Origin of the sequence: Sphingomonas sp. S1-29 (genome assembly GCF_026167545.1) — a bacterium.
GTDB lineage: Bacteria > Pseudomonadota > Alphaproteobacteria > Sphingomonadales > Sphingomonadaceae > Sphingomonas.
In genome coordinates this window covers 1,724,541-1,781,425 of record NZ_CP110678.1, presented here as the reverse complement: position 1 = coordinate 1,781,425, position 56,885 = coordinate 1,724,541, and the positions used below count along the sequence as shown (strand labels likewise).

Below are 56,885 nucleotides of genomic sequence, written 5' to 3'. Positions count from 1 at the left end.
CGGGCCGCGACGACGAATTCGCGCGGATCGCGGTGACCAATGCCGACACGCTGGTGACGCCGATGAACGACAGCTTCGTCGATTTCGACCTGATCGGCCAGGTCGATCCCGATACCTTCCAGGTGACGCGCCCCAGCTTCTATTCCGAGCTGATCTGGGAATCGCGCAAGCGCCGCGCCAAGGCCGATGGATCGACGATCGACTGGGTCGTGCTGCGCAACCGGCTCCAGCATATCGAGGCGCGCAACATGCGCCGGGTGTCCGAGGCGATCAATCAATTGTCGCGCCGCGTCGGCTTTCGCGTCATTTCGGGACTCTCCGAGCGCGTGATCTATCGCGAGCTGTTCCCTTCGGGGCTGACGATGCTCGATTCGCGCGACTTCGGCGAGATGGGGCTGGCGCATGTCGCCGCGCGCCAGGAATTGCGCGAGATGATGGCCGGGCTCGCGCTCCCCGACCGCGCCGCCGCGCCGGTCCAGCGCCAGCCCGATCCGACGACGGCCGCCGCCTGATGGGCAAGCTCGTCTTCGCCCTCGTCCTGATGGCGGTGATCTGGTGGCTGTTCTTCGCGCGCAAGGGCCGCCACCCCAAGCTGCGCGACGACGAAGCCCGCCAGGTGCTGGGGGTCGGCGCCAACGCCGACGCCGAGGCGATCCGCGCCGCGCACCGCCGGCTGATCACTGCGGTCCATCCCGACAAGGGCGGCTCTGCCGACCTGACCAAGCGGATCAACGCGGCGAGGGACGTGCTGCTCAAGCGGCTGCGCTAGCCTTCTCCCCTCCCTCCTCTTCTCCCCTCCCTGGAAGGGAGGGGCCGGGGGTGGGTGGGGGCCTGGAGCTACGGCACCGCGCAGAGCCCCGGGAACCGTATCGCTACCACTCGACCCACCCCCAGCCCCTCCCTTCCAGGGAGGGGAGTCTAAGGGGGGAGCCATCAACTCCCAATTGATCCATTCGACAGATCGAACGTTACACCCACGTCGCGCCTTCCCCAGGCGCCGGCGTCATTGCACTTTCACGCGATCACGCCAAAGACTGCCACAAGATCTTGAGGAGACCATCGCATGCCCCATCGTTTCGACCACACGTCGCTTCGTGAATACGACATCCGCGGAATCGTCGGCAAGACGCTCGGCACCGCCGATGCCGACGCGATCGGGCGCGGGTTCGCGACGCTGGTGCGGCGCGCGGGCGGCACGCGCGTGGCGGTGGGACGCGATGGCCGGCATTCGTCGCCCGAGCTCGAGGCGGCGCTGGTCGCGGGTCTCACCGGCGCTGGCGTCGATGTGGTCCGCGTCGGCCTCGGCCCCACGCCGATGCTCTATTATGCCGAAGCCACGCTAGAGGTTGATGGCGGCATACAGATAACCGGCAGCCATAATCCCGCCGAGTATAATGGCTTCAAGATGGTGATGCAGCATCGGCCGTTCTTTGGCGCCGACATCCAGACGCTCGGCACGATGGCTGCCGAGGGCGATTGGGAGACCGGCGAGGGCGTCGTCACCGACGTCGACATCATGGACGATTATGTCGGTCGGCTGATGGCGGGCTATGCCGGCGGCACCTATCGGATCGGCTGGGACGCGGGCAACGGCGTGTCGGGTCCGGTGATCGAGAAGCTGGTCAAGCTCCTGCCCGGCGAGCATCACTTGCTCTACACCGATGTCGACGGCGATTTTCCCAACCATCATCCCGATCCTACCGAAGAAAAGAACCTGGCCGATCTCAAGGCGCTCGTCGCCGAGAAACAGCTCGATTTCGGACTGGCGTTCGATGGTGACGGCGACCGGATCGGCGCGATCGACGGCGAAGGCCGCGTGATCTGGGGCGATCAGCTTCTGTCCATTCTGGCCGAACCGGTGCTGCGCGAGCTGCCCGGCGCGACGATCATCGCCGATGTGAAGGCCAGCCAGGCGCTGTACGACCGGATCGACGAGCTCGGCGGCAAGCCCTTGATGTGGAAGACCGGCCACAGCCTCATCAAGATGAAGATGAAGGAAACCGATTCGCCGCTCGCAGGCGAGATGAGCGGCCACATCTTCTTCGCGCACGAATATTACGGGTTCGACGACGCGCAATATGCTGCGGTGCGGTTGATCCGCGCCGCGCACATGATCGGCAAGTCGATGACGCAGCTTCGCGGCGAGATGCCGGCGATGGTCAACACCCCCGAAATGCGCTTCCAGGTCGATGAAAGCCGCAAGTTCGCGGTGATCGACGAAGTGCTCGAGCGGCTGAAGGCCGAGGGCGCCGACATCAACAACACCGATGGCGCGCGGGTGAACACTCCCGATGGCTGGTGGCTGCTGCGCGCATCGAACACCCAGGACGTGCTGGTCGCGCGCGCCGAGGCGAAGGACCAGGCCGGGCTCGATCGCCTGATGGCGATGATCGACGCCCAGCTCGCGGCAAGTGGGCTCGAGCGCGGGGCACAAGCCGCGCACTGAGGCCTAATCTCCCATCCCTGGAAGGGAGGGGCCGGGGGTGGGTAGGGGCCTGATGTTACGGCGCCCCGCCCACCCGTACCTCCAGCCATCGATTCCCCCGCAACCCCTCCCTGTCAGGGGGCGGAGTGGTAGCAGCGCTAGCCGCCGGGTGGGGCATCCCCCACGCCCCCCCGCGCCCCGCCGCTACCCGCTTTATACCTACGCCATAAGGCCTAGCTTGGATGACCCCAAGTTAAGGCGGATATCCCAATCAGCACCTTCATAGAAAAGTCGACCGCGATGTGCGGGACGGCGAACAATGCTGTGCAAAGGGATTGAGATATGGAAACCGTATCGGCTGGGCAATATTTCCTGATATATAATGCGTTTTCTCTAACGTTCGCGACTATGTCTGCTGCTGCATTGTTTCTGTGGTTCGGGCGTTCACAAGTAACCCCGCCTTATCGTACTGCGCTGGTGATTTCGGGGCTGGTCTGCGCGATTGCAGCCTATCATTATTTCCGCATCTTCGAGAGCTGGACCGCCGCCTACGAAGTGCGTGGTGCCGAGATCACCGCGACCGGATATGCGTTCAACGATGCCTATCGCTACGTCGATTGGCTGCTGACCGTCCCGCTGCTGCTGATCGAGCTGGTGCTGGTCATGCGCTTGTCCGAATCGGAAACGGTGTCGAAGTCGGTGCGCCTCGGTGCCGCTGCGGTCCTGATGATCGCGCTGGGCTATCCGGGCGAAGTCGCCGCCGACAACGGCACGCGTGCTTTGTGGGGTACTTTGTCGACGATCCCCTTCCTCTACATCGTCTGGGAGCTGTTCCGCGGGCTTGGCGCCGCGATCGATCGCCAGCCCGAGGCCGTCCGGCCGCTGATCCGCAAGGCGCGGTTGCTGACCTTCGCGTCATGGGGCTTCTACCCGATCGTCTATATGGCGCCCTTCGCCGATATCTCGGGCGCGAGCGCCGAGACGACGATCCAGATCGGCTACACGCTGGCCGACATCATCGCCAAGGCTGGCGTCGGCGTGATGATCTACATGATCGCAGTCCGGAAGTCGGCGATCGAGCGCGACACCGCCGCGCCGGCTACCGTCGTCGCATGACTTTGGTCGCGTGAATATCGCGGCGGCCGACCGGGAGCGTATCGCGCGCCCGGTCGGCCTGCGTCTGTTTCGGCCGGCGGATGCGCCATTCTGGATCATGGCGAGTGCGCTGGGCGCCGCGCTGCTCGCGGGCATTCGGCTCGACACGCCGATCGCTTCGCTGGCCGCGGCGATCGTCTTCTTGCTGGGTGGCCTGCCGCATGGCGCCTTCGACCTGGCGGTCGCGCGCCGCTTCGCGCGCAGCGGCTCGGCTTCCTACGCGCATTCGGCAGCGCTCTATGCGCTGGTGCTCGGGGTCGCCGCGACCGCCTGGACGCTGGCACCGCACGTCGCGCTACCGATCTTCCTCGTGCTCGCCGCGCTGCACTTCGCCGCCGACTGGTCGATGGTCGGCGAGCGATTCGTCGAAACCGGGGTAGGGGTGGCGCTGGTCGCGCTTCCGATTGCGGCGCATCCGATCGCGGTCGGCGATATCTTTGCGGCAATGGGTGGGGTCGATGCCGCCGCGATTATCGGTCGTGGCGGCATGATGATCGCGCCGGTCGCGACGCTGGTCGCAATGATCGGCGTGGCCATCCTCATCGAACGTGATCGGTGGGGTGATGCCGCGCAGCTCGGCGGATCGGTGGTCGCGATGCTCGTGCTGCCGCCGCTCTGGGGCTTCGCGCTGTATTTCACCTGCGTCCATTCGGTGCGCCACCTGCGCGAGATCGGTGAGGCGCTGCCCGGCGCCAGCCGGGCGATGTGGCTGCGGACCGGCGCCGGCCTGACGCTGGCCGCGCTTGCGATCGGCTATGCGCTGTTGCCCGCGATGCGCCATGTGGCAGCGCCAGGCTTCGTGCCCGCCGCCTTCGTCCTGCTCGCCATCCTGTTTATGCCGCATCTGGTATTGTCGGCGCGGATCGAAGCGTTGCGCCGCCTGGCCGCCTGAAAGCGGCTCGTAAAGGGCTAGGCTGGCGCGCGCAGGAAACCGAACGGCTGCCCGCGCGTCTTCCACCTAAGTCACCCTTCCCCCCGCGGCACCCCCTTGCTACAGCCGCCGGGAACCAAGCATTCACAAGCTCGCAGGCAAGCGTGCGCGCGGCTTCCGCCGCCTCCCCGCCGCTTCCCCGCAACCGGAAAGGCACGCCATGACCGCCATCGGCAACGATACCCTCGGCACCCGCGACACGCTCGATGTCGGCGGTACCACCTATCATTATTACAGCCTCGTAAAGGCCGCCGCGAAGCTCGGCGACGTCAGCCGCCTGCCCTTCTCGATGAAGGTGCTGCTCGAAAACATGCTGCGCTTCGAGGACGGCACCACCGTCACCACCGAGGACGCGCAGGCATTGGTCGACTGGCAGAAGGATGCCCGCTCGAACCGCGAGATCCAGTATCGCCCCGCGCGCGTGCTGATGCAGGATTTCACCGGCGTGCCGTGCGTCGTCGATCTCGCGGCGATGCGCGATGCGATCACCGGGCTGGGTGGCGATCCGGCCAAGATCAACCCGCAGGTGCCGGTGCATCTGGTGATCGATCACTCGGTGATGGTCGATGAATTCGGCACCCCCAAGGCGTTCGAGAACAATGTCGATCTCGAATATGAGCGCAATTCGGAGCGGTACGAGTTCCTGAAATGGGGATCGAAGGCGCTCGACAATTTCAAGGTCGTCCCCCCCGGCACCGGCATCTGCCACCAGGTGAACCTCGAATATGTCAGCCAGGCAGTGTGGTCGTCGAAGGTCACCGGCAGCGACGACGGCGACATGATCGCCTATCCCGACACGCTGGTGGGCACCGACAGCCACACCACGATGGTCAACGGCCTGGGCGTGCTCGGCTGGGGCGTCGGCGGGATCGAGGCCGAGGCGGCGATGCTCGGCCAGCCCGTCTCGATGCTGATCCCCGAAGTCGTCGGCTTCAAGCTGACCGGCGCGCTCAAGGAAGGCATCACCGCCACCGATCTGGTGCTGACGGTCACGCAGATGCTGCGCGCCAAGGGCGTGGTCGGCCGCTTCGTTGAATTTTACGGCCCTGGCCTTGCCAGCATGAGCCTCGCCGATCGCGCGACGATCGCCAACATGGCGCCCGAATATGGCGCGACCTGCGGCTTCTTCCCGATCGACGACAAGACGCTCGATTATATGCGCCTCACCGGGCGTGACGAAGCGACCGTCGCGCTGGTCGAAGCCTATGCCAAGGCACAGGGCATGTGGCGGTTGGACGATGTCGCCGATCCGATCTTCACTGACACGCTCGAACTCGACATGAGCAGCGTCGAGCCGAGCCTTGCCGGCCCCAAGCGTCCGCAGGATCGCGTCTCGCTCGGCCATGTCGACGACACCTTCAACAGCGATCTCGCGACGGTGTATAAGAAGGCGGGCGCGGTCCGCGTGCCGGTTGAGGGCGCGACGCATGACATCGGCGATGGCGACGTCGTGATCGCTGCGATCACCTCGTGCACCAACACCTCGAACCCAAGCGTGCTGATCGCTGCAGGCCTGGTCGCGCGCAAGGCACGCGCCGCGGGCCTCACCCCCAAGCCCTGGGTGAAGACCTCGCTCGCGCCGGGCAGCCAGGTGGTGACCGACTATCTCGACAAGGCGGGCCTGACCGAAGACCTCAACGCGATGGGCTTCAATCTGGTCGGCTATGGCTGCACCACCTGCATCGGCAATTCAGGGCCGCTCGCCGAGCCGATTTCGGCGGCGATCAACGGCAACGACATCGTCGCCGCATCGGTGCTGTCGGGTAATCGCAACTTCGAAGGCCGCGTGTCGGCGGATGTGCGCGCCAACTTCCTCGCCTCGCCGCCGCTCGTGGTCGCCTATGCGATCAAGGGCACGGTGACCGAGGACATGTACGACACCCCGCTGGGCGAGGGCACCAACGGTCCGGTGTTCCTCAAGGACATCTGGCCGACCAACGAGGAAGTCGCCTCGACGATGGCCGCCAACATCGACGACGGCATGTTCCGCGCGCGCTATGGCAATGTTTATGCGGGTGACCAGCATTGGGCTGGCATCCAGGTTGAAGGGTCGGACACCTATCGTTGGCCCGCTGCGTCAACTTACATCGCCAATCCGCCCTATTTCGAAGGGCTAACGATGACCCCCGCGCCGGTCGCCGACATCATCGAAGCCAAGCCGCTGGCGATCCTGGGCGATTCGATCACCACCGATCACATCTCGCCCGCCGGCAGCATCAAGGCCGATTCGCCCGCCGGCAGCTTCCTGCAAGAGCATCAGGTCAACAAGAAGGACTTCAACAGCTACGGCGCGCGCCGCGGCAACCATGACGTGATGATGCGCGGCACCTTTGCCAACATCCGCATCAAGAACGAAATGGTCCCCGGCGTCGAGGGCGGCATGAGCCGGTATGAAGGCGAGACGATGCCGATCTATGACGCAGCGATGCGCCACAAGGCCGACGGCACGCCGCTGGTGGTGATCGCGGGCAAGGAATATGGCACCGGATCGTCGCGCGACTGGGCGGCCAAGGGCACCAATCTGCTCGGCGTCCGCGCGGTGATCACCGAAAGCTTCGAGCGTATCCACCGTTCGAACCTGGTCGGCATGGGCGTGTTGCCGCTTCAGTTCGCCGAAGGCGTCACGCGCCAGACGTTGGGGCTGACCGGCGACGAGACCTTCACGATCACCGGCGTCGCCGGCATCCGTCCGCGCCAGGACGTCGAAGTGCAACTGGTCCGCGCCGACGGCTCGACCGAAAGCTTCATGACCAAGTGCCGGATCGATACCGTCAACGAGCTCGAATATTTCCTCAACGGCGGCATCCTCCACTACGTCCTGCGCAAGCTGGCGGCGTAAACGAACCAAAGTCCCTCCCTTTTAGGGAGGGGTTGGGGTGGGTAGCGTCTCGGCGATCCTGCCGCGCTTGGCGGTACCGGCAATCGTAGCAAGAGCCCTCGACCCACCCCCGGCCCCTCCCTTTCAGGGAGGGGAGTTTGATCGTTAACCATCTGGCGTTACACCGCTCCTTTCGTCCGACGACGAGCGGGAGAGTGACGTTGAAGAAACCGATGACGGTCGCGCAGCTGACCGAATTGGGGCGGGTGCAATTGTCGCCCAGCTTTTACCTGCGCGATTTCCTTTATTCGGATATCGCCGCGATCCACGGCCTTTCGAACATTCCCGACAATCCCGACCTGGCGATCGAGGCGGGGAAGCGGCTGTGCGTCGAACTGCTCGAGCCGCTGCAGGACGCGTTCGGCCGGATCGCGATCCGCTCCGCCTATCGCTCGGCCGAGGTGAATGCGCTTGGCAACGCCAAGGGCTATAATTGCGCGTCGAACGAACGAAACGTCGCGCGTCACATCTGGGACGTGCGCGACAGCGCCGGGCGGATGGGCGCGACCGCGTGCATCGTCGTGCCGAGCTTCGCCAACCGCTTCGACCAGTCCGGCGACTGGAAGCGGCTGGCATGGTGGATCCACGACCATCTGCCCTATGCGATGATCGAGGCGTTTCCGGTGCGCTGGGCGATGAACCTCTCGTGGCACGAGGTGCCGTCGCGGATGATCTTCAGCCACGTTCCCGATGCGCGGGGGTATCTGACGAAGCCGGGCATGGCGAACCACGAGGGTAGCCATGAGAGCGAATGGGCGGGGATTTTGCCGTAACGCCTTCCCTCTCCCGCTGGCGGGAGAGGGTTGCGAAGACTTGGTTTCGCTTCTTCAGCGAGGCCTAGTCGTAGCTGGGTGAGGGTGCCGCGCTTGCACTCGCAAGCGCGCGGCGCGAGAGCGCCGCACCACCCTCATCCAACCTGCGCTAGGCCGCTTCGCGACCAAGCTTCGGTATCCTTCTCCCGCCAGCGGGAGAAGGCATCTCACTCAGGCCGCGAGCCGCAATCCCTGCATCGCCTCGGCCGTCAGCGCGATGCTGCGCAGCCGCGCTTCGGGATCATAGGTCGCCCCCGCGATCATCAGCTCATCGACGCCGGTGCGCGCGACGAATGCCGCGATCTCGCGCGCCACTGTCGCAGGCGACCCGATCGCGGAGCACGACAGCACCTGTTCGAGCATCGCCGCCCCCTGCGCGCCCAGGCTGGCGCGATAATCGCGTACCGGCGGTTGCATCTTGCCCGGATTGCCGGTGCGCAGCGCGACGAAGGATTGCTCCATCGAGCTTGCCAGATAGCGCGCTTCCTCGTCGGTGTCGGCGGCGAACACGTTGAACCCCGCCATCACATGCGGGCGCTCGAGCGCTGCCGAAGGCCGGAAGTCGCGGCGGTAGATCGCGATCGCCTGGTCGAGCGCATCGGGCGCGAAGTGCGAGGCAAAGGCATAGGGCAGCCCGAGCATCGCCGCGAGCTGCGCGCCGAACAGGCTCGACCCCAGGATCCAGATCGCGACATCGGCGCCGGCGCCGGGCACCGCACGGATGCCGGTCTGCCCGTCGTCGGCGAAATAGCTTTGCAGCTCCATCACGTCGTTGGGAAAGCCGTTGGGATCGCTTTCGAGCGACCGGCGCAGTGCGCGGGCGGTGCGCTGGTCGGATCCCGGCGCGCGGCCCAGCCCCAGGTCGATCCGTCCCGGGAACAACGCATCGAGCGTGCCGAACTGTTCGGCCACCACCAACGGCGCATGATTGGGCAGCATGATCCCGCCCGCGCCGACGCGGATTCGGCCGGTCGCGGCGGCGACATGGCCGATGACGACCGAGGTCGCGCCGCCGGCGATGCCCGGCATGCCGTGATGCTCGGCAATCCAGTAGCGCGAATAGCCATGCGCTTCGGCCTGGCGCGCATAAGCGGCGGTATCGGCGAGCGCGGTGGCGACGGTGCCGCCCTCGCGGACGGGGACGAGATCGTGGATCGAATATTGGGTCATGGGCAAGGAGATGGGGGCGGGCGGGGCGGTGCGCCAGCATCGGCTTTCTTGGGATGGGCATAGCAATGATGCCGACCGGCTGACGATAACGTGCCCTCATCCCCCGTTCGTTTCGAGCGAAGTCGAGAAACCTATGTCGCGCTGCGTGGCGGTTTCTCGACTTCGCTCGAAACGAACGGGTTTGTGTGCGCTCGAAACGAACGGCTTGATGTAAGCCCGAAACAACAGTTTCGCGCGAGCGCCTCGCGCGCTACACGCCCGCCATGCTCGCTTCGCTGTCGCACGTCCGCACCTGGGTCTTCGATCTCGACAACACGCTGTACCCGGCAAGCGCGGGGCTGTTCGCGCAGATCGACGCGCGGATGACGCAATATATCTGCGACATCGACGGCTGCGACCGCGACACCGCGCTGCAGATCCAGAAGCGGCATTTCCACGCGCACGGCACGACGCTGTCGGGGCTGCTCGCCGACCGCGACATCGATCCGCACCATTTCCTCGATTACGTCCACGACGTCGACATGAGCGTGCTCGATGCCGACGAAGCGCTGGTCGCGGCGATCGATCGGCTGCCGGGGCGCAAGCTGGTCTTCACCAACGGCGATGCGCCCTATGCGCGCCGCGTGCTCGACGCGATCGGCATGGCGGACAGCTTCGAGGGCATCCACGACATCCATGGCATGGGCTATCTGCCCAAGCCGCACGCTGCCGCTTATGCCGGTCTCTGCGACGCCTTCGGGATCGACCCCGCGAGCGCGTTGTTCGCCGAAGACATGGCGCGCAACCTTGCGCCCGCCAAGGCGATCGGCATGCGCACGCTTTGGATCGACAACGGCTCCGAACAGCATGGCTGCGGAACCCGCGATTATATCGATTTCACCACGCCCGATCTGCGCGCGTGGCTGCACGACATTCTGGAGGAACACCCATGCGCGACCAGCTGAGCACGATCATCGACACTGCGTGGGATGATCGCACGAGCATCTCCACCGCCACCACCGGCGAAGTCCGCGATGCGGTCGATCAGGCGCTGGCACTGCTCGATTCGGGCGAGGCGCGCGTTGCCGAGCCTGATGGCGCTGGCGGCTGGCAGGTGAACCAGTGGCTCAAGAAAGCGGTGCTGCTGTCGTTCCGGCTCAACGACAATGCCGTGATGGCGGGCGGCTTCGACAAGGTGCCGTCGAAATTCGCCACTTGGGACGACGCGCGCTTCCGCGCCGCGGGCTTTCGCGCGGTGCCGGGCAGCGTGGTGCGGCAGGGCGCGTTCATCGGCAAGGGCGCGGTGCTGATGCCGAGCTTCGTCAACATCGGCGCCTATGTCGGCGAAGGCACGATGGTCGATACCTGGGCGACGGTGGGCAGCTGCGCGCAGATCGGCCGCAACGTGCATTTGTCGGGGGGCGCGGGGATCGGCGGCGTGCTCGAACCGCTGCAGGCGAACCCGGTGGTGATCGAGGACGGTGCGTTCATCGGTGCGCGTGCCGAAGTCGCCGAGGGCGTGATCGTCCGCGAGGGCGCGGTGCTGTCGATGGGGGTGTATCTCGGCGCATCGACCAAGATCATCGACCGCGCGACCGGTGAAGTCCGCACCGGCGAAGTCCCGCCCTATGCGGTGGTGGTCCCCGGCACGATCGGCGGCGGCGACGGCAAGCCGGCGCTCTATTGCGCGGTGATCATCAAGCAGGTCGACGAGCGTACGCGGAGCAAGACCAGCATCAACGAACTGCTGCGCGACTAGCCTATTACGTGACTACGGGGGTGGGGGCTTACCCATCCCCGTTCGTGCCGAGTTTGTCGAAGCACCGTCCTTCTTGCGCTGACCGTCTTTAGAAAGGACGGCCCTTCGACAAGCTCAGGGCGAACGGTGGTAGGGGGAGGGCCTCCGGGCCAGCCTCAACCGACCCCCGCAACCCCCAACCGCGCAATCTCGATCTTGGGGCAGCGGTCCATCACCACCTGCAGCCCCGCAGCCTCGGCGCGCGCCGCGGCGGCGTCGTCGACCACCCCGAGCTGCATCCACACCGCCTTCGCGCCGATCGCGATTGCCTCGTCGACCACGCCGCCGGCATCGGCCGACTTGCGGAAGATGTCGACGATGTCGATCGGGTCGCCCAGTTGGCCGAGCTCGCGGAACACGAATTCGCCATGGATATGTTCGCCGGTGATCTGCGGATTCACCGGAATCACGCGATAGCCGTGGCGCTGGAGCGCCGCCATCACCTGGTTCGACGCGCGATCGGGGCGGTCCGATGCGCCGACCAGCGCGATCGTGCGCGCGCTTTCGAGCAGCGCCTTGATATCCTCGTCGCGGTTCAGCGGCATCGCTTAGTCCTTTCGATCGAGCCACGCATCGACGCACGCGGCGAGATCATGGAACGCGGCGCCCTCGGGGCCGTTCCCCGCCGCCGGCGGCTCGCCCGCGTCCGATGCGCTGCGGATCGCGATCGCCAGCGGGATTCGCCCGAGGAACGGCACGCCCAGGGTAGCCGCCGCCGCCTCGGCGCCGCCCGACCCGAACGGGTCCGAAACTTCGCCGCAATGCGGACAGGCATAGCCCGCCATATTCTCGACGATGCCGATCACCGGCACCCCGGTCTGCCCGAACAGGTCGATCGCGCGCCGCGCGTCGATCAGCGCCAGATCCTGCGGGGTTGATACGATCACCACGCCTTCGGGCTTGTGCTTCTGGATCATCGTCAATTGGACGTCGCCGGTGCCCGGCGGCATGTCGACCACCAGAAGATCGGCCTCCCACGCGCCGTCGACCAATTGGGTCAGCGCGTTGGTCGCCATCGGCCCGCGCCAGGCGAGCGCCTTTTCAGGACCGACCAACTGGCCGACCGACAGCACCGGCACGCCATAGGCAGTCGGCACCGGCACCAGCTTGTTGTCGCGCGCTTCGGGCTTGATCCCGACCACGCCGAGCAGGGTGGGCTGCGAAGGGCCATAGATATCGGCGTCGATCATCCCCACCGACCGGCCGCGCGCCGCCAGCGCGATCGCCAGATTGGTCGACACGGTCGATTTGCCGACGCCGCCCTTGCCGCTGGCGACCGCGATCAGCCGGCGGCGGGTGCGCTGGCTGGTCTGCGCGACGCGTACCGCCTCGACCCCCGGCACCGAAGCCGTCGCGGCTTCGACCTCGGCGGCAAGCGCATCGCGCGCGCTGGTCGACAGCCCGCTGACGTCGAGGATCACATTGGCGCGCGGCCCGTCGGTGCGGACGGTGGCGCGGCCCGCGGCGAGCGGGGCGAGGATGGCTTCGATGGCGGCCTGAAGGGTCATGCCACGCGATCTATACCTACAAACGGCACACGGCACTGTAATTCGCCGTGCGCCGCCTTATAAAGATTGCATGTGGAACCTAAACGGGTGGATCGCACGCGCTGGCGTGCTTCGTAACGACAATCCGAAAGGCCCCTGGGGCGGCGGTGGCGCGGGCGGCAATGGATCGGGCGGCGGCGACAGCGGCGGCCCGCGCAACCCCTGGGCGTTCCCGCCCGAGGGGCGGCGCGCCAAGCCCGGCACCGCGACCTCGCTCGACGAGTTCCTCAAACGCGCCAAACGTGGCGGCGGGGGAGGCGGCGGCGGCTTCGGCGGCGGCAATTTCCAGGTGCCCGGCGGGCGCTCGATCTGGTTTCTCGGGCTCGGGCTGCTGGTGCTGCTCTGGATCGCCTTCACCTCGATCCATCCGATCGGCCCGCAGGAACGCGGCGTCGTGTCGCTGTTCGGTCGCTATTCGACCACCTTGTCCCCCGGCATCAACCTGACGCTGCCCGCCCCTTTCGCGACCGTGCAGAAGGTGGACGTCCAGGAAATCCGTACCGACGACTTCCCGCAGGCGAGCACTGAGAATCTGGTGCTGACCGGTGACCAGAACATCATCGACCTGGCCTATTCGGTGCGCTGGGACGTCAAGAATGCCGAGGATTTCGTCTTCGAACTCGCCAGCCCGCGCGACACCGTGCGCGCGGTCGCCGAAAGCGCGATGCGCGAAGCGGTGGCGGGCACCACGCTCGACCAGGCGATCGGCGCCGGACGGACTTCGATCGAGGCGGAAGTCGCGATCCGGATGCAGACGATCCTCGACCAATATGGCTCGGGAATCCGTGTCCAGGGCGTGGCGATCAAGCAGGCGGTTGCACCGCAGGCGGTCGACGAGGACTTCAAGGCGGTGAGCGCCGCGCAGCAGAAGGCGCAGGCCGACATCAACCAGGCACGCGCCTATGCGCAGCAAATCTTGGCGCGCGCACAGGGTGAAGCCGCCAGCTTCGACAAGATCTACGAGCAATATCGCCAGGCCCCCGAAGTGACCCGCCGCCGTCTGTATTACGAGACAATGGAAGCGGTGCTCGCCAATTCGAACAAGACGATCGTCGAGGCACCCGGGGTAACCCCCTATCTGCCGCTGCCCGATGCCGCCGGCCGCCGTGCGCCGACCGCGCAGGTCGCGCCGCAGACCCCCGACGCGCCCGCCGCCGCAACCCAGGGAATCCAGCCGTGAACGCCAGCCTTTTTCGCAATCCGATGGCGATCGGCATCCTGTTGCTGGCGCTGGTCGTGCTGTTGGCAAACACGTTGGTGGTCGTCCCCGAAACCAAGCAGGCGGTGATCCTGCGCTTCCAGCAGCCGATCGGCACGGTCAACGCCTGGCGTCCCAACCAGGCGTTCGGCAACACCGGCGCGGGGCTGATCGCCAAGATCCCGTTCATCGACCGCGTCGTTTGGGTCGACAAGCGGGTGCTCGACATCGAGCTCGACAACCAGCCGGTGCTCTCGACCGATCAGCTGCGGTTGCAGGTCGACGCCTTTGCCCGCTTCCGCGTCGTCAATCCGCTGCAGATGGTCGTTACGGCAGGATCGGAGGCACGCGTCGCCGACCAGCTTCGCCCGATCCTCGGCTCGGCGCTGCGCAACGAGCTCGGCAAGCGCGAGTTCGCGGCCTTGCTGAGCCCCGAGCGCGGGCAGGTGATGGACAATATCCAGGCGGGGCTCGACCGCGTCGCGCGGCAGTACGGCGTCGAGATCGTCGACGTTCGCATCCGCCATGCCGATCTGCCCACCGGCACCCCGCTCGAATCGGCGCTGCGCCGGATGGGCACCGCACGCCGCCAGGAAGCACTGACGATCGAGGCGCAGGGGATGCGCCAGGCGCAGATCATCCGCGCCGACGCCGATGCACAGGCCGCCCGCGTCTATGCCGAAAGCTTCAACAAGGACGCGCAATTCTACGATTTCTATCGCGCGATGCAGTCCTATCGCTACAGCTTCGGCGCCGATGGCGACGAGAAGCGCGGCGGTACCTCGATCATCTTGTCGCCACAAACCAATGACTATCTGCGCGAGTTTCAGGGCCAGGGAAACTAGACTAAGAACTCAAGGGGGAACGGACGACCGTCGCTGACGGTTCGTTCATATTCAATCGCAGTTCAGCATCGGTGTTGCATCTGTGCGCCACACCGAATCTTGAGAGGAAACGACGAGTGCGTTACGCCTACGCCATCACTTCCGCCCTGTTGCTGGGCGGCACCGCTGTCACCCTGGCAGTCCAGCCCAGCGCTACCTCGGCGCAGACCGCGCAGAACGAGCCCGGCGCGATCAACGCCAGCGCGCCGCGCATGGGCGCGCCGATGAGTTTTGCCGACATGGTCGCCAAGCTCCAGCCCGCTGTCGTCAACATCTCGACCAAGCAGCGGATCACCGCCGCCAACACCCCGAATCCGTTCGCCGGCACGCCGTTCGAGCAGTTCTTCAATAACCAGCAGGGCGGCGGCGGGCGTCCGCGCGAGGGATCGTCGCTCGGATCGGGGTTCCTGATCTCGGCCGACGGCTATGTCGTCACCAACAACCATGTGATCGCTCCCGGCGCGCCCAACGCGACGGTCGAATCGGTCACCGTGACGCTCGCCGACCAGAAGGAATATGAAGCCCGCGTCGTCGGCCGCGATGCCGCGTCGGACCTTGCGGTGCTCAAGATCGAGGGGCGCAACCTGCCCTTCGTCCGCTTCGGCAATTCGCAGCAGGCGCGCGTCGGCGACTGGGTGATCGCGATCGGCAACCCGTTCGGGCTCGGCGGATCGGTGACCGCGGGGATCATCTCGGCGGTCAACCGCGTCACGGGCAATCCCGGCCAGCAGGCGGCGTTCGATCGCTTCATCCAGACCGATGCCTCGATCAACCGCGGCAATTCGGGCGGTCCGATGTTCGACATGCAGGGCAACGTCATCGGCATCAACTCGCAGATATTGTCGCCCACCGGCGGCAATGTCGGCATTGGCCTGGCGATTCCCGCCGAACAGGCCAAGCCGATCGTCGACACGCTGATGAAGGGCAAGACCCCGACGCGCGGCTATCTCGGCGTCGGCCTGCAGGCGATCGACGAGGATCTGGCCGCTGCGCTGGGCGTCGATCGCAACAAGGGCGAGCTGATCCGCTCGGTCGAACCCGGCCAGCCCGCCGCCGCCGCTGGCATCCGCCAGGGCGACGTCGTGACGCGCGTCAACAACCAGGAAGTGACGCCGCAGAACAACCTCAGCTTCATCGTCTCGAACACCCCCCCGGGTACGCGCATTCCGGTTGAAGTGCTGCGCGACGGACGTCGCCAGACGCTGACCGTCACCGTCGGCACGCGGCCGAGCGACGAGGATCTCGCGGGCGGCTTCCAGATGGACGAAGAGGGCCAGGCCGGTCCCGATGCGATGATCAAGCCGCAGGAAAATGCCCCCGCGGGCGTAACGGTGCAGCCGCTCACCCCGGTGATCGCGCGCACGCTCGGCTTCGAAGCCTCGACCCGCGGCGTCGTCGTCGCGGCGACCGACCCCAACAGCGATGCCGCGACCAAGGGGCTTCGCCGCGGCGTGGTGATCATGTCGGTCAACCGCACCCCGGTAACGACGGCGGCCGACTTTGCGGCGCAGATCGCCGCGGCACGCCGTGCCAACCGCCCATCGGTGCTGCTCTACGTCATGGTGCCCCGCGCGCCGGTCGGCACCTATATCGCGATCGATATCGACTGATCGCGTTTCACCGACCGCCGGGCTGCTGACGCGGGCCGCCCACTCGCCTATGCCTGCTCCTCGACAATCGGGAGCAGGCAGATGGCGGAACTCTTTATCGGCACCGGCGGCGGGCAGCGGCAATCGCTGGTGCTCAAGCGCGCCAACCGCCACGGACTGATCGCCGGCGCCACCGGCACCGGCAAGACCGTGACGCTGCAGGGGCTGGCCGAGGGTTTCTCCGCCGCGGGCGTCCCCGTCTTCGTCTCCGACGTGAAGGGCGACCTGTCCGGGCTGGCGATGGCGGGATCGCCGCTCGCCAAGACCCACGCCCCCTTCGCCGCGCGCGCCGCCGAGATCGGCGACACCGAATGGGCCTATGCCGAAACCCCGGTGCAGTTCTGGGACCTGTTCGGTGAACAGGGCCATCCCGTCCGCGCGACGATTTCCGAAATGGGGCCGCTGCTGCTCGCGCGGCTGATGGGGCTGAACGAGACGCAGGAGGGCGTGCTCGCGATCGCCTTCCACCTAGCCGACGAGGAGGGGCTGTTGCTGCTCGACCTCGACGATCTCCAGGCGATGCTCGCCGACATCGCCGATCGCGCCGCGGCTATCTCGACGACCTATGGCAATGTCAGCAAGGCGAGCGTCGGCGCGATCCAGCGCCAGCTGCTCCAGCTGCGCGGGCAGGGGGCCGAGCAGTTCTTTGGCGAGCCGGCGCTCGACATCGCCGATTTCATGGGCGTCGACGATCAGGGGCGCGGGATCGTCAACATCCTCGCCGCCGACAAGCTGATGGCCTCGCCGCGGCTCTACGCCACCTTCCTGCTGTGGCTGCTTTCCGAACTGTTCGAAACGCTGCCCGAGGTCGGCGACCCCGACCAGCCCAAGCTGGTCTTCTTCTTCGACGAGGCGCATCTGCTGTTCGACGAGGCCCCCGCGGCGCTGCTCGAGAAGGTCGAACAGGTCGTCCGGCTGATCCGGTCGAAGGGCGTCGGCGTCTATTTCGTGACGCAGAACCCGATCGACATTCCCGAGGGAGTCGCGGGGCAGCTAGGCAACCGCGTGCAACATGCGCTGCGCGCCTTCACCCCGCGCGACCAGCGCGGCGTTCGCGCGGCGGCCGAAACCTTCCGCAGCAACCCCGCGATCGATGTCGAAACCGCGATCACCGAATTGAAGGTCGGCGAGGCGCTGGTGTCGATGCTCCAGGCCGATGGCGCCCCCGCCCCGGTCGAGCGCACGCTGGTGCGCCCGCCGCGTTCGCGGGTGGGGCCGGTCACCCCGGTCGAGCGCGGGGTGCTGATCGCGACCGACGCGATCGGCGACCGCTACGACACGCCGATCGATCGCGACTCGGCGCATGAACTGCTCGGCACCAAGCGCGCCGAGGCCGAGGCCGCGGCTGCCGAAGCACAGGCCGATGCCGCCGATGCGAAGGCCGACGCGCATGCAGCCAAGGAGCAGGCGCGCGCTGCCAAGCAAGCCGAACGCGACCGGCTCGCCGCCCAGCGCGAAGCCGACCGCGCCGCGCGCGAACGGGCGCGCGCCGAGGCGGCGTCGCCCTGGAACCGCGCGGTCACCTCGGCGACGCGCTCGGCTTCCTCGACCGTCGGGCGGACCGTCGCGAGCGAAGTGACCAAGGCGGTCTTCGGATCGAAGCGCGGGGCGGGCGGGCTCGGCGCGAAGATCCTGCGCGGCGTGCTGGGTGGGATGTTTCGCGGCTAGAGTGTCCGCACCAGCTGCACCGCCACCGCCATCCAGGGCGGGTCGGTGACCACCTGCTGGCGGCTGTTCGCCCCGAGCGGCAGCAAATGCAGCTTGCCGCCGTCGCGGTCGATCAGCCGGCCGAACACGAAACGCCCGGCGGGGCGCGGTACCAGCACGTCGCGGTTCACCCCGCGCCCAAATGCCTCGGGGGCGAGGCGGCGGCACCAGACGACGTCGCCCGTACGATAATCGCCGATGCTCGCGGCGACGGTGACCGCGACCAGATCGGCTTCAGCGCGCGGCGGCACCACCGTTGCGGGGCGGCCTGGGGCGTGCGCGCCGCCCGCATCGAGCACCGCGGCGACCGCGATGTCGGGACGATCGGGCAGAGTCACCAGATCCGACGCCTCGACCCCCAGCGCGGCGGCGATCCGGTTGAGCCACACCACCGACACCGTCCGCGTGCCCGTTTCGAGCCGGCCGATCGTCTGCGCGGTGGTCGGCGGCTGGCAGCGCCGCGCGACGTCGTCGAGCGTCATCTGCTTGGCGCGGCGAACCTCGCGGATCGCAGTGATCATCGGCAGCTCCTTCAGCGAACCATTTGGGTTTCTACCCTGTCCTACAAGCGTGACGTTGTGGCAAGCCTTGCCGACGCTGGTACAGGGAGAAACATATGCGCGAACTGATCGAACAGGGGCTGGAGAATGGATCACCCACGGGCAAGCGCCCCCGCACCGCGGGGCGTTCGGTACAGGTCAACCTTGCCGAATCGCCCTTGTCTTGGCTGCGCGCACGCGATCTGATCGATGCGCGGCAATATGCAGCGGGCGAGCGGCTACGCGCCGATTATGAAACCGCTTCGCTCGCCCCGTGCGTCACGATGCGCTGGGAGGCGTCGCCGATCGGCAGCGGGCGGCGCGGGGCACCCGATTCGATCGACCCGACGCTGGCGCAGATCGCCGCCAAGCGCCGCTTCGATGCAGCGGTCGCGGCGGCGGGGCCAGGCCTGAGCGACATCCTGTGGCGCGTGGTGTGCGCGGGCGAACGGCTGCCCGATGCCGAAAAGGCGCTCGGCTGGCCCGCGCGCGCGGGGCGGCTGGTGCTTACGCTGGCGCTGGATCGGCTGGCGGCGCAGTATCATTTGGGGTGACCGGCGCGGCGCGCGCGAGGAAGCGGGTGTAGACCCAGCCGATCGCGATCAGCGTCACCCCGATCCCCAGGAACGACACGACGCGCAGCAGCCCCTCGAGCGCGATGTCGATCGTGAACACCTTGAGCGAGACGATCAGCACCAAGCCCAGCCCGGCAAAGCGCTGGTCGCGCGCGCCGCCGGTGATCCCGCGCCACAGCCACGCGATCGACACCAGCAGCATCGCCGCCGAATAGCCCCAATTTTCGGGCGTGCCGACCGGGCCGGTGAGCAGGCTGCCATGCGCTGCTTGCCGTACCACCGCGAGCGCGGCGACCAACGTCATCGCCAGCGCGGCGATGCGGATCGCGGGGCGCTGCGCCGGCCAGGTCCATAGCAAGCCGGCTGCAAGCGCGGCGTGCAGCACGGCGGCGGCGCCGACCGCTTGGCGGACGACCACCGGGTTGAGTAGGATCAGGTCGAACCACGCGATCCGGAACAGCGCGAGCAGCAACAACGCATCGCCCAGCCGCGGCGCGCGGCGGGTGCGTGCGATCAGCCAGCCTGTCACCAGCATCGCCTGGGTGATGAGCGCGCGCTCGGTAAAGCCCCAGCCGACGAACGCGGGCTCGGTCGCGATCGCCAGCGGCTGCTTGGCGAGCGTGTAGAGGATCGCAACGATCCCCGCCGCCGCCAGCCCCGCCATCGGCCGGCGCGCGCGTGCGAGTGCGGCGGGGTCGACCAGCAGCGCGGCGGCCACCAGCATTGCTGGCATCAGGTCGCGGAGCAGCACGCCGATCGCGGGCAGCTCGCGATAGGGCAGCGTATCGCCGCCGATGCTGCTCACCGCCGCGATCAGCAGCTGGCCGATCGGCACCACCGCCGCGGCGATCGCGGCGGCGAAGGGGAGGGCGGGGGTGATCGCCAGCGCGTCGGCGCGGGTTTTCCGCGTCCAGAAATACAGCCCCGCCATCGCCGCGGCGAGGAGCAAGGCGAGCGTCTCGCTTCCGGCGAGCGCGGCGATGCCCGTCACCCCCGCCAGCACCGTGCCGAGCGCGCCGCCGACCAGCCCGACATCGCGTCCGCTCGTGCGATCGCGATGCCGCCAGCTCAGCCATCCCGCCGCCCCCGCCGCGGCCAGTTCGATCAGCGCCCATAGCGCGCTCGGCAGCAGCGCCGGCGTCGCGGCGTGCAGCACCAGCACCGGCCCGAGCAGCCCGAGCAGCGCGGTCATCGCCCACATCGCATGGCGCCGCGAGCGCGCCAGCCCCGCGCCTGCGAACATCGCGGTCGCCACGATCGCCGCCAGTCCCGCGACGCGGTCCGCCCCCATTCCCAGCAGCACCAAGGTCAGCACCGCCGCCACCGCGGGCGCTGGCAGCAACCGTTCGTCGCGCCACGCGAGGATCAACGCCGCGCCGGCGAGTACCAGATGGCACCCCCATGCGAACGGACCGAAGTCGAGCGTCGGCGCGAACACCAGCAATTGCAGCAGCCCGGCGGCCAGCGGCGCGACGCGAAGCCAGGCGCGCGCACCTGGCGGCAATGCCAGCGTCGTCGCGATCGCTAGCACCACCACGAACAGCCCCACCGCCGCGACATCGCCGTCGCCCAGCGCCAGCCCCAGGAAATTCGCCCAGCCGAAGCCTGCGAGCGCCGCCGCGATGGTCAGCCACGTCCAACCGCGATTGATGCCGAGGCCGAACAGCGCGCCGACGAACAGCCCCAGATAGACCAGCAGCGCGCCGAGCCCCGCAGCGTCGTATCCCGCGACCAGCGGCGCGGCGAATCCGCCCGCCAGCGCCATCACCGCGGTCGGCGGCCCATGACGCACCGCCAGCGCGAGCGCGATGCCGGTGATCGCCACCATCACCCCGAACGCGGGCAGCGGATCGATCAGCTGGTAGGATGCAGCCGCCAGGTACAGGGTGCCGTAAGCGCTCGCGATCCCCGCACCGCTCAGCACCTGCGAGATCCGTGGATCGTCGCGCGTCGGGCCGAACCGGCGCGCCGCCTCGCTCGCCGCGACCAGCACCACCGCGAACACCGCCGCAAGCGCCGCGCGCACTCCCGGCCCGAGTAGCCCGGTGTCGATTGCCGCGCGCACCAGGAAGAAGCCGGCGAGCACCAGCGCGATGCCGCCGATCCACACCGGCAATTTGCCGCCGATCAGCGTCTCGACATCGGGGATGGCGATCCGCGGGCGCGGTACTTTCGGCATCGATCGTGGCGCCGCAGGCGGCGATCGCAACGCTCGATCGACGACCGGCGCGGAAACCTCGCCGCTCCCCAGCGCGCGCTCGAGCGCGGCGATCCGCCGGCGCGCGTCGAACAACAGCCCGCCCAGGATCAGCAGCACGATCAGAAAGATGCCGTCCATCACGCGCCCGCTGCCACGGCCGGCGCGGGAGCGGCGGCATCGTCGCGCGACCCTAGCTGCGCGCCTGCGTGCCGACAAATCTCGCCAACCCGCGCGCGCCGTCCTATGTGCCGCGCATGCAGATCGATTTCATCAAATGCCAGGGTTCGGGCAACGACTTCCCGCTGATCGACGGCCGCGCACTGGCGCTCGACGACGCGACCTGGTCGGCGATCGCGATCGCGCTCGCCGATCGCGCCGGGCCGGTGGGCGGCGACGGGCTGCTGGTGCTGGTCGCGGGCAATGGCGATGCCGCGTTCGGGCAGCGGATGTGGAACCCCGACGGCAGCGAATCCGAAACCTGCCTCAACGGGCTTCGCTGTGTCGCGCGCCTGGGCTTCGAGGCAACCGGACTGGCCGAAGCGCGCGTGTCGTTGCCCACCAGCGTCGCGCAAGCCGCGATCGCCGATCCGCTCGCCCCCGGCGTCGTCACGATCCGCACCGATGTCGGCCCGGTATCGACGCGCACCGCCGATGTCGGGCTGCGCATCGACGCCCCCGAACTGATCGATTCGCCGATCCCCGGCCTGCCGAGCGAGCGGCGCTTCACCGCGGTCGCGATGCCCAACCCGCATCTTGTGACCTTCGTCGACACGCTCGACGAAGCCGAACTGGTGGCCCTGGGCGACTGGTGCGAAGCCGCGCCGCCGCTGATCCCCGGCCGCGCGAACGTCAGCTTCGTCACGGTCGACGATGGCGAGCTCTTCGTGCGCACCTATGAGCGCGGCGTCGGCCTCACCGACAGCTGCGGCAGCGCGATGGGGGCATCGGTGTTCGCCGCCGGCCTCACCGGCCGCATCGGCTTCGGCGCGCCGGTCACCGTGCGCAACCGCGGCGGGCGCGTGGTGGCGAGCGCCAGCCAGGACGCGCGGATCGCGATCGCGGGCAATGCCAGTTTCGAGTATGACGCCAGCGTCGACGTCGATCTCGCCAACGCCACGGCGGGCCCGGTCACGCTCCGCCACCGCCGCGACGACGAACGCGCAGCGTGGCAACAGGCGCTGGGTACGCTGTCGGACTGAGCGCCGCCAAATATCGATAAACCCGCCTTAACTTCGTTGGGCTAGACGCAAGCAATGGTTTCGCAGCGTCCTCGATTCAAAGCACCCGATCGAACCGCTACGATATTGGTCGGCTTGGGTTTCTTGCTGGCCACCGTCGGTCCCATCGCCTTCACCCGATTCGGCGGCGGAGTCGCATGCCTGTGGCTGGCGACTGCGGTGCTCGGTCCGTATCTTGCCAGCCTGCCGCTGCGTCGCTGGCCGGTCGCGATGCTGGCGGCCGCTTTGGCGAATTCGGTCGTTACCGCGATCGTGGGGGTGGGGCCGGTCGCGGCGGTGCCGATGGGCATCATGTGCGCACTCGAATCGGCGCTGTTCGGCTGGTACCTGCGCGCCCGCGACACCGAAGGCGCGGCGACCCTCGCCTCGTTCGGCCAGGTCGGCACGCTGATCGCCGCATCGGCCGGCGTATCGATCATCAGCGCGTTCCCCGGCGCCGGGGTGGCCGCCTGGGCTACCACGACGCCCTATTGGGACAATTGGTTCAACTGGGCGGCGGGGCATACGCTGGGCGCGATCACGCTTACCCCGATCATGCTGCTGCTGCTGCGCGGCGATGCCGCGGCCTGGCTGCGCGAAACCGACCGTGCCGAACGGATCGAGGCGGCGTTCCTGGGCGTCATGGTGAGCGCGGTGGCGATCCTGGTCTTCGCGCAGCACGTGCTGCCGCTGCTGTTCCTGCCGATCCTGCCGGTGATGATGGCGACCTTTCGCGTGGGGCGGATCGGCGCGGCGATCTCGATCGCCATCGTGGTGTTGATCGCCACCGTGATGACGCTGCGCGGCGAAGGGCCGATCTCGCTGATCGACGCGTCGGCGGCGTTCCGCGTCCAGTTCCTGCAATTCTACCTGGCGGTCGTCGTGCTGACAGTGTTGCCCGCCGCCGCCGATCTGCGCCGCCGCAAGGAAATCCTCGATCGGCTGGCGATCAGCGAGGCGCGTTACCGCCTGGTGTCAGAGAACGCGACCGACGTGGTGCTGACGATGGATTCGGCGGGCACCATCAATTATATTTCGCCCTCGGTCGCCTTGTTCGGTGGCGGCTATACCGCCGAGACGCTGACCGGTACCAACGTGGTCGACTTGATCGCGCCCGAAGACCAGGCGCGGATGCGCGAGGCCTATCGCGCCGCGATCGAACAGCCCGGCGTCACGCATATGATCGAATATCGCGGCTTGCTCGCGGTCGACCCGCAGGGGGTGTGGCTCGAATCGCGCTTCCGCACCGTCGAGACGCGCCAGGGGTTCGACATGGTCTGCGCGATCCGCGACATTTCGAAGCGCAAGCTCGCCGAGGCCGAATTGACGCTGGCGGCATCGACCGATCCGTTGACCGGGCTCAGCAACCGCCGCGTCTTCAACGAAGCGGTCGATGCCTTCGCCGCCACGGCGCTGCTCGACCCGCCCGCCGCAGGCTGTGTCGCGATCTTCGATATCGATAATTTCAAGGCGATTAACGATGGGTTCGGCCACGACGCCGGCGATCGGATGCTGCGGCGCTTCGCCGCGATCGCGATCGACGCGACCCGGTCGAACGACCTGGTCGCGCGGCTGGGGGGCGAGGAATTCGCGATATTGCTTCCCGACACGTCGTCGGCGCAGGCAATGCTGGTATGCGATCGGCTGCGCGAGGCGTTTGCGAGTACGGTGATCCACGACGATGGGGGGGTGATGATCCGCGCGACGGTGAGCGCCGGGGTAGCGGGAATCTCCGCCGACCAGGGGCGCGAGGCGGCGATGCGCGCCGCCGATGGTGCCTTGTATCACGCCAAGCGAACGGGGCGGAACCGGTTGGTGCTGGCGGGCTGAACGCGCGCGATCAGGCTAAGCTGCTTCCCTCCAGGAACGGCGCCGCCACTTCGGACGGTACGCGCAGCAGCCTGCCGCTCGCGCGGTCGAGCAGTGCCCACGTCGTCTTGGCCTCGACCTTCACCCGTCCGTCGCTGCTCAGGAAGCGCATATAGCGATCGAAGCGCGCGCCGCGCGGCGGCTCGGCGACCCAGGTTTCGGCGGTCACTGTCTCACCCGGCGCGACATTGCCGCGATAATCGATCTCGTGGCGGATCACGACCCAGATATAGGCGGCGACATGCTCGGGCGACGCCACCGCAGCCCAGTGCGCCACCGCGACGTCCTGGATCCAGCGCACCCACACTGCATTGTTGACATGGCCCAGCTCGTCGATGTCGTCGGGGCCGGCGGTGATCGTTTGGGTGAAGTTCGTCATCGCGACGCGGTGCAGGTCAGCGGCGGCTGGCCGGGCAGGGTGATCGTCGCGTCGTCGCCCTTGCCGCGCAATTCGATCCCGTCGCCGGCGTAGCGGATGCCCGACCCGGCGGGTTGCTGGCGCAGCGTCCCCAGCGTTTGTTCGCCGTGACGCAGCGAGGCCGTACCCGCGACATTGTCGAACGTCGCGTCGATCTGCGCGCCGTCGGCGCAGGCGTAGCGCGCGGTGGCGGTAGGGGGCGGCACCGCGACGGGACGCGGGGTGAGGTCGGCGCTGCTGATCCGCCATTGGCGCTGCGCCGCGGTCGCGCCGTCGATCACGCCGGTTCGGTGCAGCGTTACCGTTCCCGCCATCGCGAAGGGCGTATCGTCGCGCAGCGTGCCGCTGATCTCGACCGGAATGGTGACGTGGCGCTGGCCGGCGCCCGCCTCCATCGGCCCCGGTGTCCCCACCGTCGCGCGATAGGTTGCATAGCGTTTGAAGCTGTCGGCAAAGGCGCGCCGGGTCATGCCCGAGGCGCGGCCGTCATCGTCCCATAATTCCCACGCGGCGTCGGCCTTGCCCGCCGCGATCCGGTCGAAATAGCGCTGGGTCACCGCCGCGGCGACCGCGGGGCCGGGTTCCTCGGCCATCGTCTGTGCCGGGGTGACCGGCTGGGCATGGGGTTCGGCGGAGATACCGGGAATGTCGGCCTCGGGCTGGGGGCCAGGCATCGGCGGGTCGGGGGGCATGTCGGGCAGCGCCGGTTCGGCGGCGTTGCTCGCCACCGTGTTTTCGGGGAGCGGTTCGCCGCCGCAGGCCGCGAGCAGCACCAGCGGCAGGTACAGGATCGTGCGCATCATCCACTCCGCGAGGGCCGGGGAGCGAGTGTCGCAAGCTCCCCGGGCACCGTCAACGGCAGGCGGCCCGATCAGGGTTCGAGCGCATCCTTGTCGGCATCGGCCAGATCATCGTCTTCGCCGAGTTCGTCTTCGTCGAAATCTTCCTGGAGCTCGTCCTCGTCCTGGTCGTCCTCGTCGGTCTCGACGTCCTCGTCTTCCTCGCCGACCTCGTCGGTGGTCATCGAAAGCTCGTCTTCGTCGTCCAAATCGCCGAGATCGGGGGCGATGTCGGTCAGCAGATTGCCGTCGCTCGGGCCGTCGCGCGTGACCTCCAGGATCTCGGCGCGCTGGCTCTCGTCATAGCCTTCCTCGTCATACCCGTCGTCGTTGGGACCTTGTTCTGGAATCTGGCGGCCACCCATGCTGCACCTCTTCGTCGGGGCGGGGCGCGATTGCCCCGGTCCATGCTAGCGCGAACGGATAGGTCGCGCACGCGTTCCGTCGATCGCGGCGCGGGTCAGCGCGCGTGGAACAGCCGCCCGCGCTCGGCCAGGAAGACGACGCCCAGCGCCGCAATCCCGCAGACGAAAAAGCCGCCGTATAGCGGCACGGTGGTGCCATCGAATGCCTGGCCGATGAACGCGCCGATCACCGCGCCGACCAACGTCGACACGAACCCCTGCAGGCTCGACGCCAGCCCGGCGATCCGCCCCATATTCTCCATCGCCATCGCCGAGAAGTTCGACGCCGCCAGCCCGAAACAGCCCATCAACAGCGCTTGCAGCACCGCAAAGACGATCAGGCTTTCATACCCTGCCCACGCCACTGCCAGGTGGATTCCCGCGATCGCGATCAGCCCGAGCAACGCCGAATGCGACAGCACCCGCGTGCCGAAGCGCATCACCACGCGCGAATTCATGAAATTGGCGATTGCCATCGTGCTCGCGACCGCGGCGAAGACGATCGTCAGCAATTCGGGGCGGCCGAAGATGTCGGCCATGATCTGCTGCACCGAATTGATGAAGCCGAACAACCCGCCCTGCAGCAGCGCCGCCGCAATCGTATAGCCCACCGCATAGCGATCGCCGCCGACGATCTTGTACCCCGACCACAGCTGCCGCGGATTGAGCGGGCTGCGATCCTCGACCGCGAGCGTTTCGGGCATCCGCAGCCAATACCAGGCCAGGATCGCCGCGGCGACGGTGGCGATGCCGACGAAGATCCAGCGCCACGGCGCGAACAGCAGCACGATCTGGCCGAAGGCGGGGGCGAGCACCGGTGCCGCCATGAACACGACGAACACCAGGCTCATCACCCGCGCCATCGCGCGCCCGGCGAAACAGTCGCGCACCATTGCGACGGTCACCACGCGCGCGCCTGCCACCGCCATGCCCGAGGCAAAGCGCGCGGCGAGCAGCAGTTCGTAGCTGCCCGCGATCGCCGCGAGCAAATTGGTCACCACCGCGACCAGCAGCGCGACGCCGAGCACCGGGCGGCGCCCGAAGCGATCGGCGAGCGGCCCGTGCGCCAGCTGCGCCACCGCAAAGCCGATCAGGAACGAGGTGATGACAAACTGGCGATCATTGGGGCTGGTCACCCCCAACGATTCGCCGATCGAGGGGAGCGCGGGGAGCATCGAATCGATGCCGAGCGCGGTCAGCGCCATCAGCGCAGCCGCCATCGCCACGAATTCGCCGAACGGAATCGGTGCGCGGTCGAGCGACGCTGGTGGATTCGGCTGGTGCATGCTGGTCCCTTGGACGATGAAGATGCGCGCGTCACCCCGCGCGCGGTTGCGTAGAATGCACGAAGCGCATCGAATGTTGCATCGCAACAAAAATAGCGTTGCATTCGGCTACTGGCCCGGCCCCGCGACAACGCCTATGTCATGCTGACTTTGTCCCCTTACCAGCTCAACAAGGCGTGTTCCCGATGCTCGATTCCCCGCTAGGCGCCGTCCAGGTCGTCTCGCTCGCCGACCAGGCGGCCGATCCCGAAGCTTTCGCGCAAAGCTTCGGCGGCTCGTTCGAACGCTATGGCTTCGCGATCGTCCGCGACCACGGCATCGACGAGGCGCTGATCGAGCGGTGCTGGGCTGCGACGCGCGAATTGTTCGCGCAGGACGAAGCCACCAAGCGCCGCGGCCATGTCCCCGGCGGCGGCGGCGCGCGCGGCTATACCCCGTTCGGCATCGAGATCGCCAAGGATGCGAGCGAGAACGACCTCAAGGAATTCTGGCACATCGGCCGCGAACTCCCCCCCGGGCACCGCTTCGCCGCGATGATGAGCGCCAATGTCTGGCCCGAAGCGCCCGCGGGTTTCCGCGAAACCTTCCTCGAACTCTTCGCCGCCTTCGACGCGGCGGGCGAGAAGCTGCTGTCGGCGATCGCGCGCTATCTCGACCTGACCCCCGAATGGTTCGTGCCCGCGGTCGAGGACGGCAATTCGGTGCTCCGCCTGCTGCATTATCCGCCGGTATCGCCCGATGCGCCGGGCGTGCGCGCCGGCGCGCATGAGGACATCAACCTCATCACGCTGCTGCTGGGCGCCGAGGAAGCCGGGCTCGAACTGCTCGACCGCGACGGCAATTGGCTGGCGGTGAAGCCGCCCGCAGGGGCGATGGTGGTCAATGTCGGCGACATGCTCCAGCGGCTGACCAACCACGTCCTGCCCTCGACCACCCACCGCGTCGTCAACCCGCCGCCCGAGCGCCGCGGCAATTCGCGCTATTCAATGCCCTTCTTCCTCCACCCCGCGCCCGATTTCCCGATCCAGACGCTGCCGGGCTGCATCAGCGAAGCGCGCCCCAACCGCTATCCCGAGGCAATCACCGCGCACGACTATCTCCACCAGCGGCTGGTCGAGATCGGGCTGATCAAGGCGTAACGCCGCCTTCGTCATGCCGGACTTGATCCGGCATCCATGCGCCGCCATCAGCGACGCGTGCGCGGCACGTTGCCCGCATGGACCCCGGATCAAGTCCGGGGTGACGAATCTGGTAGGGATTGTCGTATGACCGAACCGCTCCGCGTTGCGATCGCAGGCCTTGGCACCGTAGGCGCGGGCGTCATTCGCCTCATCGACGCCAATGGCGACCTGATCGCGCGGCGTGCCGGTCGCCGGATCGAGATCGTCGCGGTATCGGCGCGCGATCGCGCCAAGGATCGCGGCGTCGATATTTCGCGCTTCGAATGGGTCGATGATTCGACCGCGCTCGCCAACCACCCCACCGCCGATGTCGTGGTCGAGCTGGTCGGCGGCAGCGACGGCCCCGCGCTGGCGCTCGCGCGCTCGACGCTGAAGGCGGGCAAGAGCTTCGTCACCGCGAACAAGGCGATGATCGCCTATCATGGCCTCGAGCTGGCGCACGCCGCCGAAGCCGCGGGGGTGGCGCTGAAGTTCGAAGCCGCAGTCGCTGGCGGCATCCCGGTCATCAAGGGGCTGCGCGAAGGCGCCGCGGCGAACGAGATCGCGCGCGTCTATGGCATCCTCAACGGCACCTGCAATTTCATCCTGTCGCGGATGGAAGCCGAACAGCGCGACTTCGCCGAAGTCCTCGCCGAAGCGCAGGCCAAGGGGTTCGCAGAGAGCGATCCGAGCTTCGACATCGACGGCATCGACGCCGCGCATAAGCTCTCGATCCTGGCCAGCCTGGCCTTCGGCACCCAGCCGGCGTTCGAGGATGTCGCGGTATCGGGCATCCGCCACGTCATCGCCGCCGACATCGCCGAGGCGGCGGCGCTCGGCTATCGCGTGCGGCTGGTCGGCATCGCCGAGTCGGACAGCCACGGCCTGTTCCAGCGTGTCCACCCGCACCTCGTCCCGCTCGATCACCCGCTTGCGCACGTCACCGGCGCGACCAATGCAGTGGTCGCCGAGGGCAATTTCGTCGGCCGGCTATTCTTCCAGGGGGCGGGTGCGGGCGATGGCCCGACCGCGAGCGCGGTGGTCGCCGACCTGATCGACATCGCGCGCAGCGAGTTCGGCCCGCCCTATGCGATGCCCGCGCAGTCGCTCGCCGACCAGGGCGCCGCCGACACCGGCGAACGCCGCGGCCGCGCGTATCTGCGCTTCACCGTCGCCGACAAGGTGGGCGTGCTCGCCGAGATCGCCGCGGCGATGCGCGACGCGGGGGTTTCGATCGAAAGCCTGATGCAGCGCGGCGCGATGGCCGATGGCAGCGTGCTGGTCGCGATTGTCACCCACGAAGGCCCCGAACGCTGCGTCGCGCAGGCGCTCGAGAAACTACGCGGGTCGTCGAGCCTGATCGGCCAGCCGATGTGGATGCATATCCTGCAGTGACGCCTCGGTTGCTGAGGCTTACGAAAAACCGTTCGTTTCGAGCGTAGTCGAGAAACCGCCGCGCAGCGCCTGGTCTCGTTTCTCGACTTCGCTCGAAACGAACGGCTAAGGGCTGACCGCCGTGTTCAAGGCGCCAGCGGCCTCGGCTTCTCCACCCCGACGCCGCGCCCGTTGCCCGCGGTCATCGATACCCCCGCCATCCCGCACCCGGTCATGTTGTTGCGCAGTTCCTGGCAATTATTGGTCTGCGCGATCAGCCGCGATCGTTCGCCGGGGACATCGACGATCTTGGGATCGCCCGCCGTGGCGTGATATACGGCACGCGGTAGCGATCGGCATCGCGCGCGGCGCATACCACGATCTCGCGATCGTCGGCGGTCGCGCGGCAGGGGATCTCGGCCTGGGTCAGCTTGGCATGCGCCGCCAGCAATTGCTGCGGATCGGCGCCCGCCTGAAGTAGCGACAAGAGCAGCACCAGCATGATCGGCATCCCCCGATGGATATCGGGAGCATAGCATCATGCGGTGATGGCGAAAACATGGCTGCCCAAAAGCAAAGCCCGACGCGTTCGCAAGAACGCATCGGGCTGCACGTATCGGCTTCAGGCCAGGTTCGGCCTTATTGCGGCGTCGGCGTAGCGGTCGGCGGCGGGGTGGCGGCGGGGTTTGGGCCGACCGGTACCGTTGCCGCATCGGCGGCGGGTGCCGCTGCGCCGGTCACCGCGCGCGCGTCCTGGCCGTCGCCCTGCGGCGCCGCGACGATGTCGCGCGTGGTCGAACCCTTGTCGATCACGCTGGTGGCGGGGTCGCCGGCTTCCGAACGAACGCCTGGAGCCGAGGTCGCGGCACCCGCCTCGCGCAGCGTCATCGATTCGCTGGTGCTGCGGGCAGCCGGGCCGCCGAACAGCGCCTCGAGCCCCTGGTTGGCCGCACCGGTATCCTGCGGACGCGGTGCGCCGGGCTGCGGCGGGACCAGCGAGAAATCGGGCGGGATCACCAGCGGCGCCTGGCGCGCGACCGCGAATTCGTCGGGGCGTTCGCGATCGAGGCCGCTCTTGCCGCAACCGGCCAGCAACAAGGCGGTGCCCAGGGCACCGAAGACGAGCAGGTTACGCATTCATTTTCTCCACAGGAGCAGGCTTGTCGGCCCCGTTTGACGGCTCGATAGCAGGCTTGTCGCGTACGAACAGCGCACGCAGCAGCAGAATCACGACGCCGATGCTAATCGCGGCGTCGGCAACGTTGAAGACCAGGAACGGCCGCCACTCGCCGAAGTGCAGATCGGCGAAATCGACGACATAGCCAAAGCGGATCCGATCGAGGATGTTGCCGAGCGCACCGCCGAGCACCAGCGCCAGCGCCAGCCGGTCGTTGCGGTTGGGCTCGCGCGCCAGCCACATACCGACCGCGACCGCGATTCCGCCGGTGAGCGCCACCAAGGCCCAGCGCATCATCGGGCTTTCGGCGGGCAACAGCCCCAGCGAGACGCCGACATTGGGCACGAAGCGCAGGTCGAAGAACGACAGCAATTCGAGCCGCGCGCCCATATAGGAAATGCCCAGCACGTCGGTGACGAGCCATTTGGACAGCTGATCGATCAGGAAGATCGCCGCCGCCACCACAAAGCCGAAATTACGCCCGTCACGCATGCTGCACCACCTCGGCACAGCGGTCGCACAAGCCGCTTCCGCCTGCAACCTCGTCCACCACTTCGGGCAGGTGCCGCCAGCAGCGGCCGCACTTGTGCTTTTCGGTGCGGGTGATCGCCAGCGACTCGCCGGGGTGCACCTGGCCCGAGATAAAGATCTCGGCCAGCGCATCGGGCGACAGCGGCAGATCGGGCAGGGTGACTTCAGCCTCAAGGCTCGACCGCACCGTCTTTTCGCGGCGCAGCGGCTCGATCGCCTCGGTCACCTGTTCGCGAAGCGCGCGCACGCCGTCCCAATCGGTGCCGAGCTTCAGGTCGGCGGGGATTGCGGGTAATTCGGGCCATTCGAGGAAATGCACCGATCCGTCTTCGCTGGGGAAGCGCGCCTGCCACACTTCCTCAGCAGTGAAGCACAGGATCGGCGCGGCATAGCGCACCATCGCGTGGAACAGCACGTCTAGCATCGTGCGGTACGACCGCCGCTTGATGCTGTCGGCGGCGTCGCAATACAGGCTGTCCTTGCGGATATCGAAAAAGAACGCCGACAGATCGTCATTGGCGAAATCGGACAGCGCGCGGGTGTAGCGATTGAATTCAAACGCTTCGGCGGCGGCGCGCAGTTCGGCGTCGAGCTTGCCGAGCTTGCCCAGCACATAGCGCTCAAGCTCTGGCATGTCGGCGACCGCGACTCGCTCGCGCTCGTCAAAGCCTTCGAGTGCGCCGAGCAGATAGCGGAAGGTGTTGCGCAGCTTGCGATAGGTATCGCCGGTGCCCGACAGCACTTCCTTGCCGATGCGGACATCCTCGAAATAATCGGTTTGCGCCACCCATAGCCGCAGGATGTCGGCACCTGATTCACCGATCACCTTGAGCGGATCGACGACATTGCCCAGCGACTTCGACATTTTGCGGCCATTGCCGTCGAGCGCGAAGCCGTGGGTCAGCACCGCGTCATAGGGCGCACGCCCGCGCGTGCCGCAGCTTTCGAGCAGTGACGACTGGAACCAGCCGCGATGCTGATCCGATCCTTCGAGATACAGGTTGGCGCGAACGCCTTCGCCATAGCGCGCCTCGACGGTGAACACATGCGTGCTGCCCGAATCGAACCACACGTCAAGAATGTCGGTGACGACGGCATAGTCGGCAAGGTCATGCTCTGCCCCAAGCAGCGCCTGATGATCGGCGGCGAACCACGCATCGGCCCCGCCTTCACGGAAGGCGGCGAGGATGCGTTCGTTCACCGCTTCGTCGCGCAGATAATCGCCGGTCTTGCGGTTCAGATAGACCGGGATCGGCACCCCCCAGGCGCGCTGGCGGCTGATGACCCAATCGGGCCGCCCCTCGACCATCGCGCGGATCCGGTTCTGCGATCGTGCGGGCACCCAATGGGTGCGCTCGATCGCGTCGAGCGCGAGGGCGCGAAGGGTGGGGGCGTTGCCGCCTGCTTCCGCTCTGGTTGCAACATCCGTCACCCCAGCGAAGGCTGGGGTCTCGTGCGGCTCCTGTCCCGCGCCCTCGCCAGAGACCCCAGCCTGCGCTGGGGTGACGCCGGTGGCGTTGGTCGCCCTGTCCATCGGAATGAACCATTGCGGCGTGCAGCGGAAAATTACCTTCGCCTTCGACCGCCAGCTATGCGGATAGCTGTGCGCGAAATCGTCCGACGCCGCGAGCAACGCGCCTGCCGCGCGCAAGTCGCTGCAGATCGGGCCATCGCTGGCCACGAACTTCTTGTTGATCACCGATCCCTGGCCGCCGAGCCACGCCCAATCGGCGCGGTACATCCCGGCATCGTCGACCGCGAACACCGGTTCGAGGCCGTTGGCTTTGCACAGTGCGAAATCATCCTCGCCGTGATCGGGGGCCATATGGACGAGCCCGGTGCCCGCATCGGCGGTGACGAAATCACCCGCCAGGAACGGGCGCGGCTTGGCGAAGAAGCCGCCGAGGGCGTGCATCGGGTGGCGCGCAATGGCGCCGGCGAGTTGCGCACCGGTACCACGCCAAAGGATGGCCCCGCGCCCCGCCGCATCCCCGCCGTCACCCCGGCGAAGGCCGGGGTCCAGCGCGCCACCTTCGCCCAGCGGCGTAAGTGGATCCCGGCCTTCGCCGGGATGACGATTGGAGAAAGCGCGGCCGTAAAAGCTATCGACCAACGCCTCGGCAAGAAGGACCCTTCGATCGCCCTCCGCCAGAACGACATACTCGATCTCCTCCCCATAGGCCAAAGCCTGGTTGACGGGGATCGTCCACGGCGTCGTCGTCCAGATCACTGCATGCGCGCCCACCAGTTCGGGCGCGTTCGGCGCATCGACGATCTCGAACGCGACGTCGATCTGCGTCGACACCACGTCCTCATATTCGACCTCGGCCTCGGCCAGCGCGGTCTTTTCGACCGGCGACCACATCACCGGCTTGGCCCCGCGATAGAGCTGGCCCGACATCGCGAACTTCAGCAGCTCCCCGGCGATCACCGCCTCGGAGGCGAAGTTCATCGTCAGATACGGGTTGGCCCAATCACCCATCACGCCCAGCCGCGCGAACTGCGCCGCCTGCACGTCGACCCATTTCGCGGCATAGTCGCGGCATTCCTGGCGGAATTCGGTCGCGGGCACCTCGTCCTTCGACTTCTTCTTGGCGCGATAGGCTTCCTCGATCTTCCATTCGATCGGCAGCCCGTGACAGTCCCAGCCGGGCACATAGGGCGCGTCCTTGCCCATCAGGCTCTGGCTGCGCACGACGATGTCCTTGAGCACCTTGTTCATCGCATGGCCCATATGGATGTCGCCATTGGCATAGGGCGGGCCGTCGTGAAGGATGAAACGCTCGCGCCCGGCGCGCTGCTCGCGCAGGCGGTCGTATACGCCGATGCTCGCCCAGCGATCGAGGATCGCGGGTTCCTTGGCGGCAAGGCCGGCCTTCATCGGAAAGTCGGTCTTCGGCAGGAAGACGGTATCGCGCCAGTCGCGCGGTGGAGGAGGGGTGTCGGTCATGGGTGGGCGGGCTTTACGGCCTTAGCCCCCCTCCCTGCAAGGGAGGGGCTGGGGGTGGGTGGAGGCTCGGCGCATACGGCGCCCGGAGCGCAGGTGGTGCGGTATCGCGAGCACTCGACCCACCCCCAACCCCTCCCTTCCAGGGAGGGGAGTTACGTCGCCAATATCGCTCTAGCCCGCTCGCAATCGGCGGCCATCTGGACCTTCAGCGCTTCGAGCCCGTCGAACTTGCCTTCGGGCCGCAGGAACGCGATCAGCGCCACCTCGATCACCTGCCCGTACAGATCGCCGTCGAAATCGAAGAAATACGGTTCGAGCAGTTCGACCGGCGCGCCCTCGATCGTCGGGCGTATCCCCAGATTCGCCGCACCCTGCAGCACCCGCCCATCGGCCAACCGCCCGCGCACCGCATAGATGCCGTAGCGCGGGCGCAGATACTGGCCCATCGACAGGTTGGCGGTGGGATAGCCCAACTGTCGCCCGAGCTTCGCGCCATGCTCGACCACGCCCTCGATCGCGAACGGCCGCGTCAGCAGCGCGGCGGCGGCTTGCGGATCGCCGGCGCGCAGATGCTCGCGGATGCTGCTCGACGAGACCACGGCGCCATCGCACAGCACCGGCGCCACGGTGTCGACGCTGTACCCCAGCTCGGCGCCGAGCGTCGCCAGCGTCGCGACATCGCCGTCGCGGCCCTTGCCGAAGGTGAAGTCGGCGCCGGTCACCACCCCGCCCGCGCCGATCCGATCGACCAGCCGCTGTTGCGCGAAGGCACGCGCGGGCAGCCCCGCGAGCTCGGCATCGAAGCCGAACACCAGCATCGCATCGGCCCCCGCCTGGCCAAACAGCCGCTCGCGCTGGTCGAGCGTCGTCAGGCGGAAGGGCGGGGTTTCGGGGCGGAAATGGCGCGCCGGATGCGGATCGAAGGTGGCGACGATCGCGGGGCGCCCCTCGGCGCGCGCGCGCGCGATCGCGCGGCCCACCACTGCCTGGTGCCCGAGGTGGAAACCGTCGAAATTACCCAGCGCCACGATCGCGCCGCGCAAGGGGGCGGGAACCGTCGCGCCGCCGTCGAGCCGCTGCATGGCGCGGCTATAGGGGCGGGCGCGCCGCTTGCAAATGCCCTGCTTAGGGCGCGGTGCGGCGGTTGAGCGTGACGAAATCGAACGCGGGGCGCTCGCCAGCGGCGGGATGTGCTTCGCGCTCGGCTTCGGCCCAGTCGGCTGGGTCGAACGCCGGGACCACCGCGTCGCCCTCGGGGTTGAGATGCACTTCGGTCACTTCGATCCGCGTCGCGTGCGGCAGCAGCAGCGCGTAGATTTGCGCGCCGCCGATCACTGCGAGTTCGGGCGCATCGCCCGCCAGCGCCAGCGCGTCGTCGACCGAATGCGCGACCTCGGCCCCCGCCGCAGTCCAGCCGGTATCGCGCGTCAGCACGATATGCCGGCGACCGGGAAGCAGGCTGGGGAAGCTCTCGAAGGTCTTGCGCCCCATCAGCATCGGCTTGCCCATCGTCATCGCCTTGAAGCGCTTCAGATCGGCGGGCAGCCGCCAGGGCAGCGCGCCGTCGCAGCCGATCACGCCATTGTCGGCGCGCGCGAGGTAGAAGGCGATTGTGCGGGTCAAACCGCCACCGCCGCCTTGATATGCGGCTGCGCGACATAGTCGTTCAGCACGAAATCCTCATATTCATAGGCGTCGATCGACGGCGGGCGGCGCAGGATCGTCAGCGTCGGCAGCGCGCCCGGCGTACGCGACAGCTGCTCGCGCGCCTGGTCGAGGTGATTCTCGTACAAATGGCAATCGCCGCCGGTCCAGATGAACTCGCCGACCTCGAGGTCGCAGATCTGCGCGAGCATGTGCGTGAGCAGCGCATAGCTCGCGATATTGAACGGCACGCCGAGGAAGATGTCGGCCGAGCGTTGGTACAGTTGGAGCGACAGCCGGCCATTGGCGACATGCGTCTGGAACAGGCAGTGACAGGGCGACAGCGCCATCGCGTGCAGCTCGCCGGGGTTCCACGCGGTGACGATCTGCCGGCGCGAGGCGGGATTGCCGCGGATCGTCGCGATCAGCTCGGCGATCTGGTCAACATGCCCGCCCTCGGCGGTCGCCCAATCGCGCCACTGCTTGCCATAGACCGGGCCGAGATCGCCATTCTCGTCGGCCCATTCGTCCCAGATGCGGACCTGGCGATCGCGCAGCCAGCCGATATTGGTGTCGCCGCGCAGGAACCACAGCAATTCGACGATGATCGATCGAAGATGGAGCTTCTTGGTGGTCAGCACCGGGAAACCCTGCGCCAGGTCGAAGCGCATCTGGTGGCCGAACACGCTGCGCGTGCCGACCCCGGTCCGGTCCATCGTGACGACGCCGTGATCGAGCGCGCGTTGCATCAGGTCTAGATATTGCCGCATGCGCCTTGCCTAGCCGAGGCGGCATCGAGCGCCAAGCATCGACCACCAGGCATCGACGAACCATCCGTTCCGGAGCCGGTTCGGTTTCGCGCCGCGCGGCAGGGGTGGGATGATCGCCCATGCTGCGGCTTGCCCCCCGTATCGACGATGTCGCCGCCGCGCACCGGATGTTCGCGGCGATTGCCGCTGTGTCGAACGAGGTCGCGGTGTTCGCCTATCTCGATCACGAGCGCCGGCTGCTCGCGATGCGCCATTCGACGGCGCGCGACGCGATGTCGGTGCGGCTGCCGATCCGCCAGGTCGCCGCCGATGCGATCGCATTCGATGCTGCGGCGCTGGTGATGGCGCACAACCATCCGAGCGGCGATCTGCGGCCAAGCGATGCCGACGTCGCCGCGACGCGCACGCTCGATCGCGCGCTGGCGGCGCTCGATGTCGCGTTGCTCGATCACCTGGTCGTCACGCGCAGCGGCGTGGCAAGCTTCAGGTTGCTCGGATTGCTCTAGCGCGTCGCGGTCACGACGGCATGTCGTCGGTGGCGGTCGGGGCGGGGAGCGCCGGGTCGCGGTCGATCCGGCAGCCGCGAATCGCGTCGGGGGCGGGGCGCGGCCGATCGGCGCGGAACACCGCCATATAGCCGCCCGCCGATTCGGTTTCCTCGGCGCGCACCTGGCGATAGCCGACCGCTTCGAACTCGCATTTGAGCAAAGCGGGCGGGGTGCCGTGGTTCTGCGTCTGGCGATCGGCGTCGACGACGATCACCTCGCCCTTGCCGCGGAGCGAGGGGTGGAGCCGCCAGAGGAACTCATAGGGCTCGGCGATCTCGTGATACATATGCACCAGCAGCACGCGATCGAAGCTGTTCTCGGGCAATTTCGGGTCCGCCGGCAGCCCCAGCCGGACGCTGACATTGTCGAGCCCGTCGCGCGCCACCCGCTCGGCCAGCGCGTCGCGGACCTCGGGAACGATGTCTTGCGCCAATACCCGGCCATTCTCGCCAACGCGCTCGGCCAGCCGGACGGTATAATAGCCCTCGCCCGCGCCGATATCCGCGACCGTCATCCCCGCCTTGATGCCGGCGCGGTCCATCACCTTCTCGGCCTCGTTCACCCGGTCGCGCGCTTCCTCGGTCGACCAGCGGCTCGACACGATGGTGGCGACAGGACGATCGGCGGGGGGGAATTCGCCTACTTTCTCGACCTTTTCGGGCTGCGGCGGGCGTACTTGCGCCTCGCAACCCGACAGGCACAGCGCCGCCAGAACGATCGTCAGCATGGCGGCACCATCCCTTCTCAATCGACGTCCTCCACCTCGACCGTCTCTCCGGTCACGCGCTGCGACAATGCCGCCGCCATGAACGGATCGAGCGCGCCGTCGAGCACGTCCGAAGGCGCGGTCGACGTCACACCGGTACGCAAATCCTTGACCAGCTGATAGGGTTGCAGAACGTAGGAACGGATCTGGTGGCCCCAGCCGATTTCGGTCTTGGCGTTGTATTCGCCCATCGCGGCGGCCTCGCGCTTCTGCAGCTCGGCCTCGTACATCCGCGCCTTGAGCATCCCCATCGCGGTCGCGCGGTTCTTGTGCTGCGAGCGGTCATTCTGGCTGGCGACGATGATCCCCGACGGGATGTGGGTGATCCGCACCGCCGAATCGGTGGTGTTGACGTGCTGCCCGCCCGCGCCCGATGCGCGATAGGTGTCGATCTTGAGGTCGCCCTCGTTGATCTCGATGTCGATCGAATCGTCGATGACCGGATACACCCATACCGAACTGAAGCTGGTGTGCCGCCGCGCGGCGCTGTCATAGGGGCTGATCCGCACCAGCCGATGGACGCCGCTTTCGGTCTTGGCATAGCCATAGGCGTTCTCGCCCTTGAGCAGCAACGTCGCCGACTTGATGCCCGCCTGGTCGCCGCCATGATAGTCGACTAGTTCGACCTTCATGCCCTTTCGTTCGGCCCAGCGCATATACATGCGCTGGAGCATCTCGGCCCAGTCCTGGCTCTCGGTGCCGCCGGCGCCGGCATGGACCTCGAGATAGGCGTCGTTGCCATCGGCTTCGCCCGCCAGCAGCGCCTTGACCTTGTCGACCTCGGCGCGCTCCATCAGCGCTTTCAGCGCGAGCGTGCCTTCGTTCGCCATCTCTTCGTCGCCCTCGGCGTCGGCCATGTCGATCAACTCGGCGGTGTCGGCGAGCTCGCTTTCGATCGCGCGCGTCGCGCCGATCGCGCTGTCGAGCCGCTGGCGCTCGCGCATCACTTCCTGCGCCGCGCGGGGGTTATCCCACAGGCTCTGGTCCTCGACGCGCGCGTTCAGCTCGTCGAGCCGGCGCAGCGCGCGGTCCCAGTCGAGAAAGCGGCGCAGCAGTTCGAGTGCGGCGTTGATCTTGTCGGCGTAAGCCTGCGCTTCGGCGCGCATGGTATTGCTCCAGTGAGTAGGACGTCATTCCAGCGAAAGCCGGAATCTCGTGCGGCAAAGGCGAGGCGTTGCAACGAGGAGATCCCAGTTTTCGCCGGGATGACGATAGGTGCTCGGGCTTGCGCTAATAGATTCCGCCCTCTCTTTGCAAGAAATCGCTGTCGCTGGGACGATTTGCCTTGGTGGTGGCCTTCTTCTTCACCTCGGCCTTGGCGGGATCGGCCTCGCCACCGCGGCGGCTGCGGCGGCGCGGTTCGCTCTCGGGCTTGAAGGCTTCCCAGATCACCGACGCCTTGGGATCCGATGTCGGCCAAGCGCCATAGACCGGGCGGCCGCTGGCGCGATCGATGCGGACCATGCGGATGCCGGCGGGCGCGCGGAAGGGAAGGACTTCCATCCCCTCATACGCCTTGGTCGCGAACGCCTTGTAGATCGGCGCGGCGATCGTTCCGCCCTGCGCATAGCCGCCCAGGTTCGCGGGCTGGTCATAGCCCAGATACAGCCCGGCGATCATCTGCGGGGTGCCGCCGACGAACCACACGTCGGTCGGGCCCGAGGAGGTGCCGGTCTTGCCCATGATCGGCCGCCCGAGATCGCGCAGCGTCGTCGCGGTGCCGCGTTCGATCACCCCCTCCATGACGTGCGTCATCTGGTACGCGCTCATCGGCTCGACCACCTGGCGTGCGCGCACCACCGGCCGCGGCATCGGCTTGCCGTCCCAATCGGGGGCGTTGCAGCGTTCGCAGGCGCGCCAATTCTCGGGCCAGATCACCTCGCCGCGGCGGTTCTGGACGAAATCGATGACGCTCGGGGTCAGCGCGCGGCCGTTGTTCGCCAGGATCGAATAGGCGTTGACCATCTTGACCACCGTGGTTTCGCCAGCGCCCAGCGCGAACGAAAGATACGGCGGGTATTTGGTGTCGCTGACGCCGATCCGCTGCATCAGCGAAACGACCTTGTCCATGCCGGTGCGGTTCGCCGCCTGCACCGTCATCAGGTTGCGCGACTGTTCGAGGCCCCAGCGCATCGTCTTGGGCCCGGCGCCGCGCGCATTGCCGAAATTGCGGAAGCATTTGTTGCCCAGCCGCGCCCCCTGATAGACGCAGAAGGGGCCATCGACGATGATCGAGGCGGGCGTCATCCCGTTTTCGAGCGCGGCGGCATAGACGATCGGCTTGATCGTCGAACCCGGCTGGCGCATCGCCTGCGTCGCGCGGTTGAACGACTGGATGCTGCTGTCGAAGCCGCCCTGCATCGCCAGGATTCGACCGGTGCGCGGATCTTCGACGACCATGCCGCCCGATACCTTGGGCACGGTGCGCAGCGCATAGCCCGAGCCCTCGGGCGCGACCGCGATCACATCGCCCGATTTCAGCGCGGCGAAGGCGGTGCCGCCCTTCGATCGCACCGGCATCTGCGCGGCGCCGCGCGAAAGCCGCGCGGTTTCGCCGTCGGCAAAGCCGATCTGCGCGGCGTCGCTATCCCTCGACACCACCACCGCGGCGCGCCAGTTTTCGTAGTTCAGCCCGACATTGCTGCCCAGGAACACCTGCTGCCAATTGTCGCCGTCGATCTCGAGCGTGGCGATCGGCCCCGACCAGCCGCGGCCGCGTTCGAAGCGGATCAGCCCCTGCCGCAGCGCATCGGCGGTGAAGCCTTGCAGCCGATTGTCGAGTGAGGTTCGCACCCACAGCCCGCCGGCATAGACGCTATACGGGCCCGCCTCGGCATTATCGCCGAATTTGTCGGCCAATTGCCGCCGGACTTCCTCGATGAAATAGCCCGCCTCCGAGCGCAGCACCGAGTTGCGCTGGCGCACCAGTCCCAGCGGCTGCGCCATCGCTTCGCGATAGAGCTGCTCGGTAATGAAGCGATTGCGCAGCATCTCGCCGAGCACATAGCCGCGCCGTTCCATCGCGCGATCGGCATTGGCCGCGCGCCCATAGGATTCGGGTGCCTTTGGCAAGGTCGCCAGGAACGCCATCTCGTGCAGCTGGAGGTCGACGACGTCCTTGTCGAAATAGGCGCGCGCCGCGGCTTGCACGCCGAAGCTGCGGCGGCCCATCGGGATACCGTTCAAATAGAGTTCGAGAATCTCGGCCTTCGAGAGCGCCTGTTCGATGCGATAGGCCAGGATCGCCTCGCGGACCTTGCGCGTCGGCGAATATTCGTTGCCGATCAGCAGGTTCTTGGCGACCTGCTGGGTGATGGTCGATCCGCCGCGCGCGCGCTCGCCGGTGCCCATCTTCGACACATAATCGACGATCGCGCCGGCAAAGCCCGGAATGTCGATCCCCGAATGCTCGAAGAAGGTGCGATCCTCGGCCGCCAGGAAGGCGCGGACCAGCATCGGCGGATATTCGGCGAAGTCGAGCTCGACGCGGCGTTCGCGCTCATAGGTGTGGATCGGCGTGCCATCGATGCCGCGCACGTTGCTCGGCAGATCGGGCTCATAAGCGCGCAGCGCATCGACCGAGGGCAGGTCGCGCGCGAACAATGCCCAGAAGCCGACGACCCCCAGGCCGGCGAGCAGCGCCAGCACCGCGAGCACGCGAAACCACCAGCGGCGGCGGGTGCGCGACAGTCCTTCGCGGAACGCGGTCCAGCGGCCGTGCGGCGCAGGCTGCTGGGTCAAGCTGGTATCGGTGGGTTCCGCCATGGTCGGCGCGGTTTAGACGAAGCGCCAGGGGATGGAAATGGGGGTGGTGGCTGGCCCGTCGTGCTTGCTGCCCGGGCGTGCCCGCCCCGGGTCAACGTGCGGCCATCCGCCGCGCGAAGAAGATTTCGGTCGCGCGCTTCACGCTTTCAGCGATCTTTTCGCGGCCCTCGCGCGAATTGATGAAGTCGGCATCGCCCTTGTTCGAGAGATAGCCGGTCTCGAACAGCACCGACGGCATGTCGGGCGCCTTGAGCACCATCAGCGACGCCATCCGGTGGAAGACGGGCTTCACCGGGATCAGCGGCTGCGCCTCGCGCCCGAGCAGTCGCGCGAAATTGGCCGAGCGGTTCATCGTTTCGCGCTGCGCCAGGTCGATCAGCAGCGACGAGATGTCGCCGCTGGTGTCGCCAAGGTCGATTCCGGCGAGGATATCGGCGCGGTTCTCGCGCGCCGCCAATCGCGCGGCTTCCTTGTCCGATGCGACTTCGGACAGGGTGTAGGCGGTGGCGCCGGTCGCCAGCGGGTTGCCCGCACTGTCGCAATGGACCGAGATGAACAGATGCGCGCCCAGCCGGCGGGCGATGCCATAGCGTTCCTGCAGGATCAGGAATTTGTCGCTCTCGCGCGTCAATGCGACGCGGACGCGACCCGATTCGAGCAGGCGGTCCTTGATCGCCAGCGCGGTCTTGAGCGTCAGGTCCTTCTCGCGAAGCCCGGTTTCGGGCGAAAGCGCGCCGGGGTCGTGGCCGCCATGCCCGGCGTCGATCACCACCAGCGGGCGGCTGTCGTCGTCGCCATAGACGCGCGGCAGCGGCGGGGCCTTGCGCGCGGCGGGGACGCGCATCGATACCTTGTGGACGTCGGGCCGCTCGGGGCGGCGCGAAAAGCCGAAATTCTTTCGCCCGGCGACTGCTTCGCGTGCGAAGCGGTCGTCGGAGACGGTGGTGAGTTCGAGGGTGAGCTTGCGGCCGCTATCGTCGAAGCGGCCTTCGGTGACGATCGCCGGGCGGGTAAGGTCGAAGACAATCCGCGCGCCGTCGTCGCCGAGCCGGCCCTGGCGGACCGCCGACACCGGCCCGTTTGGCGTAGCAGGCGCGCCGGCCCGCGTATCCGCCAGGTCGAGCGCGATGCGCCGCGGGGTGTCGAGCACGAAGGTCGATGCGTTCGCGACCGCGCCGTCGAAGGTGATCACGATCCGATCGCGCCTCACTTCGATATCGCGGACGTCGCCGGCCCAGGCGGGCATGCCACCGAGCCAGCACGCTAAAAGGGCGACGAAAAGCGACACCCGGTAGCTATGCCGCCCCCGATACGCAGCGGTCCAGCCCAAAACCTTCATTCGATGCGTCCCAAAACTCTTTCGTCTTGCGATAGCGGGTCGCGCTTTGCGGCACGGTGAAGCGATGTGGTTATCCCGAAATTAGGCAAAATCCTGCCGCCGCCCGGCAACCGGCTGCCAGTTGATGCGCGCGCGATGCAATGCTACGCCATGTAACAACCGCAAGGATGTTTCACGGTCGTGATCGTTCCATACGGTATCCTTGCCCGTCCCCGGCGTTTCCGGGGACGCGGCATATCCAGGTTGACGCTGCAAATGAGGCAATTTTCGCATCCGACGCATCCCCTCGCCGCGACGAGCGGCGGGTGCGTGACCGGAGCGAAGCAGTCGGGCCATGCGCCCGACCGTGCCTGCGCAGCAGAGGCACTTCATCCAAACCGCGCGGCCAGGCCAGGGATCGACCCGGCAGCCGCCCTTCACGAACGCGCGCCACTGCCGGCCGCCAGGCCCGCGCGGCGCGCGCGGAGACACATCAATGACCACGCGTATGCTGATCGACGCACGCCACCGGGAAGAGACCCGGGTTGCCGTCGTCAAGGGAAACCGGATCGAGGAATTTGATTTCGAGAGTGCCGAGCGCAAGCAGCTCAAGGGCAATATCTATCTCGCCAAGGTAACCCGCGTCGAACCGTCGCTGCAGGCGGCGTTCGTCGACTATGGCGGCAACCGCCACGGATTCCTGGCGTTCAGCGAAATCCATCCCGATTATTATCAGATCCCCAAGGAGGACCGCGACGCGCTGCTGCGCGAAGAGGCCGAGCATGCCGCCGAAGAGGCAGCGCTGCGCGACGATGACGACGACGATGATGACGGCGACCACGACGACGATCATGGCGATCTCGAGATGGTCGAGGGTCGTTCGGACGACGACGACGACGATCATCACGACGACGAGGACAGCGAAGCGTCGAGCGGCGATGGCGAAGGCCAGCCGCGCCGCCGCAAGAAGGGCGCGAGCGAGGATCCCGCGGTCGAGGCATTGCGCCAGCGCCGGCTGAACCTGCGTCGCCGCTACAAGATCCAGGACGTCATCCGCCGCCGTCAGGTGCTGCTGGTGCAGGTCGTGAAGGAAGAGCGCGGCAACAAGGGCGCGGCGCTCACCAGCTATTTGTCGCTCGCCGGGCGCTATTGCGTGCTGATGCCCAACACCGCGCATGGCGGCGGGATCAGCCGCAAGATCAGCAATGCTGGCGATCGCAAGCGGCTGAAGTCGATCATGGCCGATCTGCAATTGCCGCCGACGATGGGCTGCATCGTCCGCACCGCCGGATTGCAGCGCACCAAGGTCGAGATCAAGCGCGACTTCGATTATCTCGCGCGGCTGTGGGACGGGATTCGCGAGGAGACGCTGAAGTCGTCGGCACCCGCACTCGTCTATGGCGACAGCGACCTGATGAAGCGCGCGATCCGCGACATCTATAACAAGGACATCGACGAGGTGATCGTCGAAGGGCCGGAGGGCTATCGCCAGGCCAAGGAGTTCATGAAGCTGCTGATGCCGTCGCATGCGCGGCGGGTGCAGCATTATTCGGACGCGGTGCCGTTGTTCCAGCGTCACCAGGTCGAGGACCAGCTCGCGGCGATGTACCATCCGGTGGTGCAGCTCAAATCGGGCGGCTATCTGGTCATCAACCCGACCGAGGCATTGGTGTCGATCGACATCAACTCCGGTCGCTCGACGCGCGAGCATAATATCGAGCAGACCGCGACCGCGACCAATTTGGAAGCAGCCGCCGAAATCGCGCGCCAGCTGCGGCTGCGCGACATGGCAGGCCTGGTCGTCATCGACTTCATCGACATGGATCACGGATCGAATGTCCGGAAGGTCGAAAAGGCGATGAAGGAGGCGCTCAAGAACGATCGCGCGCGGATCCAGGTCGGTCGGATCAGTTCGTTCGGGCTGATGGAAATGAGCCGCCAGCGGCTGCGTACCGGGGTGCTTGAGGCATCGACCCGCCAATGTCCGCATTGCGAGGGCACCGGCTTGGTACGCACCGCGTCGTCGGCTGGCCTTTCGGCGCTGCGGATGATCGAGGACGAAGCGGCACGCGGCCGTGGCAGCCAGTTGCTGCTGCGCGCGAGCCAGGAAGCTGCCTTTTACGTGCTCAACAAGAAGCGCGGCGACATCGCCGAGATCGAGGAACGCTATGGCGTGACCGTCGAGGTGACGTCGGACGGCGAGATCGAGGGTGCGCGCATGACGGTCGAGGCGGGTGGCCCGCCGCCGGCCTATGCCCCGCGTTTCGATCCGGTGGTCGAGGAGCCCGAGGACGATCTCGAAATCTTCGAGGAAGAAGAAGAGATCGAGGAGGAGGTCGAGGCCGAGGTCGTCGAGCCACGTCGCCCGCGCGAACGCAAGGCGGCCGAAGGCGAGGCCGAGGCTGAAGGCGAGGGGGATGGCGCACGCCGCCGCCGTCGTCGCCGGCGCGGCCGTCGTGGTCGTGCGCGCGACGACCAGAATGGCGTCGAGGGTGAGGCCGGTGCCGATGGCGAAGCCGACGCAGGCGAGGCGGATGGCGTCGCTGGTGAATCGATCGAGGTTAATGCCGAGGACGATCTCGACGAGGATCGCGCGGTCTATGGTCCGGCGGGTGGCGAAACGCCGCAGGCCGAGCGCGAAGACGGCGGCGAGCGTCGCGGCAAGCGGCGGCGGCGTGGCCGTCGCGGCGGTCGTCGCGACTCGGGCGAGACCGCAGCGGGCGAGCAGGCGGCTGAGGCCGAAGACGAGCCGCTGGTGATCGAGGCGGGCGACGCAGCCCCGTTCGCGATGCCGGTGGTCGAGCCCGACGCCGATCTGCCCGAGGCCGAAGCGGCACCCAAGCCGCGGCGCACGCGTCGTCGCAAGCCGAGCGCGCTCGCCGCGCCGGTCGAAGCCGAGGTGACGGAGGAGCCAGCGCCGGTCGAAGCACCGGTGATCGAGGCGGTTGCCGAAGAACCCGCGCCCAAGCCGCGGCGTACCCGGCGCAAGAAGGCCGACGAGGGTGCGGTCGAGGCGGTACCGGTGCCGGCCGAAGCCGAGCCCGTAGCCGAAAAGCCCAAGCGCACGCGCCGCAAGAAGGTAGCCGAGGACGCACCCGCTGCGATCGAGGCCGATACCGGGTCGGTAGTGCAGGACGCTGCGCCGGTGGCGACCGAGCGCGCGGCTTCGGCCGACGCGGTCGATGGCAGCGCGTCGTCCGACGCGAGCGATCGCGACGGCACCGAGGGTGAAGAAGGCGGCGACGGGTCACCTCGCCGCGGCTGGTGGCAGCGCACCTTCGGGGCCTGACGCTTGACCCGGGGGCCGTGCGTCTCGCGACGCACGGCCCCTTGTTTCGCGCACGGGCGTTGATCCGCGCGCCGAAACCGCCGATATGTAAGCGATGAAGCGCTTGTTCCCCGTAATCGCGCTCGTCACGCTGCTGGCAGCCCAGCCCGCTGCCGCGCAATCGATCCTCCGCGATGCCGAGACCGAGGCGTTGCTCAACGACATGGCGCGGCCGATGATCGAGGCCGCCGACCTCAATCCGCGCAACGTGCGGATGGTGCTGATCAACGATGGCTCGATCAACGCCTTCGTCGCCGGCGGGCAGGCGGTGTACATCCATTCGGGGCTGATCAACGCTGCCGACAGCGCCAACGAAGTCCAGGGCGTGATCGCGCACGAGCTTGGCCATGTCACCGGCGGCCATGTGCCGCTGCAGGGCCAGATGATGAAAGAGGCGATGGGGATGACGATCCTCAGCCTGGTGCTGGGCGTCGCCGCGATCGCGGTGGGCGCGGGCGAGGCGGGGGCGGGAATCCTCGCGGCGGGGCAGCAGGCGGCGATGGGCAGCTTCCTGGCCTTTTCGCGCGGCCAGGAATCGGCGGCCGATGCCGCGGGGGTGCGCTATCTCAACACCGCCAAGGTCAGCGGGCGCGGGATGCTCGACTTCTTCAAGAAGCTGCAGAACCAGGAATTCCGCCTCGCGATCCCGCAGAATAACGGCTATCAGCGCACCCATCCGCTGTCGGGCGAGCGGATCGCCAATCTGACCGGCGACTTGTCGGTGGCGCCGGCGTTCAACGCGCCGGTCGACGCCGACATGCAAGCACGCTTCAAACGCGTCCAGGCCAAGCTTCGCGGCTATGTCAACGATGCGCCGGCGACCTTGCGCAGCTATCCCGCGACCGACAATTCGATCCCCGCGCATTATGCGCGCGCTTATGCCTTCCACCGCACCGGCTATCCGGCGAAGGCGGCGGCCGAGGCGGCGGCGCTGGTGCAATACGCGCCGCACGATCCCTATTTCCTCGAGCTGCAGGGGCAGATCCTGCTCGAATCGGGCAAGCCCGTCGAAGCGCTGGCGCCGCTGCGCGAGGCGACGACCAAGACGCGCTTCCAGCCGCTGATCGCCACTACCTTCGGCCACGCGCTGATCGCGACCGAGGACCCCCAGCATCTGCCCGAGGCCGAAAAAATCCTGCGGCTGGCGGTAGCGCGCGACGATCGCAACCCGTTCGCCTGGTATCAACTGGGGGTGGTGTACGAGCGCAAGGGCGACGGCGCGCGCGCCGCGCTCGCCGCCGCCGAACAGGCCAGCCTGTCGAACGAACCGATGCGCGCCTTGGTGAGCGCGCGCGCGGCGATGGCGGGGTTGCCGCCGGGTACCCCCGACTATATCCGCGCACAGGATATCCAGATGACCGCCGAATTCGCGGTGAAGGACCAGAAGGGCCGCCGCCGATGATCGAACGTTTGTTGCGAAGCCCCATCCTGCTGGCGATCGCCTTCCTGTTCGCCGGGCTGGTGGGGGCGGCGGTCTATGCCTCGGTCCGCCCCGCGGCCGGCGGCGCCGATCGCGCGGGGGTCGAGGCGACGGTGCGCGACTATATCCTGGCCAACCCCGAGATCATTCCGCAGGCGATGGAGCGGCTGCGCGACCGCGAAACCGGGAAGGTGGTGCAGGCCAACCGCGCTGGCATCGTCACCCCGTTCGGCAGCGCGTGGAAGGGGGCCAAGACCCCCGACGTCACCGTCGTCGCCTATATGGACTATGCCTGCGGCTATTGCCGCGCCAGCCTGCCCACGCTCGACCGGCTGATCGCCGCCGACCCCAAGGTACGCGTGGTGTTCCGCGAGCTGCCGATCCTGAGCGCCGAAAGCCGCACCGCCGCCGAATGGAGCCTGGCCGCCGCCCGGCAGGGCAAGTTCGCCGCCTATCACGACGCGCTGTTCGCGGCGGGCCGCCTGACCCCGCAATCGATCGACGCCGCGATCGCCCGCGCGGGGCTGAACCGCGCGGCGGGGCAGGCCTTTGCGCGATCGAAGGCGGCGACCGACGAATTGTCAAAGAACCTGTCGATGGCCGGGCAATTGGGCATGACCGGCACCCCCGCCTGGGTGATCGGCAACCGCGTGCTGGCGGGCGCGATCCCGCTCGAACAGATGCAGGCGGCGGTGACTGCGGCGCGCGCGGCGAATTAGGGGCTGGTTGGCTGCCGGCCCCGGCGGCGATGCCTGCGCCGGAGCAAGCCCGGGGTGATGGTTTGGGAACTTGTCCTTGCCGCCCGCGCGCCCTAGCTAACGCGCACACGAACCGACCGCGGGGGCCCATGCAGACCGAACCGATCCTCGCCATTCGCGGCGTCAGCAAGACCTATGCCTCGGGCCACCAGGCGCTCAAATCGGTCGATCTCGATATCGCGAAGGGCGAGATTTTCGCGCTGCTCGGCCCCAATGGCGCGGGCAAGACGACGTTGATCTCGATCGTCTGCGGGATCGTCACCCCGACGACCGGCACGATCACCGTCGCGGGGCGCGATGCGCAGGCCGAGTATCGCTATGCGCGATCGGTCATCGGGCTGGTGCCGCAGGAATTGTCGACCGACGCGTTCGAAAGCGTAATCGCCACCGTCCGCTTCAGTCGCGGGCTGTTCGGCAAGAAGCGCAACGATGCGTATCTCGAACAAGTGCTGCGCGACCTGTCGCTTTGGGACAAGCGCGATGCCAAGCTGCTCGAATTGTCGGGCGGCATGAAGCGCCGCGTGCTGATCGCCAAGGCGCTGAGCCACGAACCCGACATCCTGTTCCTCGACGAGCCCACCGCGGGGGTCGACGTGTCGCTTCGCCGCGACATGTGGCGGCTGGTCCACCGGCTGCGCGAGCGCGGCGTGACGATCATCCTGACGACACATTATATCGAGGAGGCCGAGGAAATGGCCGACCGGGTGGGCGTCATCAACAAGGGCGAATTGCTGCTGGTCGAGCGCAAGGCCGATCTGATGAAGAAGCTGGGCAAGCGCCAGATGGAGATCGCGCTGGTCGAGCCGATGGTCGCGGTGCCGAGCGAGCTTGCCGAATGGGATCTGGCGCTGATCGATGAGGGGCATAAATTGCGCTATGTCTTTGATGCCCAGGCCGAGCGGACGGGCATCCCCTCGCTGCTGCGCCGCCTCGCCGACATGGGGGTGGCGTTCAAGGATCTCGACACGTCGAAGTCGAGCCTCGAGGATATCTTCGTCGATCTGGTCGAGGAGCGCGCGGCATGAACAGACGCGCTCTCCCCACCGTTCGTTTCGAGCGCAGTCGAGAAACTGCCGCGCGCGCCGAACAAGGTTTCTCGACGATGCTCGAAACGAACGGATGTTACGCATGAACCTCCACGGCGTCGCGGCGATCTATCGCTTCGAAATGGCGCGCTTCGGGCGCACCTTCTGGCAGTCGATCGTCACCCCGGTGATCACGACTGCGCTGTATTTCATCGTCTTCGGCGGCGCGATCGGCAGCCGTATGGAGGCGATCGACGGCGTGGGCTATGGCAGCTTCATCGTCCCCGGGCTGATCATGCTGACGTTGCTGACGCAGAGCCTGTCGAATGCGTCGTTCGGCATTTATTTCCCGAAATTCACCGGCACGATCTATGAATTGCTGTCGGCGCCGGTTTCGACCTTCGAATTGCTGCTTGGCTATGTCGGCGCGGCGGCGAGCAAGTCGATGCTGATCGGGCTGATCATCCTGGCGACCTCGACCTTCTTCGTCGACCTTCGCATCGAACATCCGGCGATGATGGTCGCCTTCCTGATCCTGACCTCGGTGACCTTCAGCCTGTTCGGCTTCATCATCGGCATCTGGGCCAAGGGGTTCGAGCAATTGTCGCTGGTCCCCGCGTTGCTGATCACCCCGCTGACCTTCCTCGGCGGTGCCTTTTATTCGATCGACATGCTGCCCGAGCCTTGGCGGACGGTGAGTCTGTTCAACCCGGTGGTGTATCTGGTTAGCGGGTTTCGCTGGAGCTTTTTCGGCCAGGGCGATGTCAGCGTGTGGTTGAGCCTGGGGGTGACGTTTGCGTTCCTGCTGGGGTGCGCCGCGCTGGTGGGGTGGATGTTCAAGACCGGGTATCGGTTGAAGCGGTAGAAGTGCTCCGACCGTAAGGGGGTGGGTTACTTACAACCGCCCGTGCGTATCCGCCCCCTCCGCCGCTGCGCGGCACCTCCCCCTGGCGGGGGAGGATTGCAGTGTGTCCCGAGACTGACCTCATCCTCCCCCGCAAGGGGGAGGGGGACCAGCGAAGCTGGTGGAGGGGGCGGACACGCACGGGCTGCTTATGCCCCGTCCCACCAACCCTCGGCTCAGCGCATCACCGGCAACGCCACGTACGATCCCGCACAAACCCGCTGAGTCGCCTTCACGAAATCCTCCGCCTTTGCCTTGTAGATATTGGGCACGAACTTCTGCGGGTTGCGGTCGATCATCGGGAACCAGCTCGACTGGACCTGCACGATGATCCGGTGCCCCGCCTTGAAGACATGGTCGTGGTCCTTCATCGGCACGTCCCACGCCACCACCTTGTTGGGCACCAGCGGCTTGGCGGTCTCGTAGCTTTCGAGCCAGCGGCCGCGGCGGACCTCCATCGCGATCGGGAACTGATAGCCGTTGAGCGTCTTGGGATAATCGCCCAGCGCGCGGCCGGGGGCGGGTTCGTAATCGTCGGGCAGCACGTCGATCAGCTTGACCACCATGTCGCTGTCGGTGCCGCTGGTCGATGCCATCAGCCGCGCCGCGACCGCGCCGGTGACGGTCAGATCAGCCTCGAGCGGGGCGCTGGTATAGGTCAACACATCGGGACGGCCATCGACGAAGCGCTGGTCGGCAGCTTCCCACCAGCGCCATTCCTGGGAGGGATAGGTGCGGGAGATCGGGCGCTCGCGAAACGGCACCGGATTGGCGGGGTCCGACAGATAGTCGCGGCAGCCCTCGCCCGCCGCCGGCGCGGTGAACGACAGGCTGCCGTCGGCGCGCAGATACAGGTTCGTCGCGGCGGCGGCGCGCGGCGGCCATTGCGGATAGTCCTTCCACGCCCAGGAGCCGCTCTGGAACATCCGCGCTTCGAACGCGGGTTTGGGGCCCTTGCCGTGCAGCCAGTGCGCGAAGAACGGCGCTTCGATGTCGCGGCGGAACGCAGTGCCGCTCTCGGTGCCGAACTTGATATAGCCGACATCGCTGCCCGGCCCGCGCCAACTGCCATGCGCCCACGGACCCGCGACGATCATGTTCAGGCCGTCGGGGTCGGCAGCCTCCATCCGTTCGTAGATTTTCCAGGTGCCCAGCGGATCTTCCTGGTCCCAGAATCCCGCGACATGCAGCGTCGGCACCGTCGTCTTGCCCAGCCGATCGGTCCAGCGATTGGCCTTCCAGAACGAATCATAATTCGGCCGGTCGATGATCGAACGCAGCATAGGCACGCTGCCCTTGAAATATTGCGTATCGAGATTCTCGACCGGGCCAAGCTTGAGGAACCAGGCATAGGTGTCGACCACGCCCTTGCCGCCATAATCGAAATCGCGGCCTTGATCATTGTTCTGCAGCGAGAACAGCCAGTCGGTGGCGTAGGACAGGCGGAACGCGCCATAGCGGTGGAGATCGTCGTTGATCCACCAGTCGTTCCACGCCGCCTGTGGGCTGACGGCTTTGAGCGCGGGATGCGGCTTGGCGAGCGCGACCGCGGCGGCATAACCGGGGTAAGACACGCCCCACATGCCGACCTTGCCGTTGTTGCCCTTCACGTTCTTCACCAGCCAGTCGACGCTGTCATAGCCGTCGGTCGCTTCGTCGATCGCGTCCGAGCCGGCGGGTGCGAGCGCCATCGACATGGTGAAGTCGCCATCGGATTTGAACTGGCCGCGCATGTTCTGGAACACCAGGATGTAGCCGTCGTCGACCAGGAAGCGCATATCGGCGGGGATCGTCGCGGGAACACCGCCGGGGACGCCATAGGGGCTGCGCTGGAACAGGATCGGCAGCGGGCCGGTCTTGTCGGTCGGGCGCAGGATCACCGTCTGCAACCGTGCGCCGTCGCGCATCGGCACCATCAGTTCTTCAAAGGTGAAGGGGAGGGCTGCACTTGCCTGTCGGCCCGGGGCGGCATGGCCGAGTCCGGTGGTGGCGAGCAGCAGGGCGAGCAGGGGGGTGTGAAGGCGCAATCGGCGAGGGCTCCGGTTGGATGCCGGGAGAACAGCGCAAGCGCGTGACTTTGTCGAGTGGGCTTTGTCGCGGCCCCGGTCGCCATCCCCGCTCGCGCGGGAATGGCGAAAAGGCTGGCGTTCGTTCGACTTAGAACGCGGCGGTCAGCGAGAAGACGACGGTGCCGTCGGCAATGCTGTCGAACCCGCCCTTCGAGAAGTTGGGCAGCAGATAGGCGCCATCGGCATCGCTGATGTCGGTGCCGACATAGGTAACCCCTAAGGTGAGGCCGCTATAGGTCAGGTCGGCGCCGACGGCGTAATCCCAATATTGCCCGGTTGGGGCGACGCTGGTGCCGTTGGGGCCGAGCCCCGGATTGCCGTCCGAATAGCCGATATGGCCGCGCAGGCTGATCGGGGTGTTGGGGATCGCTGCGACCGCGTCGCCCGACAGGTAGAGATTGTCTTCCTTGTCGCCCGGATCGTTATAGACCCCGGCGGCCGCATCGGCGCCGGTGAAATACCAGCGGCCCAGCGCCTCCTGCGAGGGCGCGTAGAAGACGCCCGCAGTCAGCGAAACCGGCCCGGCGGTGCCCGACAGCTTCACATAGGGTTCGATGAAGTCGGTGGTGTTGGCGCCATCGGGGTACATGTACCACGTCGCGCCGATATCGAGCGTGCCGCCGCCGCCGACCGGGGTCTTGAAGCCGGCGAACAGGTCGAGCTCGAGGTTGGGGCCGCCGAAGGTGCCCCAGCCGGCGAGGTTCGATCCCCAGAAGCCGCCATAGACGCCGCTCTCATGCGCGACGGTCGCGCCGCCCTGGATCACGAAGCCCTTGTCGGACTGCGAGACGCCGCGGAAGCGATAGTCGGAGGCGAGGGTGACGCTGCCCGAAACGGTGACCGGTTCGGGCGGTGCGGTTTCCTCCTGCGCAAATGCAGGGGTGGCGCACGTCAGAAGCAGGGCTGAAAGCCCCAGAGTAGAGAAACGCATCGGGTCCCTTTCGGATAGAAGGCGATGGTTCTCTCCTGCTGCCCGACGGTCCCGCGTCTGCCGATGCCCTGGGGCATGCGCGCGATATACTAGTCGAACGTAGTAACGTTGCCGCAACGAGCGGCAACGCACAACTTTATTCTGCTGCCTTGCACAAAACGACCGTTTTTGTGGCCGCGAAGCCACAGCGCGGGGTTCAGCCGATCTGGACGATCGCGTCGATCTCGACCACCGCACCGAGCGGCAGCACGGGTACCCCGACCGCGCTGCGCGCATGCCGCCCGGCATCGCCGAATGCCGCGATCATCAGCTCGGACGCGCCATTGGCGACCTTGGCCTGATCGGTGAAGCTGCCCGCCGAATTGACGAATACGCCGAGCTTCACGACCCGCACGACGCGCGACAGATCGTCGCCCAGCGCCGCCTTCATCTGCGCGATCAGCATCAGCGCGCAGCGCTGCGCGGCGTGCGCGGCATAATCGAGGTCGCGATCCTCGCCGACGCGCCCGGTCATCAGCGCGCCGTCGTCGAACGGCAGCTGGCCCGAGATGTGGAGCAAATTGCCCGCGATCACCGCGGGCGCATAGGTCGCGACCGGCGCCGCGGGGGTGGGGAGGGTGAGGCCGAGATCGGCCAGCTTCGCTTCGATGGTGTCGCTCATCCCCCCGATGTGCCGGGTCAGGCGGCGGCGGGCAAGCCCGAAGCGAAACGCTCGGCGATCCAGCCGCGCGCGTCGCGCCAGTCGTCGATTCGCGCATGCGCGTGCGCCGCGGCCGGCGTGACGGTGGCAAGATCGGGTTCGGAGATCATGTGCAGCCGGTGGACGCCGGGGGCATGGCGCGCGACCGATTCGTGGTGGACCGCTAGATCGTCGACGAACACCGTCACCGGATGGCCGTGCTCGGCGACCAGCGCCGCGACCGGGTTGCCCTTGCCGCCCTGGTTGCAATCGACGCGGTGCGCGATACCGTGCGCCGCCAGCTGGTCGATTCGATGGCTGCGGCAGTGATCCTTCAGATTCGTGAGGATGACGATATCGGCCTGTTCGGCGAGCGCCGCCAGCGCCTCGCGGGCATGCGGCACCAAGGTCTGCCGCGCCATTTCGGCGGGGAAGAAGCCGTCGAGCATCCCCCACATCTCGTCGCGCACCACGGTGCTGCCGTCGCTCCGCCGGGTCATCGCGGTCGAGAAATCGCCATGCGCGATCGTGAAATCGATATCATGCGCCTCGTCGAGCCAGGTGCGGAAATGGCGCACCATGTGCAACAGCACCTCGTCACAATCGCAAATCAACAACGGCTTCATAGATTCTCCAGCGATTCGCGTGCCTGCACCAGCAGCGCGGGCGAGACGCCGAGCGATTCGGCGCACGCGATCAGATCGGGCTCATGGGCTTCGAGAAAGCCGAGCGCGGCGGCGAGCACCGCGGGATCGCCCGCGCCTTCGCGCAGCGATTGTGGGCTGAGCCCGGTGGTGTCGAGCAGCCGCTCGGCGCGCCGGGGGTCGCCCAGCGCCCATACCAGCGCCTGCAGCGCGATCATGTGCGAATCGCGGTCGGGATTTGTCTCGCGGATCGGCATCGGCTAGCGCTCACGTCATGCAGGAACAGGCGGTCGACGTGGCAAAGAAGGTGCTGGTTGTCGAGGACAACGAGCTCAACCTGAAGCTGTTCTGCGATTTGCTGCGCGCGCACGACTATATCGCCGAACCGGTGCGCGACGGGCGCGAGGCGGTGGCGCGCGCGCGCGAAGTGATGCCCGACCTGGTGGTGATGGACATCCAGCTGCCGCACGTCACCGGCTATGAGCTGATCCAGCGGATGAAGGCCGATTCGCGGCTGCGTGCGATCCCGATCATGGCGGTGACCGCCTATGCCGGACGCGACGACGAAGACCGGATTCGCGCGGCGGGAGCGACCGCCTATGTCTCGAAGCCGATCTCGGTGATGCGATTCATGGACGAGATACGCGCGCTGGCGTGACCGCCAAATCCCTCCCCCGCGCGGCGGGAGAGGGGCCCCAGATCACTTGATCTTGGCTTCCTTGAATTCGACATGCTTGCGCACCACCGGGTCGTACTTGCGGAACGACATCTTCTCGGTCTGGTTGCGCGGGTTCTTCTTCGTCACATAGAAGAAGCCGGTGTCGGCGGTGCTTACCAGCCGGATCTTGACGGTAGTCGGCTTGGCCATGGCCCAATCCTTGTCTTCGTGATGCCATAAGGCGAAAATGCGAAAGGCGGCGCGCATCGAAGCGGCCGCCGATTGATGCGAGCGCATGCGGCACCGGCGTGCGATTGTCAAGGCGATCGGGAACCGGTGCAGGAGCTGTGGCATGGCCAAGGACAAGAATCGAGCGCTGGTGGCGACCCCTGCATATCAGCGCGCCGAATTTTCGCTGACGATGCCGAGCGGTGCCGAGATGGCGGCGGGAGTGGAGGTCACGCGCGGCGGGATCTTGTCGATCGCGGTGCTGGTATCGGCGATCCTGCTGTCGAGCGCGGCGCTGGTCCGCGCGGCGCGTGTCGAGGAACGATTCGCCGATCGGTGACTCCAGCCTTGCGCTTCAGCCGAGCAACGCGGGAACCGCAGCCGCCGGTACCGCGCGCCCGAACAGATAGCCCTGGCCGTAGGTGCATCCCAGTTCGGACAGATAGCTGGCCTCGTTCTCGCGCTCGATGCCTTCGGCCACCACTTCCTTCTTCAGGCGATGCGCCAGGCCGACGACCGCTTCGACGATCGCCGCGTCGTCGCGCTGCTGGCACATATTGGCCACGAAGCTCTTGTCGATCTTGATCACGTCGACCGGAAACAGTTTCAGATGCGAAAGCGAGGCGAAGCCCGTTCCGAAATCATCGAGCGCGATCTTCACCCCGCGGTCGCGAAGCGCCGCGAGCGTGATCGCGACCTTGTCGGTATCGCGGCCCAGCAGGACGGTTTCGGTAATCTCGAGTTCGACATATTCGAGC

The 56,885-nt window shown here is 67.2% G+C and carries 52 protein-coding genes and 1 pseudogene (2 of these 53 cut by a window edge); 26 read left to right on the top strand and 27 right to left on the bottom strand.

The window, feature by feature from the left end:
- The 7 genes from OKW76_RS08390 to OKW76_RS08360 form a co-directional block, all read left to right on the top strand.
- On the top strand, positions 1-512 hold the 3' portion of the coding sequence (locus tag OKW76_RS08390) for a division plane positioning ATPase MipZ (RefSeq protein WP_265548477.1). Its footprint begins 313 nt before the window's first position; 512 of the gene's 825 nt are visible here — the last part of the coding sequence; its start codon lies off the left edge, out of view; its stop codon occupies positions 510-512.
- Positions 512-769, top strand: a complete 258-nt coding sequence (locus tag OKW76_RS08385) for a J domain-containing protein (RefSeq protein WP_265548476.1) — start codon at positions 512-514, stop codon at positions 767-769. The genes OKW76_RS08390 and OKW76_RS08385 overlap by 1 nt, the downstream gene beginning before the upstream one ends.
- A 294-nt stretch (positions 770-1,063) precedes the next feature.
- The gene (gene pgmG, locus OKW76_RS08380) at positions 1,064-2,446 is read left to right on the top strand and encodes a phosphoglucomutase/phosphomannomutase PgmG (protein ID WP_265548475.1); all 1,383 of its coding nucleotides are present in this window, start codon (positions 1,064-1,066) and stop codon (positions 2,444-2,446) included.
- Positions 2,447-2,767: 321 nt separating this feature from the next.
- Positions 2,768-3,541 carry a bacteriorhodopsin-like gene (locus OKW76_RS08375; protein ID WP_265548474.1) on the top strand — a complete coding sequence of 258 codons (774 nt, stop codon included), beginning with the start codon at positions 2,768-2,770 and terminating at the stop codon, positions 3,539-3,541.
- A gap of 97 nt (positions 3,542-3,638) precedes the next feature.
- Positions 3,639-4,472 carry a Brp/Blh family beta-carotene 15,15'-dioxygenase gene (locus tag OKW76_RS08370; protein WP_265548473.1) on the top strand — a complete coding sequence of 278 codons (834 nt, stop codon included), beginning with the start codon at positions 3,639-3,641 and terminating at the stop codon, positions 4,470-4,472.
- A 199-nt stretch (positions 4,473-4,671) separates the two neighbouring features.
- Positions 4,672-7,350 carry an aconitate hydratase AcnA gene (acnA, locus tag OKW76_RS08365; protein WP_265548472.1) on the top strand — a complete coding sequence of 893 codons (2,679 nt, stop codon included), beginning with the start codon at positions 4,672-4,674 and terminating at the stop codon, positions 7,348-7,350.
- Between the two features lie 200 nt (positions 7,351-7,550).
- Positions 7,551-8,162 (top strand): hypothetical protein, encoded by a 612-nt coding sequence (locus OKW76_RS08360; RefSeq protein WP_265548471.1) that lies wholly within the window; start codon positions 7,551-7,553, stop codon positions 8,160-8,162.
- Between the two features lie 210 nt (positions 8,163-8,372).
- On the opposite strand, the gene OKW76_RS08355 is transcribed toward OKW76_RS08360, so the two are convergent.
- Positions 8,373-9,371, bottom strand: a complete 999-nt coding sequence (locus OKW76_RS08355; protein WP_265548470.1) for an LLM class flavin-dependent oxidoreductase — start codon at positions 9,369-9,371, stop codon at positions 8,373-8,375.
- 263 nt (positions 9,372-9,634) lie between these two features.
- Here OKW76_RS08355 and OKW76_RS08350 point away from each other — a divergent pair, with 263 nt between their 5' ends.
- Together OKW76_RS08350 and dapD are read left to right on the top strand one after the other, a co-directional pair.
- Positions 9,635-10,315, top strand: coding sequence for a pyrimidine 5'-nucleotidase (locus OKW76_RS08350; RefSeq protein WP_265548469.1), 681 nt, complete (start codon positions 9,635-9,637; stop codon positions 10,313-10,315).
- Positions 10,300-11,109, top strand: coding sequence for a 2,3,4,5-tetrahydropyridine-2,6-dicarboxylate N-succinyltransferase (dapD, locus tag OKW76_RS08345; RefSeq protein WP_265548468.1), 810 nt, complete (start codon positions 10,300-10,302; stop codon positions 11,107-11,109). Before OKW76_RS08350 ends, dapD begins: the two co-directional genes overlap by 16 nt.
- 155 nt (positions 11,110-11,264) lie before the next feature.
- Here the strand turns inward: dapD and OKW76_RS08340 are convergent, their stop codons facing one another.
- Positions 11,265-11,693 (bottom strand): CoA-binding protein, encoded by a 429-nt coding sequence (locus OKW76_RS08340; protein ID WP_265548467.1) that lies wholly within the window; start codon positions 11,691-11,693, stop codon positions 11,265-11,267.
- A gap of 3 nt (positions 11,694-11,696) precedes the next feature.
- Positions 11,697-12,656, bottom strand: coding sequence for an Mrp/NBP35 family ATP-binding protein (locus OKW76_RS08335; protein ID WP_265548466.1), 960 nt, complete (start codon positions 12,654-12,656; stop codon positions 11,697-11,699).
- 70 nt (positions 12,657-12,726) lie between these two features.
- On the opposite strand from OKW76_RS08335, the gene hflK reads away from it, so the two are divergent.
- The 4 genes from hflK (at position 12,727) to OKW76_RS08315 (ending at position 18,094) form a co-directional block, all read left to right on the top strand.
- Positions 12,727-13,875, top strand: coding sequence for a protease modulator HflK (hflK, locus tag OKW76_RS08330; protein WP_265548465.1), 1,149 nt, complete (start codon positions 12,727-12,729; stop codon positions 13,873-13,875).
- 23 nt (positions 13,876-13,898) lie between these two features.
- Complete coding sequence (gene hflC, locus OKW76_RS08325; RefSeq protein ID WP_265552849.1) at positions 13,899-14,738, top strand: protease modulator HflC; 840 nt, start codon at positions 13,899-13,901, stop codon at positions 14,736-14,738.
- A gap of 116 nt (positions 14,739-14,854) precedes the next feature.
- Complete coding sequence (locus tag OKW76_RS08320; RefSeq protein ID WP_265548464.1) at positions 14,855-16,387, top strand: Do family serine endopeptidase; 1,533 nt, start codon at positions 14,855-14,857, stop codon at positions 16,385-16,387.
- An 81-nt stretch (positions 16,388-16,468) separates the two neighbouring features.
- Positions 16,469-18,094 (top strand): helicase HerA-like domain-containing protein, encoded by a 1,626-nt coding sequence (locus tag OKW76_RS08315; protein WP_265548463.1) that lies wholly within the window; start codon positions 16,469-16,471, stop codon positions 18,092-18,094.
- On the opposite strand, the gene OKW76_RS08310 is transcribed toward OKW76_RS08315, so the two are convergent.
- Complete coding sequence (locus OKW76_RS08310; RefSeq protein ID WP_265548462.1) at positions 18,091-18,654, bottom strand: helix-turn-helix domain-containing protein; 564 nt, start codon at positions 18,652-18,654, stop codon at positions 18,091-18,093. The two genes, OKW76_RS08315 and OKW76_RS08310, sit on opposite strands and share 4 nt — an antisense overlap.
- 95 nt (positions 18,655-18,749) lie before the next feature.
- Here OKW76_RS08310 and OKW76_RS08305 point away from each other — a divergent pair, with 95 nt between their 5' ends.
- Positions 18,750-19,226: a DUF6456 domain-containing protein gene (locus OKW76_RS08305; protein WP_265548461.1), complete on the top strand. Its 477-nt coding sequence runs from the start codon at positions 18,750-18,752 to the stop codon at positions 19,224-19,226.
- Here OKW76_RS08305 and OKW76_RS08300 read toward each other — a convergent pair.
- The gene (locus OKW76_RS08300) at positions 19,180-21,585 is read right to left on the bottom strand and encodes a DUF2339 domain-containing protein (protein WP_265548460.1); all 2,406 of its coding nucleotides are present in this window, start codon (positions 21,583-21,585) and stop codon (positions 19,180-19,182) included. The genes OKW76_RS08305 and OKW76_RS08300 overlap by 47 nt on opposite strands.
- Before the next feature lie 116 nt (positions 21,586-21,701).
- On the opposite strand from OKW76_RS08300, the gene dapF reads away from it, so the two are divergent.
- Both dapF and OKW76_RS08290 read left to right on the top strand, forming a co-directional pair.
- Positions 21,702-22,646, top strand: a complete 945-nt coding sequence (gene dapF, locus OKW76_RS08295; RefSeq protein ID WP_265552848.1) for a diaminopimelate epimerase — start codon at positions 21,702-21,704, stop codon at positions 22,644-22,646.
- Between the two features lie 114 nt (positions 22,647-22,760).
- A complete protein-coding gene (locus OKW76_RS08290; protein ID WP_265548459.1) occupies positions 22,761-24,494 on the top strand; it encodes a diguanylate cyclase in 1,734 nt (577 codons plus the stop codon).
- Positions 24,495-24,504: 10 nt separating this feature from the next.
- On the opposite strand, the gene OKW76_RS08285 is transcribed toward OKW76_RS08290, so the two are convergent.
- The 4 genes from OKW76_RS08285 to OKW76_RS08270 all read right to left on the bottom strand — a co-directional run bounded on the left by OKW76_RS08285 (position 24,505) and on the right by OKW76_RS08270 (position 27,480).
- Complete coding sequence (locus OKW76_RS08285) at positions 24,505-24,912, bottom strand: acyl-CoA thioesterase (protein ID WP_265548458.1); 408 nt, start codon at positions 24,910-24,912, stop codon at positions 24,505-24,507.
- Positions 24,909-25,754, bottom strand: coding sequence for an MliC family protein (locus tag OKW76_RS08280; protein ID WP_265548457.1), 846 nt, complete (start codon positions 25,752-25,754; stop codon positions 24,909-24,911). Before OKW76_RS08280 ends, OKW76_RS08285 begins: the two co-directional genes overlap by 4 nt.
- A 68-nt stretch (positions 25,755-25,822) precedes the next feature.
- A complete protein-coding gene (locus OKW76_RS08275) occupies positions 25,823-26,155 on the bottom strand; it encodes a DNA primase (protein ID WP_265548456.1) in 333 nt (110 codons plus the stop codon).
- Between the two features lie 95 nt (positions 26,156-26,250).
- Complete coding sequence (locus OKW76_RS08270) at positions 26,251-27,480, bottom strand: multidrug effflux MFS transporter (protein WP_265548455.1); 1,230 nt, start codon at positions 27,478-27,480, stop codon at positions 26,251-26,253.
- A gap of 185 nt (positions 27,481-27,665) precedes the next feature.
- Here OKW76_RS08270 and OKW76_RS08265 point away from each other — a divergent pair, with 185 nt between their 5' ends.
- Complete coding sequence (locus OKW76_RS08265; RefSeq protein ID WP_265548454.1) at positions 27,666-28,619, top strand: isopenicillin N synthase family dioxygenase; 954 nt, start codon at positions 27,666-27,668, stop codon at positions 28,617-28,619.
- A 126-nt stretch (positions 28,620-28,745) separates the two neighbouring features.
- Positions 28,746-30,035: a homoserine dehydrogenase gene (locus OKW76_RS08260; protein WP_265548453.1), complete on the top strand. Its 1,290-nt coding sequence runs from the start codon at positions 28,746-28,748 to the stop codon at positions 30,033-30,035.
- A 253-nt stretch (positions 30,036-30,288) separates the two neighbouring features.
- Here OKW76_RS08260 and OKW76_RS08255 read toward each other — a convergent pair whose 3' ends face one another.
- From OKW76_RS08255 to OKW76_RS08225, 7 genes and pseudogenes are all read right to left on the bottom strand, one after another.
- Positions 30,289-30,525, bottom strand: a complete 237-nt coding sequence (locus OKW76_RS08255; RefSeq protein ID WP_265548452.1) for a hypothetical protein — start codon at positions 30,523-30,525, stop codon at positions 30,289-30,291.
- Positions 30,526-30,749: 224 nt separating this feature from the next.
- Positions 30,750-31,151 (bottom strand): annotated as a pseudogene (locus tag OKW76_RS08250) (DUF3035 domain-containing protein); the annotation flags it as partial.
- Complete coding sequence (gene lspA, locus OKW76_RS08245; RefSeq protein WP_265548451.1) at positions 31,144-31,683, bottom strand: signal peptidase II; 540 nt, start codon at positions 31,681-31,683, stop codon at positions 31,144-31,146. The gene lspA and the pseudogene OKW76_RS08250, both read right to left, overlap by 8 nt.
- Positions 31,676-34,672: an isoleucine--tRNA ligase gene (locus OKW76_RS08240; RefSeq protein WP_265548450.1), complete on the bottom strand. Its 2,997-nt coding sequence runs from the start codon at positions 34,670-34,672 to the stop codon at positions 31,676-31,678. The genes lspA and OKW76_RS08240 overlap by 8 nt, the downstream gene beginning before the upstream one ends.
- Positions 34,673-34,824: 152 nt before the next feature.
- A complete protein-coding gene (locus OKW76_RS08235) occupies positions 34,825-35,754 on the bottom strand; it encodes a bifunctional riboflavin kinase/FAD synthetase (protein WP_265548449.1) in 930 nt (309 codons plus the stop codon).
- A 43-nt stretch (positions 35,755-35,797) separates the two neighbouring features.
- Positions 35,798-36,295: a dihydrofolate reductase gene (locus OKW76_RS08230; RefSeq protein ID WP_265548448.1), complete on the bottom strand. Its 498-nt coding sequence runs from the start codon at positions 36,293-36,295 to the stop codon at positions 35,798-35,800.
- Positions 36,292-37,086, bottom strand: a complete 795-nt coding sequence (locus tag OKW76_RS08225) for a thymidylate synthase (RefSeq protein ID WP_265548447.1) — start codon at positions 37,084-37,086, stop codon at positions 36,292-36,294. The genes OKW76_RS08230 and OKW76_RS08225 overlap by 4 nt, the downstream gene beginning before the upstream one ends.
- Positions 37,087-37,205: 119 nt before the next feature.
- Here OKW76_RS08225 and OKW76_RS08220 point away from each other — a divergent pair, with 119 nt between their 5' ends.
- Positions 37,206-37,592 (top strand): JAB domain-containing protein, encoded by a 387-nt coding sequence (locus tag OKW76_RS08220; protein WP_265548446.1) that lies wholly within the window; start codon positions 37,206-37,208, stop codon positions 37,590-37,592.
- Between the two features lie 10 nt (positions 37,593-37,602).
- Here OKW76_RS08220 and OKW76_RS08215 read toward each other — a convergent pair whose 3' ends face one another.
- From OKW76_RS08215 to OKW76_RS08200, 4 genes are all read right to left on the bottom strand, one after another.
- On the bottom strand, positions 37,603-38,361 hold the full coding sequence (locus OKW76_RS08215; RefSeq protein WP_265548445.1) for a class I SAM-dependent methyltransferase: 759 nt from the start codon (positions 38,359-38,361) through the stop codon (positions 37,603-37,605).
- A 17-nt stretch (positions 38,362-38,378) separates the two neighbouring features.
- Complete coding sequence (prfB, locus tag OKW76_RS08210; protein ID WP_265548444.1) at positions 38,379-39,506, bottom strand: peptide chain release factor 2; 1,128 nt, start codon at positions 39,504-39,506, stop codon at positions 38,379-38,381.
- A 124-nt stretch (positions 39,507-39,630) separates the two neighbouring features.
- Positions 39,631-42,165, bottom strand: coding sequence for a penicillin-binding protein 1A (locus OKW76_RS08205; protein WP_265548443.1), 2,535 nt, complete (start codon positions 42,163-42,165; stop codon positions 39,631-39,633).
- Positions 42,166-42,256: 91 nt separating this feature from the next.
- Positions 42,257-43,504, bottom strand: coding sequence for an N-acetylmuramoyl-L-alanine amidase (locus OKW76_RS08200; RefSeq protein ID WP_265548442.1), 1,248 nt, complete (start codon positions 43,502-43,504; stop codon positions 42,257-42,259).
- Between the two features lie 475 nt (positions 43,505-43,979).
- Between OKW76_RS08200 and OKW76_RS08195 the strand changes: the two genes are divergently transcribed.
- The 5 genes from OKW76_RS08195 to OKW76_RS08175 all read left to right on the top strand — a co-directional run bounded on the left by OKW76_RS08195 (position 43,980) and on the right by OKW76_RS08175 (position 50,879).
- Positions 43,980-46,772 (top strand): Rne/Rng family ribonuclease, encoded by a 2,793-nt coding sequence (locus OKW76_RS08195; RefSeq protein ID WP_416221794.1) that lies wholly within the window; start codon positions 43,980-43,982, stop codon positions 46,770-46,772.
- A gap of 94 nt (positions 46,773-46,866) precedes the next feature.
- Positions 46,867-48,213, top strand: a complete 1,347-nt coding sequence (locus OKW76_RS08190) for a M48 family metalloprotease (protein WP_265548441.1) — start codon at positions 46,867-46,869, stop codon at positions 48,211-48,213.
- The gene (locus tag OKW76_RS08185) at positions 48,210-48,950 is read left to right on the top strand and encodes a DsbA family protein (RefSeq protein ID WP_265548440.1); all 741 of its coding nucleotides are present in this window, start codon (positions 48,210-48,212) and stop codon (positions 48,948-48,950) included. The genes OKW76_RS08190 and OKW76_RS08185 overlap by 4 nt, the downstream gene beginning before the upstream one ends.
- 128 nt (positions 48,951-49,078) lie before the next feature.
- Complete coding sequence (locus OKW76_RS08180; RefSeq protein WP_265548439.1) at positions 49,079-50,014, top strand: ABC transporter ATP-binding protein; 936 nt, start codon at positions 49,079-49,081, stop codon at positions 50,012-50,014.
- 103 nt (positions 50,015-50,117) lie between these two features.
- Positions 50,118-50,879, top strand: coding sequence for an ABC transporter permease (locus OKW76_RS08175; protein WP_265548438.1), 762 nt, complete (start codon positions 50,118-50,120; stop codon positions 50,877-50,879).
- A gap of 215 nt (positions 50,880-51,094) precedes the next feature.
- Here OKW76_RS08175 and OKW76_RS08170 read toward each other — a convergent pair whose 3' ends face one another.
- The 5 genes from OKW76_RS08170 to OKW76_RS08150 all read right to left on the bottom strand — a co-directional run bounded on the left by OKW76_RS08170 (position 51,095) and on the right by OKW76_RS08150 (position 55,498).
- Positions 51,095-52,945, bottom strand: a complete 1,851-nt coding sequence (locus tag OKW76_RS08170; protein WP_265548437.1) for a CocE/NonD family hydrolase — start codon at positions 52,943-52,945, stop codon at positions 51,095-51,097.
- Positions 52,946-53,075: 130 nt separating this feature from the next.
- The gene (locus tag OKW76_RS08165) at positions 53,076-53,918 is read right to left on the bottom strand and encodes a TorF family putative porin (protein WP_265548436.1); all 843 of its coding nucleotides are present in this window, start codon (positions 53,916-53,918) and stop codon (positions 53,076-53,078) included.
- A gap of 196 nt (positions 53,919-54,114) precedes the next feature.
- Positions 54,115-54,579, bottom strand: a complete 465-nt coding sequence (locus OKW76_RS08160) for a RidA family protein (protein ID WP_265548435.1) — start codon at positions 54,577-54,579, stop codon at positions 54,115-54,117.
- A gap of 17 nt (positions 54,580-54,596) precedes the next feature.
- Entirely contained in the window at positions 54,597-55,223 is a 627-nt protein-coding gene (locus tag OKW76_RS08155) for an HAD family hydrolase (RefSeq protein ID WP_265548434.1), read from the bottom strand.
- Positions 55,220-55,498 carry a DUF3572 domain-containing protein gene (locus OKW76_RS08150; RefSeq protein ID WP_265548433.1) on the bottom strand — a complete coding sequence of 93 codons (279 nt, stop codon included), beginning with the start codon at positions 55,496-55,498 and terminating at the stop codon, positions 55,220-55,222. The genes OKW76_RS08155 and OKW76_RS08150 overlap by 4 nt, the downstream gene beginning before the upstream one ends.
- Before the next feature lie 38 nt (positions 55,499-55,536).
- Here OKW76_RS08150 and OKW76_RS08145 point away from each other — a divergent pair, with 38 nt between their 5' ends.
- Positions 55,537-55,899, top strand: a complete 363-nt coding sequence (locus OKW76_RS08145; RefSeq protein WP_265552844.1) for a response regulator — start codon at positions 55,537-55,539, stop codon at positions 55,897-55,899.
- Between the two features lie 42 nt (positions 55,900-55,941).
- Here OKW76_RS08145 and rpmG read toward each other — a convergent pair whose 3' ends face one another.
- The gene (gene rpmG, locus OKW76_RS08140; RefSeq protein ID WP_033922433.1) at positions 55,942-56,109 is read right to left on the bottom strand and encodes a 50S ribosomal protein L33; all 168 of its coding nucleotides are present in this window, start codon (positions 56,107-56,109) and stop codon (positions 55,942-55,944) included.
- A 142-nt stretch (positions 56,110-56,251) separates the two neighbouring features.
- Between rpmG and OKW76_RS08135 the strand changes: the two genes are divergently transcribed.
- The gene (locus tag OKW76_RS08135) at positions 56,252-56,467 is read left to right on the top strand and encodes a hypothetical protein (protein ID WP_265548432.1); all 216 of its coding nucleotides are present in this window, start codon (positions 56,252-56,254) and stop codon (positions 56,465-56,467) included.
- Between the two features lie 15 nt (positions 56,468-56,482).
- Here OKW76_RS08135 and OKW76_RS08130 read toward each other — a convergent pair whose 3' ends face one another.
- Positions 56,483-56,885 carry the 3' portion of an EAL and GGDEF domain-containing protein gene (locus tag OKW76_RS08130; protein ID WP_265548431.1) on the bottom strand. Its footprint extends 2,042 nt past the window's final position, so the window shows 403 of its 2,445 coding nt (coding positions 2,043-2,445); its start codon lies off the right edge, out of view; it ends in the stop codon at positions 56,483-56,485.

Bases quoted from the DNA above. Each gene is read 5' to 3' on its own strand.
- OKW76_RS08180 (WP_265548439.1), top strand. From the start codon at position 49,079: ATGCAGACCGAACCGATCCTCGCCATTCGCGGCGTCAGCAAGACCTAT.
- dapD (WP_265548468.1), top strand. From the start codon at position 10,300: ATGCGCGACCAGCTGAGCACGATCATCGACACTGCGTGGGATGATCGC.
- OKW76_RS08160 (WP_265548435.1), bottom strand. From the start codon at position 54,579: ATGAGCGACACCATCGAAGCGAAGCTGGCCGATCTCGGCCTCACCCTC.
- lspA (WP_265548451.1), bottom strand. From the start codon at position 31,683: ATGCGTGACGGGCGTAATTTCGGCTTTGTGGTGGCGGCGGCGATCTTC.
- OKW76_RS08185 (WP_265548440.1), top strand. From the start codon at position 48,210: ATGATCGAACGTTTGTTGCGAAGCCCCATCCTGCTGGCGATCGCCTTC.
- dapF (WP_265552848.1), top strand. From the start codon at position 21,702: ATGCAGATCGATTTCATCAAATGCCAGGGTTCGGGCAACGACTTCCCG.
- OKW76_RS08270 (WP_265548455.1), bottom strand. From the start codon at position 27,480: ATGCACCAGCCGAATCCACCAGCGTCGCTCGACCGCGCACCGATTCCG.
- OKW76_RS08300 (WP_265548460.1), bottom strand. From the start codon at position 21,585: ATGGACGGCATCTTTCTGATCGTGCTGCTGATCCTGGGCGGGCTGTTG.
- OKW76_RS08370 (WP_265548473.1), top strand. From the start codon at position 3,639: ATGGCGAGTGCGCTGGGCGCCGCGCTGCTCGCGGGCATTCGGCTCGAC.
- OKW76_RS08275 (WP_265548456.1), bottom strand. From the start codon at position 26,155: ATGGGTGGCCGCCAGATTCCAGAACAAGGTCCCAACGACGACGGGTAT.
- OKW76_RS08195 (WP_416221794.1), top strand. From the start codon at position 43,980: ATGACCACGCGTATGCTGATCGACGCACGCCACCGGGAAGAGACCCGG.
- hflC (WP_265552849.1), top strand. From the start codon at position 13,899: ATGGCGATCGGCATCCTGTTGCTGGCGCTGGTCGTGCTGTTGGCAAAC.
- OKW76_RS08255 (WP_265548452.1), bottom strand. From the start codon at position 30,525: ATGCCGATCATGCTGGTGCTGCTCTTGTCGCTACTTCAGGCGGGCGCC.
- OKW76_RS08280 (WP_265548457.1), bottom strand. From the start codon at position 25,754: ATGATGCGCACGATCCTGTACCTGCCGCTGGTGCTGCTCGCGGCCTGC.
- OKW76_RS08225 (WP_265548447.1), bottom strand. From the start codon at position 37,086: ATGCGGCAATATCTAGACCTGATGCAACGCGCGCTCGATCACGGCGTC.
- OKW76_RS08350 (WP_265548469.1), top strand. From the start codon at position 9,635: ATGCTCGCTTCGCTGTCGCACGTCCGCACCTGGGTCTTCGATCTCGAC.
- OKW76_RS08385 (WP_265548476.1), top strand. From the start codon at position 512: ATGGGCAAGCTCGTCTTCGCCCTCGTCCTGATGGCGGTGATCTGGTGG.
- rpmG (WP_033922433.1), bottom strand. From the start codon at position 56,109: ATGGCCAAGCCGACTACCGTCAAGATCCGGCTGGTAAGCACCGCCGAC.
- pgmG (WP_265548475.1), top strand. From the start codon at position 1,064: ATGCCCCATCGTTTCGACCACACGTCGCTTCGTGAATACGACATCCGC.
- OKW76_RS08285 (WP_265548458.1), bottom strand. From the start codon at position 24,912: ATGACGAACTTCACCCAAACGATCACCGCCGGCCCCGACGACATCGAC.
- OKW76_RS08235 (WP_265548449.1), bottom strand. From the start codon at position 35,754: ATGCAGCGGCTCGACGGCGGCGCGACGGTTCCCGCCCCCTTGCGCGGC.
- OKW76_RS08190 (WP_265548441.1), top strand. From the start codon at position 46,867: ATGAAGCGCTTGTTCCCCGTAATCGCGCTCGTCACGCTGCTGGCAGCC.
- OKW76_RS08375 (WP_265548474.1), top strand. From the start codon at position 2,768: ATGGAAACCGTATCGGCTGGGCAATATTTCCTGATATATAATGCGTTT.
- OKW76_RS08310 (WP_265548462.1), bottom strand. From the start codon at position 18,654: ATGATCACTGCGATCCGCGAGGTTCGCCGCGCCAAGCAGATGACGCTC.
- OKW76_RS08165 (WP_265548436.1), bottom strand. From the start codon at position 53,918: ATGCGTTTCTCTACTCTGGGGCTTTCAGCCCTGCTTCTGACGTGCGCC.
- OKW76_RS08135 (WP_265548432.1), top strand. From the start codon at position 56,252: ATGGCCAAGGACAAGAATCGAGCGCTGGTGGCGACCCCTGCATATCAG.
- OKW76_RS08240 (WP_265548450.1), bottom strand. From the start codon at position 34,672: ATGACCGACACCCCTCCTCCACCGCGCGACTGGCGCGATACCGTCTTC.
- OKW76_RS08260 (WP_265548453.1), top strand. From the start codon at position 28,746: ATGACCGAACCGCTCCGCGTTGCGATCGCAGGCCTTGGCACCGTAGGC.
- prfB (WP_265548444.1), bottom strand. From the start codon at position 39,506: ATGCGCGCCGAAGCGCAGGCTTACGCCGACAAGATCAACGCCGCACTC.
- OKW76_RS08200 (WP_265548442.1), bottom strand. From the start codon at position 43,504: ATGAAGGTTTTGGGCTGGACCGCTGCGTATCGGGGGCGGCATAGCTAC.
- OKW76_RS08215 (WP_265548445.1), bottom strand. From the start codon at position 38,361: ATGCTGACGATCGTTCTGGCGGCGCTGTGCCTGTCGGGTTGCGAGGCG.
- OKW76_RS08205 (WP_265548443.1), bottom strand. From the start codon at position 42,165: ATGGCGGAACCCACCGATACCAGCTTGACCCAGCAGCCTGCGCCGCAC.
- OKW76_RS08175 (WP_265548438.1), top strand. From the start codon at position 50,118: ATGAACCTCCACGGCGTCGCGGCGATCTATCGCTTCGAAATGGCGCGC.
- OKW76_RS08265 (WP_265548454.1), top strand. From the start codon at position 27,666: ATGCTCGATTCCCCGCTAGGCGCCGTCCAGGTCGTCTCGCTCGCCGAC.
- OKW76_RS08335 (WP_265548466.1), bottom strand. From the start codon at position 12,656: ATGACCCTTCAGGCCGCCATCGAAGCCATCCTCGCCCCGCTCGCCGCG.
- OKW76_RS08315 (WP_265548463.1), top strand. From the start codon at position 16,469: ATGGCGGAACTCTTTATCGGCACCGGCGGCGGGCAGCGGCAATCGCTG.
- OKW76_RS08340 (WP_265548467.1), bottom strand. From the start codon at position 11,693: ATGCCGCTGAACCGCGACGAGGATATCAAGGCGCTGCTCGAAAGCGCG.
- OKW76_RS08155 (WP_265548434.1), bottom strand. From the start codon at position 55,223: ATGAAGCCGTTGTTGATTTGCGATTGTGACGAGGTGCTGTTGCACATG.
- OKW76_RS08150 (WP_265548433.1), bottom strand. From the start codon at position 55,498: ATGCCGATCCGCGAGACAAATCCCGACCGCGATTCGCACATGATCGCG.
- OKW76_RS08355 (WP_265548470.1), bottom strand. From the start codon at position 9,371: ATGACCCAATATTCGATCCACGATCTCGTCCCCGTCCGCGAGGGCGGC.
- hflK (WP_265548465.1), top strand. From the start codon at position 12,727: ATGTGGAACCTAAACGGGTGGATCGCACGCGCTGGCGTGCTTCGTAAC.
- OKW76_RS08305 (WP_265548461.1), top strand. From the start codon at position 18,750: ATGCGCGAACTGATCGAACAGGGGCTGGAGAATGGATCACCCACGGGC.
- acnA (WP_265548472.1), top strand. From the start codon at position 4,672: ATGACCGCCATCGGCAACGATACCCTCGGCACCCGCGACACGCTCGAT.
- OKW76_RS08220 (WP_265548446.1), top strand. From the start codon at position 37,206: ATGCTGCGGCTTGCCCCCCGTATCGACGATGTCGCCGCCGCGCACCGG.